This is a genomic window from Mariniflexile aquimaris, from assembly GCF_042676825.1.
Classification (GTDB): domain Bacteria; phylum Bacteroidota; class Bacteroidia; order Flavobacteriales; family Flavobacteriaceae; genus Mariniflexile; species Mariniflexile aquimaris.
In genome coordinates, this window is the sequence record NZ_JBHTIB010000008.1 from 173015 (window position 1) to 230685 (window position 57671).

The window sequence follows — 57671 nt, forward strand, 5'->3', positions numbered from 1 at the left end:
TTGTAAGAGGTGGTTCGTGGAAAGATGTTGCATACTTCTTACAAGTAAGCTCAAGAGACTACGAATATGCAGATTCTGCAAGAAGTTATATTGGTTTTAGAACTGTTCAAGATTACATGGGGACACACGTAACAGGAAAAAAGAAATAAAATCAAAAATTTAAAAATTAATCAAATCAAATCAAATCATTAACCTATTAATTAACCTACTTAAGTATTTACTTAAATTAAAAATCGAAAATTATGGCACAGTCAAAAGCAAGTAAAAAGTTCATGAATATGGCTTACGGATTAGGGGCAGCAATCGTAATTATTGGAGCTCTTTTCAAAATCACACATATGGAGTTTGGCTTCATAAATGGTAACCTCATGTTAACATTAGGTCTTGTAACAGAGGCAATTATATTTGCACTCTCAGCATTCGAACCAGTTGATAACGAACTAGATTGGTCGTTAGTTTACCCAGAATTAGCTGGAGGAGAAACTAGTAAAAAAGCAAAGAACGAAAACCCAGAAGGTATATTATCGAAAAAATTAGATGAGTTATTAAAAGACGCTAAAATTGATAGCGAATTAATGGCTAGTTTAGGAGATAGTATTAAAAGTTTTGAAGGCGTAGCAAAAAATATGTCATCTTCTGCAAATTCTATTGAAGCTTCTAAAAAATATGGTGAAGAATTATCTTTAGCAGCAGCTCAAATGGAATCTTTAAATAGCCTATATAAAGTTCAATTAGAAAGCATTAATAAACAAGCATCTATTAATGAAGAATCTATTGAAAATGCGGCTAAACTTAAAGAGCAAATGAAATCTTTAGCATCAAACTTATCTTCATTAAATGGCGTGTACGGTGGAATGTTGTCTGCTATGAATAAAAATTAATTAGGGGTTAAAAGGCCCAAATTTTATTAACCTAAAAAAACCTAATTAACATGGCAGGAGGAAATTTATCACCCAGACAGAAAATGATTAATCTGATGTATTTAATATTTATAGCGATGCTAGCATTAAATATGTCTAAAGAAGTGCTTTCAGCATTCGGATTAATGAACGAAAAGCTTACTGAATCTAACGAAGCTACTACATTGAGAAATGATAGTTTTATGGCTAACCTAGAGCAGAAAGCTACAGATCAAAAAGAAAAGTATGCACCTTTAAAATCTAAAGCAGAGCAAATTGATGCATTAGCAACAAAGTTTAATACCTATTTAGAAAACTTAAAAGGTAAAATGGTTGCAAAAATTGACGATCCAACAGATTATGAAGTAATGGATAAAGGCGATTACCTAGACGAGAATTTCTTTAAAGGTGATAAGCTTAAACCAGACGGAGAGGAATTTATGAATCAAGTAGCAGCCTTTAGAGATGGTGTTGCTAAAATATTAGCAGACGAAAAAGGTATGGAGTCTGTTGTTAAAGATGTAAAAGAAAAGTTTAATACCGACCCGGTTAAACGTGGTGCTGGTACTGTTCATTGGTTAAGCCATAATTACAAAGGCTTTCCTTTAGTAGCATCGTTAACAAAAATGACTCAGATACAAGCTGATATTAAAACATCACAATCAGAGATTTTATCTACAATGTTGCAAGGAACGCTTGCAAGCGAAGTATCTATGACGAATTATACAACCTTATTAGAAACATCAAAATCTGCTTATTTTAATGGTGAGCAATTCGATGGTCAAATTGTATTAGGTCGTAAAGATGCCACCACCAAGCCTAACAGAGTAGAATTAACTTTAGATGGAAGAAGACTTACAGATAAAGAATATACTATCGAAGATGGTAAAGTGAAATTAAAAGTAGGTACTGGCAGCCCAGGTGAGCATAAAATTGAAGGTAAATTAATTTTCGCTCAAGATGGTGAAGAGATTGAAGTACCTGTAAAATCGTCGTTTGCCACAGTTCCAAAACCAAATGCGGCTACTATTTCTGCAGACAAAATGAATGTTGTTTATCGTGGTGTTCAAAACCCAATGACCATTTCTTTTGCTGGTATTCCAGATAATAATGTAAATGCATCAGCAGAAGGTTTATCAAGAGCAGGTGGTAGCAAATATATGATGGATGCTACTAGAATTCAAGGTAGAGAAGTTACTATTAATGTAACTGGAAAATTACCTGATGGAAACGCAGTTAGCGATAGAGCAACGTTCAGAATTAAAGATTTACCAAAACCAACAGGAACTATTAGAGGTGAAGACGGTTCGGTGAAAATGCAACGTAATGCTCTTGAAATATCAACTGTAGGTGCTAAGTTTGATGACTTCGATTTCGAATTACCATTAAACGTAACTGGATTTAAATTTAAAGTTCCAGGGCAACCAACCATTGATGTAAATGGTAATAAGTTAGATAGTAGAGCTAAGTCTGCACTATTAAAAGCGAAACGCGGAGAAGATGTTCAAATATTCGATATCGAAGCTAAAGCAAGTGGTGTAAGTGTTATACTTAAAAAAGTATCTCCTATCATTATTGAGATTACAAACTAAGATATTAGAATTGCTTATTGGGTTTATTCTCTAATAATTAAAAAGTAAAATAACATGAATTTGAAAAGTTTTTTATTAACCGTTACAACTGTTTTTACAGTGTCTAGTGTATTTGCTCAAGCTAATATATTAAACGCTAAAAGTCCTGAAGAAATAGGCGTAAGAACAGAAAAACAAAAGGCCATCGATAACGATAAACCATTAGAGTATGGATACGTTGACGACAGAGATATTCTTTTCGCTAAAATGACTTGGGAAAAAGTGATTTTGGATGAACGTGCCAATTTTCCACTGTACTATCCAATCGACACCAATAATATTGGAAGCGAAAGACGTTGTCTGTACGATGTGCTAATGAAGAACATTAAAAATGGTAGAATAAAAAACATTTATGATGATTCTTATTTTAAATCAAAACGTACTTTAAAAGATATTGAAGCTTCACTGGTAAAAATTGATACTACCGAATTAGGTATCGAGCAATTAAATGCGGGTGAATCATTGTCTGCAGAATATATTAACAGAAGAGATATAACAGCAGCAGATATTACAGAATATCATATTAAAGGACTTTGGTATTTCGATAAGCGTCAGGCTGAAATGAAATACAGATTATTAGGAATTGCGCCCGTAGCACCAGACGTTAACTTTATTGGATCTGATAATCCAGATTTAGTAGAATTGTTCTGGATATTTTTTCCAGATGCCAGAGCCGTATTGCACGAAGCAAAATCATTTAATAATAAAAATAGCTCGATGCCATTTTCGTTCGATCATATGTTAAATGCGAGACGTTTTCAAGCTTATATTTATAAAGAAGAAAATGTACAAGGCGACAGAGCAATTACAGAGTATATCTCAGATAATGCTTTAATGCAGCTACTTGAATCTGAAAGGATTAAAGAGAAAATTAGAGATTTTGAATTAGATATGTGGACATACTAATTCTTAAAACCTTAAAAATAAATGAAACGCCTGCTTTTTAAGTAGGCGTTTTTTTTTGTTAAAATTTGTTTATGCAAGCTTGATCGTAGTCGAGAGCCAAAATTCATTGTAAATGTTATTATATTCGCAGCATGAATCAAGTAGATTATATCGTAGTAGGCATTGGTTTGGCAGGGATAAGCTTTTGCGAACAACTAAAGGCCAATAATAAAAGCTTTGTGGTTTTTGATAATGCGTCGCAGCAATCATCAACTGTTGCGGGTGGTTTATATAACCCTGTTGTTTTAAAACGATTTACGCCTGTTTGGAAATGTAAAGAACAACTCAATTTGGCGTTGTCAATGTATGCTAAACTAGAGCAGGAACTTCAGGTTGTGCTTGATTACAAAATCCCTGTTTATAGAAAATTTGCTTCATTGGAAGAACAAAACGATTGGTTTGCAGCATCAGATAAACCCATACTTTTGGAGTATCTTTCATCAAAAATCGTTAAAAATGAAAATGTATCTTTGGATGCTCCTTTTGGTTTTGGTGAAGTTTTAGAAACTGGACGCATTGATGTAAAAACATTGATGGATGCTTATAAAGAAGATTTGCTTAAAAAGAACCTGTTTTTTGAAACGGATTTTGAATATAATAGTTTGAAAGTTCTTGATGATGGCGTAGCATATCAATCAATAAATGCAAAACAAATAGTATTTGCCGAAGGCTTTGGCGTTACTAAAAACCCGTATTTTAATAATTTGCCTTTAGTACCTGCCAAAGGCGAGTTACTTATTATTCATGCACCAAATTTAAAAATAGATTATGTTTTAAAAGCGAGCGCATTTTTAATTCCGTTGGGAGCCGATTTGTATATTGTTGGAGCCACTTACGAATGGAAAGATTTAAGTCATGCCGTAAGTGCCAGTGCCAGAGAGGAACTTTTAGATAAGCTTAAAAAGTTGATTAATTGTGAGTATGAAGTTGTAAATCAAGTGGCGGGTATAAGGCCTACGGTTAAGGATAGGCGTCCGTTAGTTGGCAGACATGAAATACATAAAAACATGTATGTTCTTAATGGTTTAGGTACCCGCGGTGTGATGATTGGTCCCTATGTTGCAAAGCAACTTTATAATTTAATTGAGAATGCTATTCCTTTAGATATTGAAATCGATATTGCCCGTTTTAAATCTAAGAACTAATATTCCTAAAATCGTTTCAGGAAAAGGCTAACGATTAAATAAATGCGAATAACGATTAAAGATTAACGATTTCTGAACACTGCGTTAAGTTTGCGGCTTATTTTTAGAATTGCCAATTGTCAATTGTCAATCGTCAATTGCTACTCTTTTTAGCCAGATTTTTATCGTAATGCATAAAAATATTAATCCAGATATTTCTAGAAACTCTTAGAATAACGGGTAGAAAAACAACAAGCGTCGCTATTATAGAGGCAAAAACGATATTTATGTTGGCATTAAAAACATAAAACGAAATTACAAAGGCCGCTACTGCAAATGCAATACCCACCGCATAACTTACATACATAGCGCCGTAGAAGAACGAAGGCTCTATTTTGTATTTTGTACCGCAATTACTGCATCGTTCGTGCATACTAAGCGCCTCGGAAAGTATGTATGGATTCTTGTTTTTAAACATAGATTCCTCATGACATTTTGGGCAAGTTCCGGTAATAATACTATATAATTTTGTGCCTTTTAAAAACATATTATTTAATGTACTTTTGCAAACGCAATTACAGAACAAATGTAGAAGTTAATAATTAAAGTTCTGTAGCAAAAGTTACATTTCTATGATGAACATTCATAATTTATCGATTTCGTTTCAAGGAGAATACCTGTTTGAAGATATTACTTTTAAGCTGGGTAATGGCGATAGGATCGGGCTTATTGGAAAAAACGGAGCGGGCAAATCGACGATGCTAAAAATTTTATCTCGGGAAATGGAACCTGATACGGGCCAAATCGCTACCGATAAAGAATTAAAAATTGGGTTTTTAAAACAGGACATTGATTTTGTTTTAGGACGAACAGTGCTCGATGAAGCCTACGAAGCCTTTTCTGAAATTAAGCAGCTAGAGGCTAAAATAGAGCATGTAAATACCCAAATGGCCGAACGAACCGATTATGAAAGTGACGGATATCATCAACTTATGGTAGATGTAAACGAGCTTCAGCATCAATACGAAATTTTGGGTGGCTATAACTACCAAGGCGATACCGAGAAAATATTACAGGGTTTAGGTTTTAAACGACAAGATTTTAAAAAACTAACCGACACTTTTTCAGGTGGATGGCGCATGCGTATTGAGCTGGCAAAATTATTACTTCAGAATAATGATATTTTATTACTGGATGAGCCTACCAACCATTTAGATATTGAATCTATTATTTGGTTAGAAGGGTTTTTGAAAAATTATGCCGGAGCTGTAGTTATCGTGTCGCATGATAAAATGTTTTTAGATAATGTAACCAATAGAACGATTGAAATTTCTTTGGGTAGAATTTATGATTACCCGAAGTCTTATACAAACTATTTGGTTTTGCGCGACGAACTTAGAACGCAGCAATTAGCGTCTCAAAAAAATCAGCAAAAGCAAATAGAACACACAGAAAAACTCATTGAAAAGTTTCGCGCCAAAGCATCGAAAGCTACCATGGCGCAATCGCTTATTAAAAAGCTAGATAAAATAGATAGAATTGAGGTTGATGAAGATGATAATAGTGTGATGACACTTAATTTTCCAGTTTCTGTAACGCCAGGTAAGGTGGTGGTAGAAATGGAAAAAATTTCTAAAAGCTACGGCCACAATCAGGTGTTAAAAAATATTAGCTTGTTAGTGGAACGCGATAGCAAAACAGCTTTTGTTGGGCAAAACGGACAAGGGAAATCTACCCTCGCTAAAATAATAGTGGGCGATATAAAATATGACGGTCATTTAAAGCTCGGGCATAACGTACAAATAGGGTATTTTGCTCAAAATCAGGCAGAGTATTTAGACGGGAACAAAACGGTTTTAGATACCATGATTGATGCCGCTAACGAAACCAATAGAAGTAAAGTTCGCGATATATTAGGGTCGTTTTTATTTAGAGGTGAAGAAGCCGAAAAATATGTGCGTGTACTTTCTGGAGGTGAGCGCAACCGTTTAGCACTGGCTAAATTAATGCTGCAGCCATTTAACGTGTTAATTATGGATGAGCCCACAAACCATTTAGATATTAAATCTAAAAACGTATTGAAAGATGCTTTAAAAAGATTTGGAGGCACTTTGATTTTAGTATCGCATGATCGTGATTTTCTTCAAGGCTTAACCAATAAAGTGTATGAGTTTAAAGACCATAAATTAAAAGAGTATTTAGGCGATATAGATTATTATTTAGAGCAGCGCAATGTAGAAAGTTTGCGTGAAGTTGAAAAGCGTACCGTAATTAAAGAAACGCCTAAAGAAAATAAACAGCAATCGTACGGAGATCAAAAAAAATTAAAATCTTTAAATAACAGATTGAGTAATGTTGAGGCTCAGATCAATCAGTTGGAGCGCGACATAAAAAAAATAGATTTAGAACTGACTATTAATTATGAAGAGGTTACCTCAAAACCTAATTTCTTTGACAAGTATCAAAAAATGAAATCTGATTTACAGGATTTTATGGATAAGTGGGAAGAAATTCAAATGGAGATTGAGGCTTTCGAATTGTAAGTTTTAAGGTTTTTTTAACTTTTGCTAGTTTCGGTTTAGGTAAATTTATGCGCTATTAACAATTCTATTTTCATGCGCAAAATTATACTTTCATTACTTGGGGTACTTTTAATTATAGCCTCCTTTTTCTTAGCAAAATCTTTAATCGACAGCAAAAACAAGCCAAAACCTGTTTTAGATAAAGTTATTAAAACCGTTTTTATAGATACGGTTAAAAATGGCGATGTTCAAATTAAAATTCCTGCAAATGGGAGTTTAGTGGCAAAACGCCGGGTCGAAATTTATTCTGAAGTTCAGGGGATTTTTAAAGCAGGCAACGTATTGTTTAAGCCGGGGCAAAAGTATAATGCTGGTGCGCCTTTAATACGTCTGGATGCATCCGAACATCATGCCAGTGTTCAATCTTCAAAAAGTAATTTATATAATTCTATTGCGGCCATCATGCCAGATCTGCGCTTAGATTTTCCGGAGGTATACCAAAAATGGCAAAATTATCTGAATGCTTTCGATTTAAATAAAACAGCGCCGAAGTTGCCTGAAATGGCTTCCGAAAAAGAAAACTATTTTATTACAGGGCGCGGTATTGTGTCCAACTACTATAATTTAAAAAATTTAGAACAACGCCTATCAAAATATGTAATTTCGGCACCTTTTTCTGGAATTTTAACAGAAGCCTTAGTAACCGAAGGGACATTAGTTAGAAGCGGACAAAAGTTGGGTGAATTTATAGATCCTTCGGAGTATGAAATGGAAGTTAGTATCAGTAAAACGTATGCTAATTTGTTAAAAGTTGGTGAGACGGTAGAATTAAAAAATTTAAATAAAACCGAAACGTATCAGGGTATAATTTCAAGGGTAAATGGAAGTATTGATAAAACTACGCAAACAATTACGGCTTACATCGATGTAAAAGATCCAAACCTCAAAGAAGGTATTTATTTAGAAGCCAATATTAATGGTAAAACAGAACAAGATGCCATTGAGGTTGATAGAAATTTGTTGTTAGAAGACCAGCAAGTTTTTATAATAAAGGATGGGGTATTAGACACCATGCCAGTAACACCTGTGTATTTTTCTGAAACAAAGGTGGTGTTAAAAGGATTGCCAAATGGTACAATTCTGCTTAAAAAACCAGTTCCGGGTGCTTATGCCGGTATGTTAGTAAAACCATTTGAAGCCAAAGCAAACTTATAAAGCATGAGAAAACTAATCGCCTATTTTATAAGATACCATGTTGCGGTAAACGTATTTATTTTAGCCTTTTTTGTATTTGGAATTATTGGATTATTATCATTAAAGTCGTCTTTTTTCCCGTTAACAGATTCTAAAATTATCAACATAAGCATTACCTATCCTGGGGCATCGCCTCAAGAAATTGAGGAAGGTATTGTACTTCAAATAGAAGATAATTTAAAAGGGTTAAAAGGAATTGATAGAGTAACATCGGTGTCTCGTGAAAATAGTGGCACAATTACGGTTGAAATTCAAAAGGGTGAAAACATAGATTTCATGCTTCTTGAAGTTAAAAATGCGGTTGATCGCGTACCTTCTTTTCCAACAGGCATGGAACCTTTAATTGTAGCGAAACGCGAAGAGGTTAGAGAAACCATTTCTTTTGCCGTTAGCGGAAAAAATATTCCGTTGGCAACCTTAAAACAAATAGCCAGACAGATTGAAAATGATTTACGAACTATTGATGGCATATCTCAAGTAGAAACCACCGGTTATCCGGAAGAAGAAATAGAAATAGCGGTTAATGAAATTAATTTGTTAGCCTATAATTTAACGTTTACTGAAGTAGCCGAGGCCGTTAGTCAAGCGAATATCTTAGTAACAGGCGGAAATATTAAAACAGATGCCGAAGAGTATTTAATTCGCGCCAATAATAGAAATTATTATGGCGATGAGCTTTCAAATATCGTCATAAAAGCATCAAATGATGGTAAAACCATAAGACTAAAAGATGTTGCCGTGATTCGCGATCGTTTTGCCGAAACACCTAATGCCAGCTATTTCAACAAACAACTTTCGGTTAATATTTCTATTACAAGTACAAATAATGAAGACCTTATGTCTTCAGCAGATAAAGTAAAGCAGTATATTGAAGATTATAATCAAAAATATAATAACGTAGAATTAAATGTGGTTAGAGATTTATCAATCACATTAAATCAGCGCACCCAATTATTGGCTGAAAATGCGGTGATTGGAATGTTGCTGGTTTTGTTTTTCTTGTCACTGTTTTTAAATACTCGTGTCGCCTTTTGGGTAGCATTCGGACTCCCAATTTCATTCTTAGGAATGTTTATTTTTGCGGGCCAGTTTGATGTTACTATCAATGTATTATCGCTCTTTGGGATGATAATTGTAATTGGAATTTTGGTTGATGATGGTATTGTAATCGGCGAAAATATTTATCAGCATTACGAAAAAGGTAAAACACCAATTCAGGCCGCGATAGATGGTACTATGGAAGTACTTCCTCCAGTAGTTTCGGCCATTGTTACAACACTTTTGGCGTTTTCATTGTTCTTTTTCCTGGAAAGTAGAATTGGTGAATTTTTTGGTGAAGTAGCTGTTATCGTAATTTTAACGCTTGCGGTATCGTTGGTTGAAGCACTTATTATACTTCCGGCGCATTTAGCACATTCTAAAGCACTTCGAAAAGCTACCAAAGAAGAGAATCCTTCTAAAATAAAGCAGTTTTTTGCAAAAATGCGGGAGATTAATAAGGTGGGTGATAGGTTTATGAGCTATTTACGCGATAAGCTCTATACGCCAACAATAACATTTGTTTTAAAATTTAAAGTGTTATCCCTTGGAATTTTTATAGCCCTTTTTATTGCGACTATTGGAGCTGTTGGTGGCGGTATTATTGGTGTTACCTTATTTCCGTCAATAGCCAGCGACGCTGTTTCCATCGAGCTAAATATGCCTAATGGAACCAATGTTAAGGTGACTGATTCTATCATTTCAATGATTGAAGAAAAGTCCTTTATTGTGAATAAAGAGTTTACAGAAAAGTATTTAAAAGGAACGGGTAAAGAGCTTTTCGAGAATACGATATTAACCTTGAGCAGTTCGTCTAGCGCCAGACTTCAAATAAATTTATTACCGGGTGAAGAACGTCCGGATGTTATAAGTTCTAATTTGGTAGCAAATAGATTAAGAGAGTTGGTAGGACCTGTAATAGGAACAGAACGATTGATATTTGGTTCGGGTGGAAATTTTGGTGGAAATCCAGTTTCGGTGTCCTTATTAAGTAACAATATTTCAGAATTAAAGGCCGCAAAATTAGAGTTGAAAGGCGTATTAGAAACGAATCCGCTATTAAAAGATGTAGCCGATAACGATCCTGCAGGTATTAAGGAAATCCGATTAGAACTTAAAGAGAACGCGTATTTATTGGGCTTAGATTTAAGAACGGTTATGAATCAAGTGCGGGCAGGATTTTTTGGTGCACAAGCACAACGATTTCAACGAGGACAAGATGAAATTAAGGTATGGGTGCGTTATGATAGAAGCAATAGAGAATCGCTTAACGATTTAGACGATATGCGTATTGTAACTCCTTCTGGGGAGCGCGTAACCTTAAAGGATATTGCGGTGTATTCTATTGAAAGAGGTGATGTGGCTGTTAACCATTTAGATGGACAACGCGAAATTCAAGTATCGGCAGATTTGAAAGACCCTAGTAATAGTGCCACCGATATTTTGGACGATATAAAAACAACCGTTATTCCACAAATACAATCAAAATACCCAACGATTTCTGCGTCGTACGAAGGGCAAAATAGAGAGGCAACAAAATTATCAAGATCATTAAAAAGCGCCGGAGGCATCATTTTATTGCTGATATATATTACCATCGCTTTTACTTTTAGAAGTTACAGTCAGCCTATATTATTAATATTGCTGGTGCCTTTTAGTTTAACCGCTGTGGCATGGGGACACTGGTTATTGGGCTTTCCAGTGAATATCTTATCACTTTTAGGAATAATTGCCTTAATAGGTATTATGGTAAACGACGGATTGGTGTTAATCGGTAAATTCAATACCAATTTAAAAAGCGGGATGCTGTTTGATGATGCGCTTAGAGATGCCGGTAAGTCGCGTTTTAGAGCCATATTTTTAACCTCTTTAACAACTATTGCGGGGTTAGCACCTTTACTGCTTGAGAAAAGTCGTCAAGCACAATTTTTAAAACCAATGGCCATTTCAATTTCATTTGGTATTGCCTATGCTACTATTTTAACATTGCTGCTATTGCCGCTGTTTTTGTCGTTTAGCAACGATATTAAGAAACATACAAAATGGTTAATTACAGGAAAGAAAGTCACCAAAGAAGAAGTAGAACGTGCCATTAAAGAACAAATTGAAGAGCATGAAGTATAGAAGTATTCTTTTAATAATAATGATGTTGGTTGTTTCAAAAGTGTTTACGCAACAAAAAACAATAACACCAAACGAGGCTGTCTCATTAGCTTTAGAAAATAACTACGGAATTAAATTAGCCAATAATGAGATTGAAGTAGCCAAGAATAATGCGAGTATTTTAAATTCTGGATATCTGCCAACAGTTACAGGTAATGCTGGATCAACCTTTAATATTGATAATACTGAAGCGGAATTTTCTAATGGAAATTCTACCGTTTTAAATGGGGCGGAAAGTTCAAGATATAACGCCGCTGTAAATCTAAATTATACCTTGTTTGATGGCTTAGGAAGAAGTTACGACTATAAACAACTTAAACAGCGTTATCAATTAAGCGAATTAGAGGCAAGAGAAACTATAGAAAACACAGTTTATCAGCTGTTTACTGTCTATTATAATGTAGCACAATTAACAGAAAACACCTTAGCGTTGCAGCAATCTTTAGAAATTTCAAGAGATCGATTATTGCGTGCTCAGTACCAGTTTGATTATGGGCAAAGTACAAAATTAGGCGTGCTCAATGCGGAAGTGGATATCAATAATGATAGTATTAGCGTAATTAATACGAAACAACAACTTATTAATATTAAGCGCGATTTAAATGTTGTTCTAGGAAATACATTAGCAGGGGATTTTGGTGTAGATACTAACATAGATTTTGATGTGTTGTATGATAAGGAGGAACTATTTCAAAAGGCAAAAACTAAGAATATAACACTCTTACAAATCGAAAAAAACATTACTATTAGTGGCTTAAATATAAAATCTGGAAAATCGGCTTACTTGCCTACATTGGGTTTAACAGGAACGTACGGTTGGAATAAAAATAATAATAATGCAGCTTCGTTTGTTACTGTTTCTACAAGCACAGGTGTTTCAGGTGGATTAAGTTTGTCGTGGAATTTATTTGATGGCGGAAGTACTATAACGAGAGTTAAAAATGCGAAGATTAATTTAGAAAGTCAGCAACTTCAAAAAGAGCAATTACAAATTCAGTTGGAACGCGATTTTAATAATGCGTGGGACGATTATCATAATAAATTGAATATTTATAAACTTCAGGAAGCTAACATAATTACTTCGCAAAACAACTTCAATCGTACCGAAGAAAAGTTTAAAATCGGGCAGGTAAATTCTATTGAATTCAGGCAAGCGCAATTAAATCTTTTAAATGCTGAATTGAGTAGAAATCAAGCAAAATATGATGCAAAATTAGCCGAATTGCAATTGTTGCAGTTAAGCGGAGAACTTTTAAATATTCAGTTTTAAATTTTATTTGCTGTTAATAAAATAAACGACACAATTTTAGGTGTGTATTTTAACGAGTTGCATTTGTTAAAATATCATGCATTTCATCGATTTAAATAGTTATTTGTCGATAACTGTGCTATATTCGTAGTAGAATCAATCCCAAATTTATTCAACCATGAAGATTTTTAAATTAATAGCACTCTTCTTTTTTATAACTACGTATAGTTTCGCGGATATTTCTTCAACAGAAAAGGATGCTTTATTGGCATTGTATAATTCAACAAATGGAAGTGAATGGAATTCAACTTGGGATTTAAATTCTAAAATAGACACTTGGTATGGTGTAAAAATTGAAGATAATAAAGTTGTTGAAATAAATCTTCAGTTTAATAATCTTCAGGGCACTTTGCCACAAGAATTAGGCAATCTTATAAATTTAAAGAAGTTACATTTAGGATTTAATAAGCTATCAGGAACCATACCTTCGTCCATACAAAATTGTAAAGAGCTAACATTTTTAGCCTTGTTTATGAATAATTTTGAAGGTGAAATTCCAACAGAATTAGGAACCTTAAAAAACCTGGAGTCTTTACAGCTTTACAGTAATAAGTTTGATGGCGAAATACCTCAGGCATTAATGGGTTTAACTAATTTAAAAGTGCTTTTATTAGGGAGTAATTATTTAACAGGTACAATTCCAAATACTATAAGTGCTTTATCTAAATTACAGAAATTAGATTTAATGGATAATAAACTACAAGGCGAAATACCTGTAGAACTAGCACAATTAACAGCCTTAGAAGAGTTAATATTGTCTACAAACCAACTAACAGGAGATTTGCCTTTAGCCTTAATAGATTTAAAAAATTTAAATACTATTATGGTAAGCGATAATAATTTAAATGAAGAGTACATTAGTACATCAGGTTTACAACCAATAAGTATTTTGCAAGGAGAAATTCAAAATTCTACTGCCATTTTAGATATTGAAAAAGAATAATTAAAAATAGAGAATTTTAGTTTAAAAATGGAGCCAGCAATACATTGCTGGTTTTTTTATGCTAATTTTATTGGCATGATGGAACATTATTTTACTTGTCCGTATTGTTGGCAAACTATCTCTATGTTGCTAGATAAATCGGTTTCTAAGCAGGTTTATATAGAAGATTGCGAGGTTTGTTGCCAACCAATAGAGGTTTTGGTGCGATTTTCTAATTCAGAATTGGTGGATTTTCAAGCAGATAGCATCGAGCAATAATATTTTCTTATTTTATGCTTGTAGGAATTAAAAAGGATTGTATATTTGCAATCCGAAACAATTTGGTCGGCATTATGAACCGAAAGTTAAGAGCTAAGAAAATTGTTTTGATATTAAATCGCGGGATAGAGCAGTAGGTAGCTCGTCGGGCTCATAACCCGAAGGTCACTGGTTCGAGTCCAGTTCCCGCTACAAAATTTAAAGTATACAGAATCAACGGTTTAGTTTTCCTAAACCGTTTTTTTATGTTTAATTTAAACGAATTACTTACCTTTGAAAGTGAAAATGCATACGAAAGTGCATACGATTTGCCAGTAAGAAGAAACTTTTCAAACCCCAAAATCTATTCCGCTAACGGCGATTTAAAAAAGCGCTGGTATCTCTATTTTTCTTATCGAGACCCTAAAAGTGGCAAGCTAAAACGCGTTACCCCATTTTATGGCAATGCCAACAAGTATAAAACCAAAGAAGAACGTCTTTCTGTTTTGGTTACATATAGAAAAGTATTATTACGACTTTTAAAACAAGGTTATAATCCATATGCAGATAATACAGAATTGTATTTAAAATTGCAGTCAAAGGAAACCGATAAAGAATCACAAGGATTAGAGCAGGAACAAAATATAATTACAAAAGCTGTTGAAGAAACGCCGGCAATGACCTTGCAAGAAGCCTTTGATTTTGGATTGAAGCAAAAAGAGAAAATTGTAAATACAACCACTAAAAGAAGCTATGATAATCGAGTGAAACTGTTTTTAGAATGGATGGCTGAAAATCATGCGGACATTAAAACGATAGACACCCTTAACAAACAACTAGTATCTGGCTTTTTAAATGTCATTTTAGAGCGGACAAGCGCACGCAACAGAAATAATTACAGAACCGATTTGAGTAGTATTATGCAGGTGTTGGAAGACAATGATATTATCGAATCAAATTTTATTAAAAAAATACCCGTTTTAAAATCCATTCCAGAAAGAAATAAAACCTACACCACACAAGCGCAAGAAGAGATATTTGAGTATTTAGAAAAGAATGATCCCTTATTACTACTGTATATTAAGTTTATCTCCTATAACTTTCTGCGTCCAATCGAAGTGTCCAGACTAACAGTGGGCGACATTAATGTAAAAGATAGAACCATTCAGTTCAAGGCAAAAAATAGTCCATTAAAAACCAAGATTATTCCAGAGATACTGTGGGGTGAATTACCCGACCTATCTAAGTTAAATAAAGAATGGGTCTTGTTCACACCACAAGAATTTGGTGGTGTGTGGGAAACAAGAGAAGAAAACAGAAGGGACTATTTTTCAAAACGATTTAAAAAGGTCGTAAAGGATCCTTTTGGGTTAAGTGAAGACTATGGATTGTATAGTTTCAGACATACATTTATCACCAAGCTATATCGCGCTATGGTTAAAGACTCATCGCCACACGCAGCAAAAAGTCAATTGATGCAGATAACAGGCCATTCTTCAATGGAGGCCTTGGAAAAATACCTGAGGGATATTGATGCCGAATTACCAGCCGATTATTCAGAAATGCTAAAAACTACCCATGAGTAAACCGTCGCTACATCAATATTATTTGAGTCTGATTCCTAACTTGGTATCAGAGTTATTTTTCTACATCCCTAAAAATGAAATTAGAGACGATATTATTGAAAAGCTTGATTTTTTAAACACCACAAACATATTCAACACCATATATGTGGTAGATTATTATAAAGGACCAATTGAATTTAAAAAGGGACGGGATAACACACGGCTTCTTTTAAAGGATGGTGATCTGGATAAAAATATGTTTAATTTATTAGAAAAGAAAAGCGAAGTGCCACCCCACGAGTTTAATTATGTGTTGGATAAATATTTTGAATTGGCAGAATGTTTATTTTATATAACTAATTGGATGAATACTAATATCAATAAAATGCTTCCACATGATGACACTTCCTCAGGGATATTCTACATGCAGTCTTTAAGCTATAAAAAACACTTTGAAATATTAGTAAAGAACTTTTACCCCACCAAGGATATAATACCCAAAGGAAACTTTAATGCCTTGGAATTGATAGAAACCTATTTTCCAGATATTGCTAGCCAGTATCACAAACCTGCGCATCATCCCACGGAACACACCACACCCACACCCACCAATTCAGTTGGTGTGCAAGAGGAAATACAACCAGTATTAAAGAAAACCAAGAAACCACCATTAATAACAGCATTAGAGGCCGAAAAAATATTATTAGAACAGGTATTTAATGTTGATTTTAAAAAACTAAAATAAAATTTACCCGTAAATTATACGTATAATTGACTTATAAATATGAAAGAAACCGAAATCTGCCTGCATTGTAACGACGATTACATCCCAACTCGCCGAGGTCTGCAGAAGTTTTGTTCCAAATCGTGTAAATCCAGATATTGGTATTTGAAACAAAACTACACAAAGGATGTTACTAAGGATGCTATTGAAAATAAAGTAGCAAACTCAAGTGCAAAGGTTGATAAAATGAGTTTAGCAGGTGTTGGTAATGCCGCTGCTGGAGCTGCTGTTGTTGAAGTTGTAAAAACAGTCTTCACCACACAAGACAACAAACCGGCCACCAAAAAAGATATACAAGAATTAAAAACGCTTATTACAGGGCGCTACTTACCGGTAAAAAATGCTGGAAAAGATTCCATGGGTAGGTCGCCATTCTACGATGTTGAAACTGGGAATGTCGTGTATATCTAATATAAATACATCCCACAATACATAAAGTATATTTTAGTTGTATATTATGAAAGAAATTTCAGTATTTAAGCTGTAAATAAAATTTCTTTTTTAACTTTAGAGTCTCCTTGAAATATTTAAATAATAGCGCCTCAAATGAGTCGCTTTATTTATTATTATTAATTTGAAATAATATAAATCTATAATTAAAAACATGAAATATTTATCTACTTCTGCTTTAGCGAAACAAAGAAATATAGACTCGAAAGAACTTTTTACAACATTAAACGAAAAAGGGTGGATATTTAAGAAAGATGATCAATGGATAGTTACAAAAGAAGGAAGAGTTGCAGGTGGCGATATGAAGTATAATCCAAAATTTGGGGATTACGTTGTATGGCCTAGTAATATTAATTTAGATCAAACAATAAACAAAGAAGACACTTTAACTTCAACAACAATTGGAAAGGAATTTAATATATCTGCCCAAAAAATTAATACAGTATTTGCAGAATTAGGTTGGATTGAAAAACCAGACGTAGGAGGTTGGAAACTCACGAAATTTGGAGCGAAAAATGGTGGTGTAGAAATGGAAGCATCTAGTGGATTGCCTTATGTGATTTGGAATAAATCAGTTCTTGAAAACAAAAGTTTTTTACATTCTATAAGTGCTGCAACAGGTAATAATTATGAAACGAGCAGTAGTGAACCGCAAGAAACGGTAAATGGAATTGATGAGTTTCGACAAAAGTATCCTCCTAATTACAGAACACAAGACGGGCATAGAGTGAGAAGTCGTGCTGAAGCTATGATCGATGATTACTTGTATAGAAATGATATTGTTCATGCTTATGAAAGGAGATTACCAGGAATTGATGAAGATGTTTTATCCGATTTTTATTTACCTAAAGGAAAAGTCTTTATTGAATTTTGGGGTATGGAAGAAAATGAAAAATACCAAGCTCGAAAACAGAAAAAACTTGAGATTTATGCTAAAGAAGGATTTAGTCTAATTGAGTTAAATGACATCGATATTCAAAGTATAGATGATGTACTTCCAAAAAAATTAATTAAATACGGCATTAAAGTTTACTAATGGCATTCTTTCAAAACTCGGTACTTTATAAACACTTAAAAGGACAGGATGAAAAAACTGTTAAAGTAGCCTATCAAAAGTTTGTTGCTTACTTTCATAATCCTGCAATTCAACAAAATATACGAGATGCCAAAGAAGAACAATTTCAAGAGGGATTTTTACGTGAATTGTTTGTTGATATTTTAGGATATACCTTAAATCCGCAACCAGAGTTTAATTTAACTACCGAATTAAAAAATGAAAAAGGAGCAAAAAAAGCCGATGGCGCTATTTTGCATAATGGGAAAGCTTTAGGTGTTATCGAGCTAAAAGGAACAGATACCAAAGATTTAGATAAAATAAATGTTCAGGCTTTTAACTACAAAAACAACCAAACAGGTTGCGTCTATGTCATAACATCCAATTTCGAGAAACTGCGTTTTTTCATTCACCATTCGGTGGAGCATTTAGAATTTAATCTTTTTACACTTTCAGAAACCGAATTTCAATTGCTTTGGCTTTGTTTAAGCGTTGAGAATCTTTTAAATGGTGTTCCGTTAAAAGTAAAAGAGGAAAGTTTACACGAAGAAGAAAAAATAACCAAGCAACTGTATAAGGATTATGCGGCATTTCGTAACGATTTGTGGCAAAATATGGTTAAAAATAATGCCGTTGCCGATAAGCTGGTGTTATTCAAAAAAACACAAAAATTACTCGATCGCTTTTTATTTATTCTCTTTGCAGAAGATAGTGGTTTACTGCCTCCTAATTCCATTTCAAGAATTTTAAAGCGTTGGGAAGTCTTAAAAGCAGAAGATGCCTATAAACCATTATACGACATTTTTAAGCAGTATTTCGGTTATATAGACACAGGAAGAAAAGGACAAAAAACAGTTGACGATATTTTTGCATACAATGGAGGTTTGTTTTTACCGGATGCATTATTAGATACAATTCTGTTAGATGATGAGATATTGCATTCGCATGTATTGAAGTTGACTAAATACGATTTTCAAAGTGAAGTAGACGTTAATATACTTGGTCATATTTTTGAAAACTCACTGAACGAAATTGAAAGCATTACAGCGCAATTAGAAGGCCAGGAAATTGATAAGAGTAAAACAAAACGCAAAAAAGATGGTGTTTTTTACACGCCCAAATATATTACTAAATACATTGTAGACAATACGGTTGGCAAATTATGTGATGAAAAAAAAGAAGCATTAGGTATTGTTGATGAGGAATATGCAAAAGGCAGAAAAAACAGAAAAAAAGATATTGTTAAAGGTTTGGATGTTAATTTACAAGCCTACCGAAACTGGTTATTAAACATTACCATTTGTGACCCAGCCTGTGGTTCAGGAGCTTTTTTAAATCAAGCTTTGGAGTTTTTGATGGAAGAACACACTTATATTGACGAATTAGAATCACAATTATTAGGGCACGCCTTTGAGTTTCCTGGAGTAGAAAACCATATTTTAGAAAAGAACATTTTTGGTGTAGATATTAACGAAGAAAGTGTTGACATCGCTAAACTCTCTTTATGGTTGCGAACCGCTCAAAGAGGCAGGAAGTTAACCTCATTAAACAATAATTTAAAATGTGGTAATTCATTAATTGACGACCCAATCGTTGCAGGAGAAAAAGCCTTTAATTGGCAAAAGGAGTTTCCTGCCGTTTTTGAAAAGGGAGGCTTTGATGTTGTGATTGGAAACCCGCCTTATTTGAGAATTCAAGGACTTAAGGATGCATATCCTGAATTAGTTTTTTATTATGAAAATCATTTTAAAGCTGCAACTGGAAATTACGATATTTATACTTTGTTCTTAGAAAAGGCATATAAATTGTTGAATAAAATAGGAATTGTTACTTTCATTTTACCACATAAATTTCTAATTGCAGATTTTGGAAAAGGAATAAGGGGTTTTCTTTTAGAGAGAAATGCTATTGAAGAATTAGTACATTTTGGTTCTCAATTAGTCTTTCAGGATGCGACAACTTACACCTGTATAATTTCACTTTCATACAAGCATAAATCTTCTTTTGGCTATAAACAAATAGAACCTGTTCAATTATTTAATCATATTCCTTTTAATGAAATTCAATTAAATGATTTATCAGACGACCAATGGATTTTAACTGACAAAGGTATTGGTAAAGTTCTGTCCAGAATTTCAAAACAACCAAAGCAATTGAAAGATGTGTTTGACCGATTTGCACAAGGAATTATTACAGGTAAAGATGCTGTTTTCTGTGTAACAGGAAGATTTAAGGGAATTTATTTGGAAGTAGAATTAGAAACAGGTGAAAAATATACAATAGAAAAAGCAGTATTAAAACCACATTTAAGAGGTGAAGATATAAGTAAATACAGAAAACTTGTTAATAATGAATGGCTAATATTTCCTTATAAATTAGATTCTGGAAAAGCTGAATTGTTCGATCCAAATGAAATGTTGGAAAACTTTCCAAAAGCGATGGAATATTTAAAAAAATTTGAAAATCAATTAAGGGAAAGAGAAAAAGGTAAATTTGATAATGATTATTGGTACCAGTACAGCAGAAATCAAGCAATATCTGTTCTTGAACAACCAAAAATAATTACACCGGAGGTATGTTTTGGCGGAAGTATGACATTGGATTTGACAAACTTTTATCATAATAGTAAGTGTCACACTTTATTATTAAATATAGATTCAGGTTATAAGTTAAAATCCATTCTACCATTCTTGAATAGTAAGTTATTTTGGTTTTACCTTTCTAATACTGGAAATGTTTTAAGGGGTGGTTACATTGGGGTGAAAAGAAGAGTTTTAGAATTATTTCCAATACCATATGCCAAATCAGTTGACCAAAATTTAATGAGAAATTTTACGGATGAAATATTAAAAAGTGTTAGTCACCTACAGGATGTTGAATCTAATTTTATTAATCTTTTACGAGCTAAATTCGAAATAGAAAAGCTTACTACCAAGCTGAAAAATTGGCACGAATTGGAATTTAAGGACTTTTTGAAAGAATTGAAAAAAGTAAAAGTACAGTTGAGTTTATCAGAAGAGTCTGAATGGATGCAATACTTTAATGAACAAAAACAAAAAGCACTAGAATTAAAATCTGAAATTAATAAAATTGATTCAGAGATTGACCAAATGGTTTATAAGCTTTATGGGTTGACAGATGAAGAAGTGAAAATTATAGAAACAAGTATTTATTAAATTAAATGTGATATGGATGGTGGTTATTATGCTATAAAAGGATTTGAATATCAAATAGATAAAACGTTATCTGAAGTTTTATTTTCTTCAAATGACGAAAGTGTTATTGGCATTGAACAGATACAAGATGTAAATAATGGAGATTATGTTATACAAGTAAAATACAAAGAAGCTGCAAAACTTACACCATCTGCAATAAGAAAACCCATAATTCAATTGATAAATGAGTTTATTTTAGATAAATCTAGAAATTACATTTTGTACTGCTATTTTTTCGATACTAATGGATATACCGAAAACGTTAGTATAGATTTATTAGAAACCATTCTTGGTAAAGAGAAAGATAAATTTGATGGCACTGTAAAAAATAGTTTTCTAAGTAAATTTAATCTATGTTTCTCAGAAACTTTTCAAAATCAATTTCAATCTGTTCTACGTAAATTACAAGAATTGAATTTTTGTAATTCAAAAGATGAGGCTATTTATTTCTATTCTGTTCTTGTTGATTATTTAAGAAAGAAAGTTGTAAATAACCCACCTGACCAAGTATCATCAAGACAAGTTACCAAAAATGAGTTACTCAATTATCTAAATAAGGGGCGCAAAGTAACTTTTTTATCATCATACAAAGAATATAGAGGAGAACAAGAATATTTTAAATTTTTAAAATCAAGGTTTAAAAAACCAATTAAGAACCAAAACACTATAATCTTTTTTGGAGATTTAGTAGAATCCGATTCTTGTAATTTACAATCATTAGTCCATCAAATTGTGAAAAATCATTATCATAGAGCAACTCATGATGTTAAGCCTTTAATTTTTATAATTCCTGATGAAAAAATTATTGAGGTAAAAAGCTATCTTATAAAAGAAAACTGTCTTTTAAATGATGGATACGAAACTATTTTATTTAATCAAAAGTATTTTGAATCGCCACCAATAATAAATAAAAAAATGTCTGGTGGAAAACTCACAAGCAGTCTTTCAAAAACATCTTTTGAAGCAAGGATAATTTCAAATTTGACACTTGACAAAATAACAGAACTAAATTTAAATGTTTCATGGATTTTTATTGACTCTGAAAAGCATAAACTGCTTTGTGATTCTACATATCAAACAATTAATAACCTAAATACTGAGCAATTATTAAAATTATTCTAATATGGATTCAAACAATTTTAAAATCATTAATGTTTCTTCAACTTCAATTAGTATCGAAATTGTAGATCCAAGTCAATTTGACGATCAGTTCAATTTAGGCAGTTATATCAAAATTCCTTACAAAAACAATGAAACTAAATACGTAATTGGTATTATTGATAATTACAAAATTAAGGATACGGATAAGGGTGATGAAGAAACAGAGCCAACCCCACCTTCTTTTATTTTGGAGGTTAAGTTAACAGGAACACTTGATGTTCAGGATAGTGGGACTGTGTTTGAAAGAGGGGGGCATGGGATACCTTTACCTCCGAATAATGGAATATCTTTATTGACTGATGAAGAATTAGGGAGTATTTTTACAACTAGGATAAAGGCTAACGAAAGATTTACTTTTTCAAAATTAACAACTGTTAAACTTGGCATTCCCATAAATGGAAATAAATTTTTCAATAAACATTTTGCTATTGTTGGTTCAACTGGTTCAGGTAAATCCCATACAGTTGCAAAAGTTCTTCAAGAAGCAGTTTCGGCAAAAAAAGGAACATTTGAAGGTTTAAATAATTCTCATATTGTAATATTTGATATTCATGGGGAGTATGAACAGGCATTTCCAAAAGCTCAAATACTTAATGCATCCAATTTGTCTTTACCCTATTGGATGCTAAATGGCGATGAACTTGAACAAATGCTTTTAGATACAGGAGATAGAAATAACTATAATCAATCCTCTGTATTAAGAAAAATTATTACTGAAAATAAGAAAAAGCATAATCCTGACATAAAAAAAGTCCATTTTGATTCGCCAATAAAGTTTGATATAAGAGAAGTTTATAATTGCCTTTATAATATTCAAACCGAAACAATTAATTCTAAAGCACCCAATCGTTATATGATTGTTGATGAATGTGGGGATTATAATGCAGGTGATTCAACAAAAAATGATGATGGTCTTGAATTAATTCCCGAAGAAAGGATTAAAAAATATTTTAGTAAACAATTTGAGTTTTACCCTTCTAAAGGACAAAATGTGAGTAATGGTACCTATGCAGATGGCACATTGGACAAATTTGTAGAAAGACTTGAAAACAAAATAAATAATTCTCGCCTTCAATTTCTTTTTGGCGAAAATTCAAGGGATATTTCATTTGAAGAGACTGTTAAACAGTTTATAAGCTATACTAACGGCAAAGAATCGAATATTACAATAATAAATCTTGGGGGTATTCCTTTTGAGGTTCTCAGTATAACTGTATCTTTAATTTCAAGAATTTTATTTGATTTTGGTTTCTTCTTTAGTAAAATAATGAAAGGACAACAGAAATGTGAAACGCCACTTCTTCTTTTATATGAAGAGGCGCATATTTATGTGCCTAAAAGTGATCTCGCAAAATATCGTTCATCAAAATTAGCAATTGAACGAATTGCAAAAGAAGGAAGAAAATATGGTATCACACTTGGTATTGTTAGCCAACGACCATCTGAAATCTCAGAAACTATTTTTTCTCAATGTAATAATTTTATTGCTATGAGACTTACTAATCCTGAAGATCAAAACTATGTAAAGAGATTACTTCCTGATACATTAGGAAATTTAACAGAAATGCTACCGACACTTCAAGCGGGTGAAGCACTACTTATTGGAGAATCAATTGTACTGCCATCATTAGTAAAAATTGACCCATGTTCACCTACCCCTAAATCTTCAGATATTGAATATTATGAAATATGGAAAGAGAAATGGAAGGATGTTGATTTTGGTAAAATTTTAAATGAATGGAAAAAGTAATATTGTTAGTATGAACAAAGAAAGTCAAATAAAATGCCCAAACTGTGGAACTTCTATTGATGTTCAAGATATTTTATCTCATCAGTTAGAAGAAGAAATCAAGCAAAAATATCAGTCTCAATTAGCCGATGAAAAAAAGAAATACGAAGCCGACCAAGAAAAGTTAAAACAAGAAAAGCTTGATTTTGAGCAAAAGAAAAAACAAGAAAATGAATTGTTTCAGGAGCGTTTTGATAAAAAGCTAAAAGAAGAAAAAGGTTTGCTTGAAGGAAAGTTAAAAGCAAAACTTCTTGAAGAACAATCAGAACAATTCACCGCTTTGCAAAAGGAACTCAATGAGAAATCTGAACAAATAAAGGAGCTTAATAGAACCAAAGCCGAAATTGAAAAACTTAAACGTGAAAAAGGAGAGCTAAAGGAAGCTATTGAAGCGGAAGCCCAAAAGAATTTAAATGAAATTCTTGTTTCAGAAAAGGAAAAAATCAGAAAAGCAGAAGAAGATAAGAATGAATTGCGTTTTAAAGAAATGCAAAAGCAGCTTGAAGACCAAAAAAAGCTTACTGAAGAAATGAAACGTAAGCAAGAACAAGGTTCTATGCAATTACAGGGAGAAGTTCAGGAACTTGCAATTGAAGAATGGTTAGCAGTACAGTTTCCTTTAGATACCATTGAAGAAATTAAAAAAGGAGCTAGAGGAGGCGATTGTATTCAAATAGTCAATACCCGAACAGAACAAAATTGTGGTAAGATATACTACGAAAGTAAACGTACTAAAGATTTTCAATCAAGTTGGATAGAAAAATTCAAAAATGACATCAGGGAAAAAGGAGCTAATATAGGCGTTTTAGTTACTGAAGTGATGCCTTCTGATATGGACAGAATGGGCTTGAAAGATGGAATTTGGATATGTAACTATGATGAGTTTAAAGGGCTATGTAATGTATTACGTGAATCTATAGTTAAAGTAAATTTAGCGATAAGCTCACAAGAGAATAAAGGCGACAAAATGCACATGCTTTATGATTACTTAACCAGTAATCAGTTCAGAATGCAGATAGAAGCCATTGTTGAAGGATTTACCTCCATGAAAACAGCTTTAGACAGTGAAAAGAGAGCGATGCAACGAATTTGGAAAGAACGTGAAAAGCAAATTGAGAAAGTAACTGCAAATACAATTGATATGCATGCCTCAATAAAAGGAATAGCTGGAAATGCTATTCAATCTGTAAAGGCATTAGAATTACCAGGTGCCGATGATGAGGATCAAAATCAATTAGAATTAGAGTGATTTAGCTCAAAAAGTGTCAATATTGAGATTTTAATTTTTCTAAGGAAAACTAATGCTTCTGGGATATTTTACATAATACTACATTGTAGCTTACATTTTGTTAAGCATCAAAATCTGAGTAATCTCATTTTTTAATTATGAATCATCCTCAGAATAATCCATAATCAAAAATGTATCATAATTGTTCTTATGTAAAATCACAATAGCTATAAAACTATTCGGAACACACTAAATTGGGTGAATCAGGGATGTTTTTTTTAATTATAATTAAATACGATCCAATTATTACTGTTATAGAACCAATAATTTTTTTTGAAATTTGGTGGTACTACCTGTTCTACTAAAAAGTATAGCGATTGAGGATAATTTGCAGTAATGTGGATTTTTAAATTTAATTGTATGGCTTCTTGAAAATAACTTATTTGTTAATTTTTATAAGTGTATTTGTAACAATTCACCCAAGTATTCAAATCAAAATCCTCTATTTGTTTAAATAAATAATATCTTAGTTAAATTATTTTTAATTTGAAAAATGCCAAATATTAATTTTATTCAGATTTCAAAATTTATTGTTTTAATTGGTTTTGTCTTTTTTATTAGTTGTAATAACGACAACGAATCTAAAAAGTACAAAATTGGCTTTTCTCAATGCATTAGTACTGATGATTGGAGAAAATCAATGGATCATGAAATGAAAGTGGAAGCTTCATTAAATGAAGAAATAGATTTAAATATTTTTCAAGCTAATGGAAATATAGAACTTCAAAAATCACAAATTGAGTTCATGATAAGTAATCGTTTTGATGTAATTATTGTTTCTCCTCTAAGTTCAGAACCATTAGTTCCAATAATTGAAAAAGCTTATGATAAAGGGATTTCAGTTATTATAGTAGATCGTAAAATTAATTCACAAAAATTCACAGCATATATTGGAGCCAATAACATTGACGTTGGTCGTACTGCCGCAAATTATATAGCTTCACAAAATGAAAAAAAAATCAATGTTTTAGAATTAAGAGGAGGTGATGATTCTTCACCAGTTATAGAACGACATTCTGGGTTTAATCAAGTAGTTGACAATGAGCCAAATATAACTGTTTGTTATAGTATTAAAGATGGAGATATTGGCCGAAGAATACCTCAAATCATAGATTCTTTAAATGTGAAACCAATTAACTATGTCTTCGCATTTAATGATGGAATTGCTTACAATACTTGGAAAATTTTTAAATCTAAAGGAATTGAAAAAACTATCAAATTTATTGGTGTAGATGGTTTAAATGGTGAAAATAATGGTATTCAATTAGTACAAAAAGGGATATTGGCTGCAACTATATTATATCCAACAGGTGGTGATGAAGCCATAAAAATTGCCATAAAAATTTTGAGAAAAGAAAAGGTTCCCAAAAACAATATATTGAGTACCACCGTAATTGATTATAGAAATGCTGAAATTATGAAAAATCAGTATGATAAAATTAATAAACATCAAAATGACATAGAAATTCAACAAGAAAAAATAAAAAAACAAGAACAAACATATACCACGCAAAATAAAACATTGAAATTGGTTCTAGGATTGTTAATCATTAGTATATTTTTAATAATACTTACTATTTATTCATGGAGTTTGATTAGAAGAAAAAAACGCCAATTAGAAATAAGCAATAAAAAGATTCTAGTTCAAAGAGATCAGATAAAGACCAGTAATGATGCTCGGTTAAATTTCTTTACAGGATTATCGCATGAGTTTAAAACACCAATTACTCTTATTTTATCATCTATTGAATCCATAATTGAAGATAATATTAAGAGAGATTTTAAACTAAAAAACGAATTGGGTTTAATTTTTAATAATTCCAAGAGATTACTTAGACTAATTAATCAATTATTGGACTTTAGAAAAGTTGAAGACAGAAAATTTATTTTAAGAGCCTCAGAAACAAATATCTTCAATTTTACTAATAGTATCTATAGGGATTTTGAGCGTGAAGCCATAAAGCGTAATATAGATTTTCAAATACATAGTAATAATGAAGATTTGCTTGTTTACATAGATAGAAATCTAATGGATAAGGTGTTTTTTAATTTGTTATCAAATGCCTTTAAATTTACCCCAAATAATGGGAAAATTTCTATTGATATTATAGATAATAAGACTACCAATTTTGTAAATATTCATTTTAAAGATTCAGGAATAGGTATTCCAGAAAATGAACTAAAAAATGTTTTCAAACCCTTTTTTCAAGGTTCAAATAATAATAATCTTAGTTCTGGTATTGGATTACATATTTCTAAAGAGTTTATTGATCTTCATAAAGGAAAGATTGAAATCAAGTCTAATAATGGTGTTGAGATAATTATAGTGCTTTATAAAGATAGAACTCACCTCAATAGTAATCAAATTGTTATTGAATCCGAAAACCTTGAAAATCCAAATTTGAATTTTATTACCGATTATGATGATGATTTTACACCTGTAATCCTCAATAAAAATGAAAGCGAGAGATTTAGTATTTTGATTATTGAAGATAATTCTGATTTAGTAAAGTTTTTAAGAAATAAACTATCTCAAGTATATGAGATACACCAATCGGATGGTCATGATGGAATTGAGAAAGCATTCGAAATAATCCCAGATATTATAATTTGTGATGTTAACTTACCAATTAAAAATGGTTTTGAAATCTGTGAAATTTTAAAGAAAGATTTAAGAACCTCTCACATTCCAACTATTATTCTAACAGCCCTTAATAATAAAGAATCGTATATTAAAGGTCTGGAGTCTGGTGCAGACTTGTTTTTAACTAAACCGTTCAGTTTATCTATTCTCTTCCAATCTGTAAAGACCTTATTGTATAATAGAGAAAAACTTAGATATTATTACATTAATAATATTCATAAGTTAAATGAGAACCACGATTTTATTGCAACTGAACAGGATTTCCTTCATAAAATGAATGCTATTATAAGTGAGAACCTTGATAACTCTAATTTCACAGTTGAAATTTTAGCTGAAGAACTTGGAATATCAAGAGTGCAGTTATACCGGAAAATAAAAGCTATTTTGGATATGAAAGTTAGTGATTATATACAAAATATAAGATTAGAAAAAGCAGAGGGAATGTTAAAGAATAATTTAAATCTATCCATTTCTGAAATTGCTTATTCTACTGGATTTTCTTCTCAGTCTTATTTTTCAACAAGTTTCAAAATTAAATTTGGTGTAACACCAAAGCGTTTCAGAGATAAGTTATAAACGTATTTTAACTTCCAATTATTTTTTCAATAATGTTTAAGCTATTTAGGCTGTAAGTTAATGTTTTGATTAAGATCAATTAAGGTTTCCATAACATCTAGGGGCAAAATTTTGTAAAATTATCATTTCCTGTTTTTTCTTAGATGTAACATTTCTATAAAAACCACTCTAGAAATGTAAAAAAAATGGTTTCTAAAACATATTCTTCCTTCTTAACTAATTGTTTATTAATTGGTTGTGTTTTTTTAAATAAAATTTTATCCTATGAAACAAATTTTAATCCTTTTTGATTCATAGCTACATAAATTGCCACTGGGTAATAAAAATCCCAAATAACTAAACTTTACACACCACCACATGAACAGAAAGATATTAATCTGGTCTATTACCGCAGCTTTGGCTGGTTTCCTTTTTGGATTTGATACAGTAGTCATATCAGGCGCAGAAAAAAAACTACAATTATTATGGGGTTCTTCAGATATGTTCCATGGCGTAGTAGTTATAGGCATGGCATTGTGGGGCACGGTAATAGGAGCCTTTTTCGGTGGGATTCCAACCAATAAATTAGGACGAAAAAACACCTTAATATGGATCGGTGTTTTATATACCATATCAGCGATTGGTTCAGGATTAGCAAATGATCCTTGGACGTTTGCTATATTTAGATTTATTGGAGGCTTGGGTGTAGGAGCTTCAACTATAGCTGCACCAGCATATATATCTGAAATAGCCCCAGCAAAGGATAGGGGGAAACTTGTTGGTTTGTATCAGTTCAATATTGTATTTGGAATTCTAATCGCCTTTTTATCAAATTACTTATTAAATAATGTTGGAGAAAATGCTTGGCGTTGGATGATAGGTGTAGAGGCTTTCCCCGCCGCTATTTATACCGTATTTGCATTAACTATTCCGAAAAGTCCACGCTGGTTACTTACCAAATTCAGGAATAGTGAAGCCATAGGGGTTCTTAAAATTATAAATCCAGATCAAGATCCTGAAAAATTGATGTTAGAAATTAAAGATGAGATGGAAAACACCGTGCCTAACGAAAATATATTTCTCAAAAAATACAGATTTCCATTAATTCTAGCTTTTTTAATTGCCTTTTTCAATCAATTGTCTGGCATTAATGCCTTATTATATTATGCTCCAAGAATTTTTGAAGAAGCAGGACTTGGCGAGAGTTCAGCATTATTAAGCAGTATAGGTATAGGTGTTACTAATATGCTTTTTACATTATTAGGTATTATTCTAATTGATAGATTGGGAAGAAAACAATTGATGTATATATGTTCATTTGGTTATATAATCTCTTTGAGTTTAGTTTCTGCAGCTTTCTTCTTTAGCTGGGAAGGTAGTATTGTACCCGTATTACTATTCATGTTCATAGCATCACACGCTATTGGTCAAGGAACAGTGATATGGGTGTTTATTTCTGAAATTTTCCCTAACCATTTAAGGGGTTCAGGACAATCTTTTGGAAGTTCTGTGCATTGGGTATTGGCAGCGGTTGTGCCTTCATTAGTGCCCGTTTTATTTTCTACCATAGGCGCAGGTATGGTTTTTCTATTCTTTGCCATTATGATGGGATTCCAATTGCTATTTGTAATTTTTATGATGCCAGAAACAAAAGGTGTGAGCTTAGAGGAATTAAGTAAAAAATTAATTAAAGACAGAAACAAAGCCGCTAATTAAAACTAAATTATAATGAAACACATGAAATTAAATAAGCTAAAATTTTTGGTGCTTTTTATGTTGATATCTGTCAGTTGCAAAAACAAGATTGAAACAAATCCAAGTGAATTTGAAATAACGAATTCTTTTTCTGAAGAAGAGCTTTATAGACCAAATTTTCATTTTACACCTAAGAACGGTTGGATGAACGACCCCAATGGGATGTTTTACTACAATGGATATTATCATTTGTATTTTCAGCATTACCCTGATGGCAATACATGGGGGCCTATGCATTGGGGACATGCTATTAGCACAGACATGATAACATGGAAAGAAATGCCTATAGCCATTTACCCTGATGAAAAAGGATATATTTTTTCTGGCAGTGCCATAGTTGATGTTAACAATAGCTCTGGATTTTCCAAAGACGGTATTGTGCCTATAATTGCCATGTTTACTTACCACGATATGGATGGTGAAAAAGCAGGAAAAACAAATTATCAATCACAGGCCATTGCATATTCTTTAGATGAAGGACAAACATTTACTAAATACTCTGGAAACCCAGTTATTAAAAACCCGGGCATTAAAGATTTTAGAGACCCAAAAATTGTTTGGGACTCTATACACGAAAAATGGCTCATGGTATTGGCCGCTGGTCAAAAAATCATGTTTTATAGCTCTTCGAATTTAAAAGATTGGAAGCTAGAATCGAATTTTGGAGATGGAATAGGAGCGCATAGTGGTGTATGGGAATGTCCAGATTTTTTCCCAATGGTAGTTAACGGAACAGATGAGGTTAAATGGGTGTTATTAGTTAGTATTAATCCTGGAGGACCAAATGGCGGAAGTGCTACCCAATACTTTGTAGGTGATTTTGACGGTAAGCAATTTAAAATAGACCCATCGTTTGAGAACGAATTAAATAATACTGAGCATAAATCTATATGGATAGATTACGGAAGGGATAATTATGCAGGAGTAACATGGGCTAATATCCCAGACACGAATGGTAGAAAATTATTTATGGGATGGATGTCTAATTGGGATTATGCCAATGTAGTGCCAACTGAAACTTGGAGAAGTGCCATGACCGTGGCAAGAACTGTTGAACTTCAAAAAATAAATGCAAGTTATAGATTGTTATTTCAACCTGCAAAAGAATTAACCAAGTATAAAAGCACAAAGTACAAAAGGGAAGATATTGCCATTAAAGGTGTTACAAAAATTATTGATTCTGATGCTATTGATTTATCCAGTGCGGAAATCCAGTTTAAAATTTCAGATTTAAAAAACAATGGTTTTACCTTCAAACTTACAAATAAACAAGACGAGACCTTAGCTTTTGGATATAATACTAGCGATAAAAACTTTTTTGTAGATAGAAGAAAATCTGGAAAAACAGCATTTTCAGAAAAGTTTGCAGATCGTATTTCTTTTGCTAAAAGAACGTCAACTAATGTCAATATATCGGGTACGATTATTCTCGATAAAACATCTATAGAACTGTTTTTTGATAATGGAGAAACAGTCATGACAGAAATATTTTTTCCGAACTCACCATTCGAAAAACTAAGTATTGAACCTAAAGATCAAGAATTTATTCTTGACAATATTGAAATTCACAAACTAAATATTAACTAAATTAAATTAAAATGAAATTAAAACAACTTTTATTTCTGCCTGTATTTGCTCTTATAGGCATGTTGGCACAAGCTCAGGTAAAAGGTGCTGTTACCTCCCAAGAGGACGGAATGCCGCTACCCGGAGTATCTGTTATTATATCTGGCACTACGCAAGGAGCTGCTACAGATTTTGATGGTAATTATGTACTTGATAATGTTGATGCAAATGCGATATTGATTTTTAGTTATATAGGCTATAAGACAGTCAATATTCCAGTAAATGGGCAAAAAACAATTAACATTAAGTTAGAAATAGATAAAAATGAGTTAGATGAAATTGTTGTTGTCGGATATTCAAGCCAAAAAAAGGCAGACATTACTGGTGCTGTGGCGGTAGTGGATATGGATGAACTGAATAAACAAGTAGAACCAAATCCAGTAAAAGCTTTACAAGGGCGGATTCCTGGGGTTCAAATTAGCACAGATGGATCACCTAGTGGGGGAAATACAGCCATATTAATTCGTGGTGTTGGAACTCTAAATAATACATCACCCCTATTTGTTATAGATGGTGTACCTACAAAATCTGGTATGCATGAGTTAAATCCTAATGATATTGCTTCCATACAGGTTTTAAAAGACGCTTCTTCTGCAAGTATTTATGGGTCGCGAGCATCCAATGGGGTTATTATTATAACAACAAAACAAGGAAAGAGTGGAAAGATGAGGGTTGAGTTTAGTTCCTACCTAACTGCATCTTCTTATGCAAACAGATTAGATGTTCTAAATGCTAAAGAATACGGAGAAGTACTTTGGCAAGCCAATATTAATGATGGTCTGAATCCTAATAATAATAATTTGAGTTATAAATTTGATTGGAGTTTTGACTCAAATAATAATGCTGTACTAGATTATATTACAGTTCCAGAATTTTTAGATAATGAACAAACTTTAAAATCTTCTGATACAGATTGGTACGATGAAATATCACAAACTGGAATTGCTAGTTCTTACAATTTAAATGTTTCCAATGGTACCGAAAAAGGTAATTATTTGTTTTCCCTAGGGTACTTAGATAATGAGGGTATTGTTAAAAATTCAAGTTTTGAACGTATTTCTGCACGTTTAAACACCAGTTATAAACTTTTTAATAATAAACTGGAAATAGGCGAAAACTTATCACTAAATAAAACGGAGGAACTTCAAATTCCTGGGGTGCTAGATTTAGCGTTGAAAGCGTCTCCAATTATTCCAGTAAGAACTGTTGATGGTGAAGGATGGGGTGGCCCAATTGGAGGTATGAATGATAGACAAAATCCTGTTCGTTTGCTGGATGCGAACAAATATAATGGTTATCAATACCATAGATTATTTGGTAATGTATTTGCGAATTTGGAAATCGCAAAAAATTTGAATTTCAAAACAAATTACGGGTTAGATTATGCTAATTTTTACAAAAAGTCATTACAGTTCAGTTATCAATCAGGCTATTTAAAAAATGATCAAAATGCAGTTAATATTGAAAACTTTAGAAGCACCAAGTTTACATGGACCAATACGCTTAATTATAAACTTAATGTAAAAAAACATAACATAGAAGCATTTATTGGTTCAGAAATGTTTAAAGATAAATTTGAAAATACTTTTTTAAGGGCTGAAGATTTTACAATTGAAACCCCAAGCTTTATGTTTCCTGATGCAGCAACTGGTCAAAGAACTAATTCAGGATCAGAAACAGCCTACACCTTAGTGTCATATTTCGGAAAAATAAGTTATGATTTTGATGGTAAGTATTTATTCTCTGCAACGCTAAGACATGATGGTTCATCAAGATTTGGAAGGAGCAATCAGTTTGGTACATTTCCTGCTTTTTCAGGAGGTTGGAGAATCAGCAATGAAAAATTTATAGAAGATAATTTCTCTAAGATATCAGATTTGAAATTTAGGGTAGGATGGGGTCAGACAGGAAATCAAGAAATAGATAATAGCGCAATTTATTCGTTATATGTAGCTGATTATGCAGGTGGAGATCCAACATGGAGTACATCTTACGGAACAGCTTATGATTTATTTGGCCAAGGTTCAGGTTTATTACCATCTGGATTTAGATCGACTCAAATTGGTAATGATAATTTAAAATGGGAAACTACTACGCAATTAAATTTTGGTCTTGATTTTGGGTTTTTTAACCAAAAACTTTATGGTTCAATAGATTATTATAAAAAAGAAACTGAAGATATTTTGGTTTTACCACCGTATTTAGCAGCTATAGGTGAAGGAGGAAATAGATGGGTAAATGGTGCTAGCATGGAAAATGAAGGTCTGGAATTTTCAATAGGTTATAGAAATGAGACTTCAGGAGGTTTTACTTATGAAATCAATGCTAATATTTCATCAAATAAAAATAAAATAACTAAGCTTCCAGAAGAGGTGAAAAATAATTATGGGGGTAATGGTGGTGACGATAATATTTTGGGAAGACCATTAAATTCTATGTATGGTTATGTAGCAGATGGATTGTTTACGACAAATGAACAGGTATTGAACTCTGCCGAACAACAAGGAAAAGATTTGGGGCGCATTAGGTATAGAGATTTAGATGGAAATGGTATTATCAATGATCGTGATAGAACTTGGATAGGCATACCTTATCCTGATTATGCTTATGGTTTAAACATAAATCTAGAATATAAAGATTTTGATTTCACCATGTTTTGGCAAGGTATAGGAGAAGTCGCTATTGTAAATCAACTTAAATATCAAACAGATTTTTGGAGTGTAGATGATATCGGCTCAAACAAAGGTTCTCGTCTTTTAAATGCTTGGTCTCCTAGTAATCCAAATTCTAGTATTCCAGCATTAACAACTATTGATACAAATGCAGAATCCCGTTTTTCAACTTATTTTATTGAAAATGGCAGTTATCTAAAATTACGAAATGTTCAGTTGGGATACTCTTTACCAGGTTCAGTTTTGGATAAATATGCCATAAATAAATTTAGAATTTACTTTGGAGTTCAAAATTTGTTAACTATTACAACTTCAGGATTCACAGGAGTTGACCCAGAAAATGCTGGGTTTGGATACCCTTTGCCTTTAACATCAACCCTTGGTTTCAACATAACATTTTAACAATAAAAAATATTTATCATGAAGAATATAAAATATTTATTTGGATTCATTCTGTTAGTCATTACTACTGGATGTTCTGATTTTTTGGAAGAAAGTCCTAGATCAGTTTTGTCTGAAGAAGAACTTATTACTCCAGACAATATAGATGGATTTGTGACGGCAGCGTACGCTTCTTTGGGTAACGATCATTATGACATGCCATTCAGTTTATGGCCTTATGGAAATGTAAGGTCTGATGATGCCTATAAAGGAGGTAGTGGGCCCAATGATATTCAAGTATTTCATTTTTTTGAAATATCTGAAAATATAAGGACAGACTTTGGGGAATTGGATAAATTCTGGTTTAATAGCTATATAGCCATTTCTAGAATTAATCGAGCCATAAGAAACTTGAATAAATTAAGTGCTAGCGATTTTCCGTTGAAAGAAACTAGGATTGCTGAGATGAAATTTTTAAGAGGACATTTTTATTTTATGCTAAAAATAATGTTCAAGCATGTGCCTTATATAACAGAAGATATTCCAGTTGATGATTACGGTACGATATCTAATAGAGATCTCACAAATGATGAATTATGGGATGCTATTGCTGGAGATTTTCAAGCAGCCATAGGAGGACTTCCTATTTCACAACAAAACATTGGAAGAGCAAGTAGAACTGCAGCTTATGCTTATCTAGCAAAAGTTAGGCTTTATCAAGCTTTCGAACAAGATGATGATAATAAAGTAACAAACATTAATCCGGCTAAATTACAAATGGTAATTGATGCGACCAATAACGTGTTGGGTCAGGGATCTCTTGAGCCTGATTTTGCAAATAACTTTTTGCCAGGTGATTATGAAAATGGGTCTGAATCTATCTTTGCTATTCAATATACAGATAGTGACAATACACTACATGGAAGGTTAAATTTTTCTGATGTATTATCGACTCCTCAAGGACTTGGTTGTTGTGATTTTCATAAACCGAGTCAAAACCTTGTAAACGCTTACAAAACGGATGCTAATGGTCTTCCATTATTCAATACATATAATGACGCAAATGTTGATTATAACAATTTGAACAGTGTTAAGGTTGATCCACGTTTGTATCATACAGTAGCAATACCAAATTTACCATATAAATATGATAATGATTTTATTTATGTAGAAGGTTGGGTTAGATCTCCTAATCCTTACGGCTATTATGCTTCATTAAAAGAAAATGTATCACCAAACTGTGGTAGCTGCTTTGTAAACATTGATCCGTTTTATGGAAACTCAAAGAATAGAATTCAAATTCGATATGCCGATGTCTTACTTATGCGTGCTGAAGCATTAATAGAATTGGGTCAGTTTAACGATGCCTTGCCTATAATCAATCAAATAAGAAATAGAGCGTCTCAAAGCACCAGCTTTATTGGATATGCAAACAATTTAAATGTAAGCCCATATATAGATGGTGTTAATTGTACTTGGACGCAAGATTTTGCGAGACAAGCTTTAAGGTGGGAGCGTCGATTGGAGTTTGCCATGGAAGGAAGTCGTTTTTTCGATTTAGTACGTTGGGGAATTGCTGCAGAAACACTCAACAAATATTATCTAGAGGAAAAGGATGAGGTTGAATATTATAGTGGTGCTAAATTTGATTCAGCTAGAGAGGAGTATTGTCCAATTCCTCAGGCACAAATCAATTTTAGTAAGGACGTTTACAAGCAAAACAAAGGATATTAAATTAATCTGTTAAAAAATAATATTATGAAACATACTTTAAACATAATAAAGATAACAATATTAAGCCTATTTGTTATCATAAATTATTCTTGTTCTCAAGATCGTGAAATAGAAGCTGCTGCTGATGCTATAGTTCCTTCAGTAGAAAATTTAAATGTTGAATTAGTTGGTGATATTGCTACAGTAACATGGAGTAATCCAACATATACAGGAAATGTTACGACAGTATTAAAACACAACAACGGATTGGAATTACTCGATTTTTCAAAATCAAGTTATGAATTTGAAATTCGTGAAGTTAATATAGAATACTTTTTTACTCTAAAATTAAAAGATAATGATACAGGAAACTTCTCGTTAGGAGAAACGGTTAGTATCACTAGAGAAGGACCACGACCAGTTTTAAATTTTGCTGGCACACAAGAAGAAACTAATGTTATTTTGACATGGGGTATCCAAGACACTAATATTACTGGTATAAAATTAACAATTGATGGTTCTGAAGTGATTGATTTGCCAAGTAATGTTACAACATACACGCTTGAAAATGCGGAACTTAGAGAGTATAGTTTCAAAATAAATACTATTAATTCACAAAATCAAGAATCACCATCTAGAAACTTAATTTTTAAGGTTGGGAAAACTAAAATAGGTTACCTAGGTTTAGCACCAAATGTTGCTTCAATTAGTGATGATGATGAAATGGCATCAGCTGCATGGCTTTTCGAAAACTATCCAGATGCGGAATATATCTCATTTGCCGATATAGATAACGGAAAAGATTTAAGTGAGTTTAGAGTGCTTTGGTGGCATTATGACAAAAATGATGATAACCCAGCACTTCCATCTGTAGCATTAAGCGCAAATGTAGTTTCTGCAATTACAAATTTTCATGCTAATGGAGGAGGGCTATTACTTAATACACACGCTATAGAATATTTATGGACAATTGGAAGAATTACAGATAATATAGGGAAACTTAAAGGAGCAGGTGCTGGATTTTCTAATGGAGACACATGGTCTGTTGGGATAAATATTGGTCTTGTGCATGATGAAAGCACTCATCCGATTTATCAAGGGGTAGAAATTATACAACCAGATGAGCGGAAAATAATTCCATTAATAGGACCAGGATACAGAGAGGATCATAATTTCGTTTTATGGATAGGAGATTATTATGGTATTGGTAACGCTAATGAGCAGGTGTATTCGAATTTATTTAATGATGCAAAACTTAGAATTCTTGGAGTTTGGGATGGAATTAGAGATTATTGGATGATGGCTAATTTTGAAGCAATGCCAAATGATGAATTTGAGGGGACTGCTATTGCGATTGGAATAGGTGCTTTCGAATGGAATCAAAACGACGGAACAAATCTTTATCAGGATAATATAGAGACTATAACTAAGAATGCATTAGAATACTTAAAAACCAAATAATATGAATATGATAAAAGTTATTAGAATATTATTGCTTGCTAGTATAATAATTTTATTCCAAAACTGTAATGAGGATGATATATCATCTAATTCAAAGGCTGAATTAGTAACAGTTGGAGATAATGAATATAGACCGGACTTTCATTTTACACCACGAAACAACTGGATGAATGATCCTAATGGAATGGTTTACTATGCAGGTGAATATCATTTGTTTTACCAATACAACCCCAATGAAAGTGTTTGGGGTCCCATGCATTGGGGGCATGCAATTAGCAAAGATTTAGTTAATTGGGAAGAATTGCCAATTGCCTTATACCCTGACAATTTAGGTAACATTTTTTCTGGTAGTATTGTTGTTGACAACAACAACACGTCTGGGTTTAAATCGGGTAGCGAGAGTCCTTTAGTGGCTGTATTTACTCATCAAAATCCAGAAAACAATAAGCAAACCCAGAGCTTAGCTTATAGTAATGATAAAGGTAGAACTTGGACTAAATATGAAAACAACCCTGTTTTGGTAAATAATGACAAAGCAGATTTTAGAGACCCTAAAGTATCTTGGCATGAAGGAACACAAAAATGGGTAATGGTACTTGCAGCAGGTGATGAAATTATGTTTTACACCTCATCCAATCTAAAAAATTGGGTATATAAAAATAGTTTTGGAAAAAATGTAGGAGCACATGGTGGTGTTTGGGAATGTCCAGATTTATTTAAAATTAAAGATGTAAACGGTCAAGAAACTTGGGCATTATTGGTTAGTATTAATCCTGGAGGCCCAAACGGTGGATCTGGAACTCAATATTTTTTAGGGGATTTTGATGGAGAAACTTTTACCTCTTCACAATCAGAAACCTTATGGTTAGATTATGGAACTGACAATTATGCTGGTGTAACCTGGAGTAATGAGCCAAATAATAGAAATTTATTTATGGGCTGGATGAGTAATTGGTCATATGCTCAAAATGTTCCAACCTATAGTTATAGAAGTGCTATGACATTTCCAAGAACTTTACATTGGCAAAACAGTAATGGCAAAAGCATAATTATTAGTAAACTGCCAACGGAGATAATCTATGCAATTGGTGGTAAAGTTGTTGAAAACAATAATGCTGCAAGTAGATTTGAATTGCTTAATGATGAAACATTAGGAGGAGGTAAATTCTATCTTGAAACTACTCTAGATTTTAGTGCTATTAATGAAGCAAAAATTGAATGGGGTAATAAAAGTTCAAGCGTTGTTTTAAAATACAACAAAATTAAAGGTGAATTAATCTTAAATAGAGCAGAATCTGGATACAAATTTAACAACTTGAGCAGTAATATTATAAAATGTCCATATGTATTACCTGATTCGAATCAGTTAAAAATAAATATGTTGGTCGATAAGTCTTCAATGGAAATTTTTCTTAATGATGGTGAACGGGTTATAACAGCTTTAGTATTTCCATTAGCACCTTTTAAAAATTTAGAGATTACTGCTAACGAGGAAATACAATTTATTGAACAGATTAAAATTAATAAATTGTCAAAGTAGTTTGCTTAAAAAGCAAGTATTATAATATTTATTATTATTAGATCAAATTAGCAATAGTGTTTTAGTTAGTTTTTTATTTAGTTATTTAAATTCCAGAAGATATTAGTAGTTTTAATGTCTTCTGGATTAAATTAATATTGATATGTCAAAAATCACATGTTTCGGAGAAGTTTTATGGGATGTTTTCCCAACTCATAAAAAAATAGGTGGAGCACCTTTAAACGTTGCCAATAGATTACAAGCAATGGGTAATGAGGTTACCATGATTAGCGCAATTGGCAAGGGAGAAAATGGTGCTAAATTGCTTAACTATATTAAAGAAGTTGGTATCAATCCAGGTTGTGTTCAAGTACACGATGAGTATAAAACCGGCAAGGTAAAAGTGATGCTTAATGATAAAGGGTCAGCTTCCTATGATATTAAATATCCCAGAGCTTGGGATAAAATCAGATTAACCGAAATAAACAAAAATGCTGTTAAAAACTCAGATGCCTTTGTTTTTGGAAGTCTTGCTGCGCGAGATGAAAGTTCTAGGAATACCTTATTCAAACTTATAGAGTTAGCGAAATACAAAATTTTCGATCTAAATTTAAGACCTCCATATTATACCAAAGAGCTTTTAATTAAATTAATGAACGAAGCCGATTTTATAAAGTTTAATGATGATGAGTTGTATGAGGTTAGCGGCTATTTAGATTCTAAATACCGTTCTATGGAACAAAATATTAGGTACATTGCTAAAAAAACAAATACCAAACATATCTGCGTAACCAAGGGGCATCATGGCGCTGTTTTATTGTATGATGATAAATTTTATTATAACAGCGGATACCTAATTAAAGTGATTGATACTGTTGGGGCAGGCGACTCGTTTTTAGGTTCGTTAATAAGTCAACTATTAGCCAATGTGCATCCTCAAGAAGCTGTAGATTTTGCATGTGCTGTTGGTGCCATGGTAGCACAAAGTGAAGGTGCAAATCCTGTTTTGTTGAGGTCAGATATTGATGCTTTTATTAATCCTTATTAAGATATTTCAATCTGCACTTTATTTTAATTATATTGCATCAAATATTTCAATAATCAGAAAACTAAAAAGTGCATACGTTTTTGCATACGATTTTATAATTTTTAGGGTTTTTGAGCTTAAAATTTGTGCTTAAATCAATTTAAGAGAAGAGCTCATAACCCGAAGGTCACTGGTTCGAGTCCAGTTCCCGCTACAAAGAGAAAATCCTCTAAAATCAACGGTTTAGTTTACGCTAAACCGTTTTTTTATGGAAAATATTTTAGATTTACTTCCCCTAATGGTTCAAAAAGAACACGATTTGGAACACGATTCTGAACCAAAGCCCTTATTTTTTTTTACAGTGCTCTCAATTTGTGCTCAAAGGTTAGTGGTGTTGGCTATAGTCTTTTAATCGATTTCCATTTTTGCATAGTATATTAGAAAAGAGGTAAACCGATTTGGCAAGATTAGTTTGAATTTTGCCATATGAATAAAATATCAAACTTCGGAATTTTTACACTGTTATTCGTTAGCAGTTTAACCATAATGGTTGGAACAGTTATTGCCCCTTCTTTATCTGGGATTGTAGAACATAAAAATTTAGGCTTTTCACCTAGTTGGCTTATTACATTACCTTCTTTAGGGGTAGTTCTTTTTGCACCCATAATAGGAAAGTTGCTAAACAAATTAGGAACCATTAAATTATTGAGTTTAGGACTTATACCTTATGCTATTTTAGGTTTCATTGGCGCATTTATAACTAATAATTATATATTAATTATTGATAGAGTTTTACTTGGTGCTGCAACCGTAGCGATACAAGTATCGGTAACAGCTTATATTGCAGATTTTTTTACAGGTGAGGCAAGAATGAAAATGATTGCATGGCAAGGTATGTCTATAGAATTAGGCGGTGTTGTATTTTTAGCTATTGGAGGTTTTTTGGGTGAAATAAATTGGCAACTTCCTTTTTATATCTATCTTTTAGGCTTTCTGTGTTTAATTTTGGTTATAGTAGCGTTACCAAAACCTGAAAGTAAATTGATAGGTGAAAACCTTACTCAAGTAACAGATACTAACAATGCTCCAAAAGTAAGAATCATTTTTATAGCGTCACTTTTAGCTATGATGTTGTTTTTTGTTGGTTTTGTTACGCTGCCACTATACTTACCAGTAGCTTTTGGTTTTACCGAATCTGAAATAGGGTATTTAATGGCTTTCATTTCTCTTATAGCCATTATTACGGCTAGTCAAATGCCAAAAATGGTAAAAGTATTTGGTGATAGCAACGTTGTTGTTTTGGGTTTTTTATTTTTCATGATGGGGTATTTCGTGTTAGCAACCTCAGGAAGTTTAGTTTTTTTAGTATTAACAACCATTTTTATAGGCATAGGGTTTGGGTTTACAATACCATTGTTGAACCTCATGATGATTGAAGCAAGTACCATTCATAACCAAGGCAAGCATTTGGGCCTATTTTCAATGGGTGTTTTTGGAGGTCAATTTCTTTCCACATTTATAGAGTATGTATCAGATAATTATAGGGCTATTTATGCTGTTTCTGCAGGCTTAGCTTTAATAATTGGTGGCGTTATTTATTTCATGTTTCAAAAAGAATCCAAAAAAAATCTTCTTACTTTTGAGGTAGACCTTAAAAGTTGATGAATAAAGAGTTCGCTAATAAGAAGATTCAAATCATTCAAAATTTTGAAAGTAATACCGCGTTACTTTCAGGGAATTCTATGGGGATTTACTTTAAGTTTATTTCAGAAAGCAACTTAAAAATATATTTTAAACCATTAAACGAAGTCTTTAAACCAGATGTTTTTACTAATAACGGTGTTTTATTAAATTTTGAACGTGAACTTATTGATGAAGATGATGTTGAATATGCATTAGATGTTTTTTCGCTTTTTAATAAATATCCTCAATTTGAATTAACCGAGAGATTAAAAGTAGAACAAATAAAAAAAGTATTTCAATTACTTAAAGATGAACTTTATAGTAGTGAAATGTCTTATATAATGCTTAAAACCTTATTAAAAGTGTTGTTATTGCATTTAATTAGGTATCAAAACCAAAGCTTTTTAGAACAAGATTTAAATCAAAAAAGAGTTTTTCAGTTTTTAGAATTAATGGAAACTCACTATTTAGAACATACAAATGCGGACTTTTATGCAGATGAAATTGGGATTAGTATGAAACGATTAAATCAAATTTTAAAAGAAAAACTAAATCTAACAGCAAAACAAATAATACAACAACGACAAATAACAGAAGCCAAACGAAGCCTTGTAAGAAGTGAAATTACTACTAAAGAATTGGCTTTTAAATTAGGTTTTGATTCCATTAGCAGTTTTTCAAGGTTTTTTAAAAAACACATAGGTGTTAGTCCATCTGTTTTTAGACAACAACATTAATTTGAGATATGTAGACTTATTTCAGGACGGGACATCAATTTAATAAAAAACGACCTGAATTTCAGGTCGCTTTTAGGTAATAATTGTTTTCTTTAATATTAATTGTCAATAATAGTCAACTCGTCTACAATATGTTTTGCGTTAGAGTATTTGTCAATCAACCAAAGTACGTATCTAATATCGACATTAATGGTACGTTGTAAGTTTGAATCAAAAATTACATCTCCAGCCATAGCTTCAATATTTCCATCAAACGCTAATCCAATTAACTCTCCTTTTCCGTTAACAACAGGCGAACCAGAGTTCCCACCAGTAATATCATTATCTGTTAAAAAGTTTACAGGTAGTTGTCCATGGTCATTAGCATAACGGCCATAGTCCTTTTTTTCATAGATATCTAACATGCCTTGTTCTAAATCAAACTCATCGTCATTAGGTTTGTATTTGTTAATCATGCCTTTTAAAGTGGTGTAATTATTTACATCCGCATCGTTTCTGCTATCTGCAGGTAAGGCTCTTACTTTTCCGTAAGTTAAACGCAAGGTAAAGTTAGCATCAGGATATTTTATTTTGCTTAGTCCAGACTCACGCAATCCTTGAACTAATAATCGGTATGACGCTTCAAAATCATTTTCAACTTGCATTAAATTTTCAGGATTTTCTCTATACTTATCTAGTAATTGATTAGATAATTTATATAATGGATCGTTAGCCAAAACAGTTGCATCTGGATTTTTCATAAAAGCTTCTACTTTTTCTTTTGAAGTAAATATGCTTTCATCAAAAATAGTATTGATGTACGAAGTGAAATCGTTGTTGTTTTTCGATCCTATTTCTGCAACAATTTCTGGTAGAGGGTAATTGGATTTTGAAGCATATAAGCCAAGTTGTTTAGCAAATACTTCTTTTTCTAAAGGCATATAAAAATCTTTAAAAGAGGCTTCTATTAACGAATTTAATCTAGGATTCAATTCTTGACGTTTCGCTTCGTTTTGACCGATGTAATATTCAAGGTTTTTTCCTATTCTATTAGGTAACGCAGAAAAAACACTTGAGCGCAACATGCCTGTTAAATAATTAGCTTGTTTCGCTTTTTCGTTAGTTAAGCTATAGTAGTTATTAATGTTTTCAATAACATTACCATATTTTGCTCTGTTTTTTTTCTTTTTAGCCCACTTATTAAATTTCTTTTCAGTTTCACTTTTAGTTTCAACTGTTTTGTGAGCTGTTAAAGCATCAATCATACCCATACGATTCTTCCAATAATTGGCAATTCCAGCATATTTAGAAGCATACATTAAGTCAATTTCCTCACTTTCGTTCATGTATTTTTTAAACACATCTAAACTTAATCTTGAACTTTCAACCCAAGCAGGATAGGCATATTTAACATTTTGCTCAACACCAGATGCAGGCATCCAACGGTTTGTTCTACCTGGATAACCTAAAATCATGGCAAAGTCGTTTTCTTTTACGCCATCAATATTCACAGGTAAATAATATTTTGCTTTTAAAGGCACATTGTTAGGTGAGTAATCTGCAGGATTTCCATTTTCATCGGCATACACCCGGAATAATGAAAAATCGCCTGTATGTCTTGGCCATTCCCAATTATCGGTGTCACCACCATATTTGCCAACACTTTCTGGAGGTGTTCCTACTAAGCGAACATCTTTATAATCTTCGTAAACAAAATAGTAGTACTCATTACCTTGATAGAAAGAACGCACCGAAACTGTGTATTTACCACCTTCGTTGTTTTCTTGTTCAATTTTAGCAATCTCTTTGTTAATGGTTGCTTCGCGTTCTTTTTCACTCATGCTATCATTAACTAGGGATAGAATTCGTTTAGAAACATCATCCATTCGCACAAAAAAACGAACATATAAGCTTTCTGGTTTCAATTCTTCTTTCAAAGAGCCTGCCCAAAATCCGTTTTTTAAATGATTTTGTTCTGCAGTAGATAGCTCAGTAATTGCGCTATATCCACAATGATGATTAGTCAATACCAATCCGCTTTTTGAAATGATACTTGCCGTACAGCCACCATTAAATTGTACAATAGCATCTTTTAAACTTTGGTTATTAACACTGTAAATTTCTTCGGCAGTTAATTGTAAACCCATTTTTTGCATATCACGATAATTTAATCGCTCTATATGCATTAAAAACCACATACCTTCATCTGCCATAGCCGATGAAAATGAAATGATAAAAGCAATAATTGTAAGAAATATTTTCTTCATGTTTGTTGTTTTGAATTTAGCCATAAAATTACTGAATTTTACATTCTTTTTATAAATCTTGAACTTTTAAAAACAGTTTTATTTTTAACCAGAAGTCGTGTATTTGAAATAGGAACTTTCTATTCGAAAGTTATTTTAGAGTTTATAATTTGGCGCCGAAATTACATATTAAATTGTAAGATATAGAACTTAGAATTTAACCAGAGATAGGAAGGGTTTTTATTTTAGATAATTACAAAGATAACAGCAGGTAGCAATGAAATAGGTTCAAAAATAAAACACATTTTTGAATGTCACCAAAGCTGTAATTATGACATTTGCGAATTGATTGAAAATTATAAAAAATAATAATCTGAATAGGAAATTTCAAATTATATTAGTGCAAATTAATTTAATAAAAAAGTATAAAAATGTTTCGCGTAAACTTAGTATTATTATATGTTGTTTTGGCTTTTTTAACGGTCTCTTGCTCAAAACAAATTACAAAAATTGCTTGTATTGGTGATAGTATAACCGAAGGATCTGGTATTCGTTATCAAAGTAAATCGTCGTATCCTGTTATGTTAGATAGTATTTTAGGTGCCAAATATTCGGTTTTAAATTCGGGAAAAAGTGGCACAACATTGCATAAAAATGGCGATTTCCCGTTTTGGAATACTAAGGAATTCTCTAATGTCATGGCCTTTAATCCAGATATTATTATAATAAAATTAGGCACGAATGATAGTAAAGGTCAAAATTGGAAGATCGGACATTTTGAAGCGGATTACCAATCGTTAATTGATACCTTAAAAGTATTAAATAATAATCCCAAAATATTTGTTTGTTTACCTGTTCCTGCTTTTGAAACCGTTTGGGGAATTAATGATTCAACCATTACTAAAGGCGTTATTCCTATAGTAAATCGAATAGCAGAAAAAAATAAGCTTCCTGTTATCGATTTGTATGAAGGATTAAAAAATTATTCTGAATATTTTCCCGATAAGATTCATCCAAACGAAAAAGGAGCAAAGATTATGGCTGAAATTATTGCGAAAGAAATTATTAATAATTTATAACTAAAAAGACTATCGAATACTTGCAAATGGAGATAGTTAGATTCGCTTAGACTTTGTTTTATAATTTATTGAAGCCAATCATAAATGAAATCCCCGTTTGATTTTAAAATCCCGTTTTAGTCAATTATTATATTTTTAAAGAATTGTTTTTTCTTCATAAATTCTTAGTTCACTTTTTTGTCCAACCTTTGTATTTATGACCCCATATTGCAAAAAATAGAATCAATGCATAACATGGAATAAGTATCCAATAACTACTAGTTGATGCCGTAGCGAGGGCATCTACTTCGTTTAGGCCTTTTGTAATAAGTTCATGTTTATTGGCATCTACCATTCTTCCATAGAGTGGTGGTATGATAGCTCCACCCGAAATAGCCATGATTAACAAGGCAGAAGCTGTTTTCGTAAATTTCCCCAAACCTTCTAAGGTTAATGGCCATACTGCAGGCCAAACCAATGCGTTAGCAACACCTAAAGCAGCCACAAATAAAACGGAGGTAAAACCTGTGGTAAGTAGTATACAAATACTAAAAATAATACCTAAAGCGGCACTAATTTTAAGTGCTGTACCTTGTTTTAAGTATTTTGGTATCAGGATAACACCAATTGCATAGGTACATACCATGGCAAACAAGGTTAAAGTAGTAAAAAATTTAGCGTCTGCTGCCGGAAATCCTAATGAAATCCCATAGGCAATAATAGTATCTCCTGCAATTACTTCGGCGCCAACATAAACAAAAAGTGTTAATACGCCCAGCCATAAATGTGGGAATTGAAAAATGCTGGTTTTGGCTGTAGCTCCTTCTTTAATTTCTTCAGGCTCGGTAGCTTCCACATGTGGTAGTGGGGCTTTTCTAATTAATAGCCCTAATACTGTAAGTACAATGGCCATTACTAAATAGGGCATAAATACACTATCTGCCATGGTGTCTAAAAGCACACCTTTTTCTTCTACAGAGGCACTGCCTAGTTTTTCTTTTACTTCATCAATTCCAGATAATAATAAGGCTCCGAAAATTAACGATCCTAATGCACCAGCAACTTTGTTAGCAATACCCATAATGGCAATTCGTTTAGCGCCACTTTCTATTGGTCCTAAAATGGTTATATATGGGTTGGCTGCTGTTTGTAGTAATGTCATGCCAATTCCTTGAATAAAAATACCCGTTAAAAATACCCAATAAGTTCTTGCTTCGGCTGCAGGAATAAAAACTAAGGCGCCGATTGCCATTATTATGAGGCCTAAGGACATTCCTTTTCTAAAACCAATTTTTTTTAAGATATAAGAAGCAGGTAGTGCCATAACCACAAATGAAATATAAGATGCAGAAGCAACTAAATAAGATTGCGATTCTGTAAGTTCATTGATAGTTTTCATGAAGGGGATGAGCGCTCCATTTATCCAAGTGACAAAACCGAAAATAAAAAATAAACCTGCTATAATTATAATTGGGACTAAATTGTTGTTTGCTGTTGGAAGGGTTTGCGGTTTTGTCATATTATATAAATTATTAATATTTCAAGTGGTGTTGACTTAAAAAATTTGTTTAATGATGATAGATTGGTTTTCGAATTATTTCTTAGCGATAAGAAATATATTTAAAAGCCTAATTTAAACGATTATTCAATAATTGCCCAAAAACATTGGTTATATTTTGTGGAAATGATTTTTTTAAACCAGTTCTATACTTTTCACAAAGCCCTTAGCGTTTAATGAGTTCTCAGATTATATAAGAGTGGTTTTTCTAAACTTCATTATTATTTAATGGCTAATTTTAAATAAACAGGAAAGTGATCGGATGGATACCTACAGTTGTTTGAATCGCTTAATACGGCATATTTGTTCACCTTTATATCAGCACTTAAGAAAATAAAATCGATACGACGGGTTACAGGTTTATTAAATTCAAAATTATTAAACGTGCCTTCGGGTCCAAAAACGATGTTTGACACCTTTTTAGAATCTCTCAAAGTTTTAGTGATTAATTGAATGCTTTCATGAGTTTCTTCCATATTAAAATCGCCCATTAAAATGACAGGATGATTTTCAGTATTGAGTTCTTTTATTTTTTGAAGAATCAAAATAGCACTCTGTTTTCTGGCTTCAACACCAACGTGGTCGAAATGTGTGTTAAATACCCAAAAGGTTTTTTTAGATGATTTATTTTGAAACAAAGCATAAGTACAAACACGATTACAAACAGCATCCCATCCCATAGAGACTTTTTCGGGCGTATGCGATAACCAAAAGGTTGATGATTTTAACACCTTAAACTGGGCTTTTTTGTAAAAAATGGCTGAGTATTCGCCAGCATCTTTTCCATCATCACGACCTACACCTACAAAATTATAATCCGCCAAAAGACTGTCCATGTCTTTCATTTGGTTAGGCATGGCTTCTTGTACGCCTAAAATATCGGGTTCATAAAATTTTAATTGATTAATAAAGAACGGTTTTCTGTTGGTCCAGCTATTGTCGCCTTCTTTGGGGTAATCTAATTTAATATTATAGCTCATTACCGATAATTTCTGAGCATGTAAACTTAATTGTAACATGATGCCTAGAAAAATTATTAAGTGTTTCATAATTCAAATGATTTTGAAGCAATAATTATAGCTTTATGTCTTTATCTGTAATCGGGTTATAAGAAGTGCCTGTACGCCCTCGTGACTTTTCAAATTGTTTAAATGCTTTATCAATCGCTTCTTTTGGTGCTGTTTCAAACTCTTTGTTGCTAACTTGATACATTGCTTGCAACGACTTCAATTTATTATAAAGTTGTGATTTAACCTCGCCATATTCAGCATCGTCAATCCTGTTTTTGAGTTCATTCGGGTCTTTTTTTAAATCGTAAAGTTCCCATTCATCAATATCATCATATACATGAATTAACTTATAGCGATTTGTTCTAATACCATACATTTTTTTTACCATATGAAATGCCGGATAATCGTAATAATGATAATATATAGCATCTCTAAAATCTTCTGATTCTTGTCGTTGTTCCAGCAAAGGGCGTAACGATTTACCCTGCATATCCTTAGGGATTTCAACATTGGCATAATCTAAAAATGTTTCCGCAAAATCGATATTCTGTGTTAAGGCATTTATTACCATGCCTTTTTTTATACCCTTCGGATATTTCATAAGCATGGGCATACTTAACGATTCTTCATACATAAAACGTTTATCGAACCAACCTTTCTCACCTAAATAAAATCCTTGATCGGTGGTGTAAATTACAATGGTGTTTTCAGATAAACCATGGTCTTCTAAATAATCAAGTATTTTTCCAACACCTTCATCTATAGCAGCTATAGTAGCTAAATATTCTTGTAAATAACGCTGTCCTTTCCATTCGGCCAATGCTTTTCCTGATAGGTTCGCATCGTGCATGGCGTCGTTTTTTTCTCGATAGGCGTTGTTCCAAATGGATCGCTGTTCTGCAGTCATTCTATCAAAATCGGTTGTCCACGGATTGTGAGCTAATTCATCACTGCCTTTTGCTTTGGTCATTTTTAGGTCATGACCTTCATACATATCCTTATAAATGGTTTGCAGCTGTAATTTTGAAGCTGTAGAACCTTCATGATTGGTAAAATATGATTCGGGCAGCGGAAATGTAACAGCATCATATTTGTTTAAATGCCTTAAAGCTGGCATCCAATTTCTGTGTGGAGCCTTATGATGCAGCATAAGCATAAAGGGTTGGTCGCTGTTTTTTATTTTATCCAGATATTTTATAGCGTCGTTTGTGATAATATCTGTGGCATAGCCTTCAACGCGTGTGGTATCGATATGTTGTGTGTTTTTGTTTATCGCAATAAAGTCTGGGTTATAGTAATTTCCTTGATCGGTTAATATGCTCCAATAATTAAAGCCTTGCGGTAATCCGTCTAAATGCCATTTTCCAATCATGGCTGTATTGTAACCAGCTTTTTGAAGCAGTTTTGGAAACGTTTGTTGGTTACCATCAAAGGTGTCGCCATTCATTCTAAATCCATTAACATGACTGAATTTACCAGTTAATACCACGGCTCTACTAGGTCCGCAAATAGAATTAGTACAAAAATTGTTTTTAAATAGGGCGCCATCAGTGGCTATCCTGTCTATATTTGGTGTTGGCGCTAATTTGCTTATTGGATGGCCGTAAGCACTTATGGCCTGGGTTGCATGGTCATCGGCCATGATGTAAATGATATTGGGGCGTTTTTGATTTGAGGTGTCAACGTTATTAACTGGTTTGGTACCACAAGCGGAAAATATTAGGGCAATACAAATACCATATAAGAATGATTTTATCATGATTTTGTATTGATAATTTTAGTTTGAATAACTTCATTATTCAAAACGGTTTGTTCGAAGAATTTGAATATGTCATCTAAGTCATTAAACGGTATTTTTGAAACTTCATGCTTGCCACCTTTTACAATATTAAAATAATATGAAGTTTCCAATGCTTCCAGTTTTTCGGCTATAATTTTAGAACCATCCAATAGAAGATAACCAGGTTTATCAAGATCGCATAAATGGTGAGAAGCATTTGCAAAAGGCACTAAATTATCGTCTGTTCCATGAAACAAAACACTAGGAACAGCGTTGTTTTTTGTAATGTAATTGGCATTTACCATAGCACCAGCAGCAGAAAATACTCCAGCAAATTTTACGCGTTTATATTTTTGAAGACTATCTGCAAAGTATTCTTTCATATAAACACTGTTTAAAATACCTTCGGCGCCTGCGCTACTACCTCCAGCAATAATTTTTGAAATGTCGATTTTTAATGTTTTAGCATTTTCAACTACAAAGGCCGCAGCATCTAAATAATCGATAGTGGCCTGTTTAAAAGTTTCCATTTTGTCTTCTTTGGAGCATGCACAGCCAAATTGCGTTTTTGTGTTTTTACGCAACAGTCTGTACGAAATAGAAATGCCAATGTAACCATATTTTGTAACGTCTTCACAGAGTTTGGCATCGTCTATATAATCTCTAGAACCTATTGAAAATCCACCGCCATGCATCCAGAGAAGGGTAGGTGATTTAGAGTCTTCTTCCAAATTAACAGGCGTATAAACGTCCAATTTTAATGTGTCTAAACCTACTATTTTATAAATATAAGTGGTTTTTGTTTGAGACTGTACAGACAGTGCTAATAGTGTGAATGCAAGAACAATTATTTTTCTCATTTAATTTATTTTTTCAATTAAAATGCCACTAATAACAGGTAATCCTTCAATGGGTTTTAAAGAAACTGTTAAGCCATCAGAATTATCGATTATAATGATTGTTGATTTTTCGACGCCATATTTTTCTGGGTATTCTTCGGCTAAATTAAAGCTTTTTTGTACAAGCTCTTTGTTTAAATATACATCAAAAATTCGTCGAATTTTGGGTGTAATTTCAGTTTCTGATTTTGATAAATTATAAATATTTTCGGAAGCTTTTATTTGTGGCTCCACAAAAAATAATGATACTTTATAGACACCTTGAGGAATATCTACCTTATAGGATGAACAACCTTCCAACATGGTTTGAAATAATGGGTCTGAAGTAGTGTTTTTGATATTATGCGGAATGCCTTGGTTTTTATCTGTGCTCATTCCGAAAGGTTTTCCTTCTAAATACCCAAACCAATTCTTTTTATAGGGTTGATCTGGAACAAAGGTCATTTGATGAACTTGGTCCGTGAAATAAAAATGAGAACCAATATTGATTCCTAAGCGGCTAAATTCTTTAAAATCCAAAGTGTTAATTTTTAAAACCTGAATAGTTTTAAATTCTGAGACATTTTCAGAAACCACTCTTATATAATTGTCACCGTTTTTAAATGGTACGTTTAAAGTAGCAAAACCATTTTTAAACGACACGTCTTCCAACAGAGAATCGTTAATAAAAACAGAGGCCTTTTTTTGATTGGAATAAATTTGAATTGGATAAGTTTCATCTCCAAATAATGTTAAGCCCGATAAATAAGTTGTAGCGATATAGATAAAAGGTTCTTTTTTATTTAAAACCGATTTGTACCAATAATAAATATCTTTTGGGGTTCTGTTGTATTGTACCAATCCTTTTTGATTAACATGTGGAATGGCATCCCCACGGAATTCTGACCCAAAATCGGCAAAATTCCACGCGGTCATTCCAGCCATATAAGCCCTGTCACTGATTTGTTGATAATATGATTGATGTAATTTTGCCTGATATTCGGTTGAAAAATCAAACTTTTTTGGTGTTTTAGTATAAATCCTTACATCGGCGCCGGGGCCATATTCTGAAAGCAATAATGGTCTTTTAGGATAACGCTGATGTTGCTCGTCTAAAAAGCTACCTAGATCAGGAATATCTTTATCGTACCATCCAAAATATAAATTCCAACCCACCAGCATAGAAATATCTGCAATGCCTGTTTCGTTGTATAATTCATTGAAATGAAGTGCCATCACCGTTATATGATTTGGAGCTAATTGTCGAGTAAGATCTTCAAGTTGTTGTGCCAGTTTAACCGATGCCGTTTTGATGTTTTCTTTTTCGTCTTCTGAGGATTTATTATCAAAAGCTAAACGTAAAAAGATTTCATTCATATACCCAATCATAACAACAGAAGGGTAGTTGTAATATTGTTTAATATGTTCCTTCTGCATATTTAAACTCGTGGCAAAAAAGTCTTTGGAATCCGTTACTTTATTAACCACCGGAATTTCTGTCCAAACAATAATTCCAAGTTTATCGCACATATCATACAATTCTCTGGCATGTGGATAATGGGCAAATCGTATAACATTAGCGCCCATATTTTTAATGATTTCAATATCTTTTTTCTGAAGTTCTACAGGGACAGCATTACCTAAACCTTCAAAGTCCTGATGCCTATTTACACCAATTAACTTTATGGGTTTACCATTAAGAAAAAGGCCTTTTTCGGCGTCTACACTTGCCCAACGAAAACCAATGTTTGTCGATTTTGTATCTAAAACCCGTCCGTTGTTATCTGAAAATACCATGTTTAACTTATATAAATAAGGATTGTCTGGCGACCATAAAATTGGATTATAGACTTCGGATAACTTAATTTTAAATTCGTTGGATGTGTCGCCAAATAATTTTAAAGTTTCAGTTCTAGTTTTAACTATGTTTCCGTTCGCATCCAACAAATCTAAACGTAATTTCGTTTTAACATTTTTTGAAGATTGATTTGTTAAAATACTGGTAACCTCAACACCTGCTTTTTCTTCTGAAACGTTGTAATAATTTATGTAAAATCCATCGGAAGCAAAATCGTTTAAAGAAAAGTGTTGCTTGGGTAATGAAATTAATTCTACATCTCTATAAATGCCACCGTAAAAAGTAAAATCGGCATCTAATGGCGGAATATTTTCGTTGTGTGAGTTATCAACAGTGACTTCAATTAAATTATAAGCATCATAGTTTAAGAATTTTGAAATATCAAAATTAAATGCCGTATAGCCGCCTTTGTGGTTGCCAATTAATTGGCCATTTATAAAAACAGTTGCTTCTTGGTTAACTGCGTTAAATTTTAAATAGTGGATTTTTTCTTTTTCTTCTGAAGCTATAAATACTTGCTTTTTATAATAGCCTAAACCACGTCGGTAACCTGGTTCATCATCAAAAGCATCAAAAAGATTCCAGGTGTGAGGAATATTTACAGTTTCCCAGTGGGTTTTGTCTTCAGAAAATTGCCAACCAGAGTTAATAATCGTGTTTTGGCTTAATGTTTTAAATGAAAAAACTACACAAAACAATATTAAGATGTATTTTAATTTATTTGTCATGTGTAGTTTATTTTCAATTTAAAATTCTTTCTATTAAATTAATTAAGGATAAGCTTTTTGTTAAGTTTTGTACCATCAACATTGATTTCTAAAATATAAATGCCAGTAGCCATTTCATTACTTCGGTTCCATGTATAATGAAAGTTATTAGTAGAAACTTTTTCATTATAAATTGTAGATAACGATTTACCTGTTAAATCATAAATAGTTAAGGCTACTTGAGATTTTCCGTTTAGTTTAAAGCTTATTGAGCAAGTGTTAGAAACGGGATTAGGATACACACTTAAGCTATTCGTTAACTCCAATGCTTTTGTTGATAACTGATTGCTTGATTTTGTCATTTGAATAGCGCCTAAATAATAAAAACCAGATGAATTATTATTATTTGTTCCTGGCTGCGCCGTAAAAGTTATTTCTCCACTAGCATTTGGTAGAACATTTAAAATTTCTGCTGTATTAGCCGTATTATTAGAAGCATTTAAAGAACCCGTCTTGGTGCTGCTACCTGTTATTGTATAAAGCGCTTCTCTATTATCGCTAACACCAGATCTCGCCGCAAAAACCGAAAAGGAGTAATAACTAGCAGTGTCAAGACCTGTTAATATAAAGCCGCCTGTAGCTTCTAATTTACCGTTAAATGTAACTGTTTCTCCAAAAAAACTATCTCTTGTTGCGGTAGATGGAAATGGCAACGAAGTATCTGGCGAAGAAGTTCCAGCGGTATTAACGGTGTCAAATTCATCATTAATTGTTAGAGTAACTCCTGTACTGACTCCATTAGAATCTATTAAATTTGCTGTAAGACCTGCTGTACTTCCTGCATTGGCAGTAGCAATGTTGTTCCAATTACCATCACTGGTATAACCCGTAGCTGTTGAACCGAAATCGATGAAGGTTAATTGTTGGGCAAAGCCTATAGAAAGGGAAGCCATTACTACTAATAAAAATGTAATTTTTTTCATAATGTTTAGATTTAATTAATTAATACTCGTTTAGTTATTATTTTATTTTCATACATTATTTTCATAATATAAATTCCAGACTCGATGTTTTCTCTTGAAACTGTTAGGGTGTTGTTTGATGGTCTTTCTTTTTTATTAAAAATCTGTTTCCCTAGCATGTCATAAATACTAATTGAAACTAGATTTGATACATTTTCAGAAAATTTAATAGTTGCATGAGTAGTAATAGGATTTGGATATAATTTTAAACTAGCCAATTCCATTTTCTCTATACTTAGAGCGTCAACAGTGGTTTTTATAGTAGAATGCATTCCCTTTGCAATAATTCTATCGAACAATATTTGGTGTGCAGCATCATTTAAATGAATACCATCACCAGCATCATATTCTGGAAGAATACCATTATTATTCGCTAGCCCTAAGCCGCTCCAAAAATCCACGGCATATTCACCAAAAACGTTATTAGTTTCAGAAATCATTTGCACTTGAATAGCTTGATTGGTAGTATTCGTGCCAAAATTTCTTGGTTGTGGTGTAGTTACCCAAAGTGGCACATTTTGACTATTGGCATCGGTACTAATAAGAGAATAATTATTTAATTGGTCTGCCACAGGGTAGCCGCTTGCCGCATCATTAGATGGCATATTTATAATTAAGCCATTGGGTGTAAGTGACAATCCTTTTGTAATGTTTCTTGCGGTATCAATAGTTCTATTTACACCCACGGGAATTGTTGTTCCTGTTGGTAATATATTGTAGGTGGCATAACCACCAAGCGCTAAGTTTATTACTTCATATCTGGTATCCATCTCTGTTAGATATGTTTTATATTTATTTACCCAGGCATTATTTGGATTTGATGGCCCTGTTCCTGCAGCTGTAGATGATCCTAAAACAACAATTCTGTAAATAACACCTTCATTCTGGATAATTTCAAAAGTATTCTCACTTGTGTCAGTTAAACTTTCACCTGAAAGTCTTATTAAACAAGATGACGAAAATGTACTAGGAACTACCATGTCATAATATTGTAGAGATGCTGGTGCGGTGGCAATAGTTGTCCAATCTAATCCATTATTAGAAGAGAATTCAACTAATAAATCTTGTATTGAAATACTCTCCCATTTAATCCTTACCGTTTTACCAGCTTCCCATAAATGTCCGCCATTTGGATAAGTTAATGCTAATTCAGGGTCGGGTTGTGTATTACCAATAGGGTTATCACTTATTATTAATTGAATGGCGCCTAAATAATAAAACCCGAAAGAATTAGTATTGTTTGGACCAGGTTTTGCTTCAAAAGTAATTTGCCCGCTGGCGTTCGGTTGAATGTTCAGAATATTGGCAGTGTTTGAGGTGTTGTTTGCTGTATCTAGTGCTTGAGCATCAATTGTTAAACCTTGAACCGTATATAAAGTTTCACGATTATCGGTGACACCAACTCTAGAACTAAATACCGAAAAAGAATAGTACTTTAACGGATTTAAGCCAGATAATGTAAACCCTCCGGTAGGATTTACATTCCCATTAAAACCAGCACTTGTTGCTCCAAAAAAACTGTCTCGTGTGGCAGATGAAGGAAATGGTAAAGCACTATTGGGTGTGGTGGTTCCATTAGCATTGATATGGTCGAAAGAATCTGTGAGTGTTAATGTGATGCCTGTAGAAACTCCGTCAGAATCTATTAGATTGACCTCTACGCCAACTTGGTTTTGAGTGGTTACAACAACATTATTCCAATTGTTTGGTGTTAATGTGGAAGAATTTCCAAAGTCAATATAACTATATTGCTGTGCAAATAATATTATTGGAAATATTAAAAATAAGCCGAGTAATTGTTTTTTCATATATTTTTTTTATCTGGTTAATAATTGATTATGGTTAATTTAGTTGAAAAACATGCTTAAACTTAAAGTCAGAACTTGGTGCAATGGCTATTTCAAATTCGCCAGGTTCTGCAATATATTGGTTGTTGTTATTGTAAAATTTTAAATCGTCGCTAGAAATTGTAAATGTTACTTTTTTGCTTTCTCCTTTTTTCAAGAATAGCTTTTGAAACCCTTTGAGTTCTTTTACAGGTCTTGTGAGGCTTCCAACCTTATCGTGAATATATAATTGTACAATTTCATGACCATCCATTGTACCAGAATTGGTGATGGTTACAGATGCGGTTATAGCATTAGAAAAGCTTAAGGTGTTTGATGACAATTCTAAATCAGAATATTGAAATGTGGTATAACTTAATCCATGCCCAAAAGGAAACAATGGCGAGTTAGGTACATCTATATAATTGCTTTTATAATCTTCTTTAGGATTGTGCTCCGGAATAGGTCTTCCAGTATTTTTCATGTTATAGTAAATTGGAACCTGACCTACATTTCGAGGAAACGTCATGGTTAATTTGCCCGATGGGTTGTAAGCACTAAACAATACATCGGCAACTCCAGCGCCACCCATAGTTCCTGGAAAC

Annotated in this window: 40 protein-coding genes and 1 tRNA gene (2 of these 41 running past the window's edge); 31 read left to right on the plus strand and 10 right to left on the minus strand. The window is 32.7% G+C overall.

What is annotated here, in order from left to right; genetic code table 11:
• The 5 genes from porK to ACFQ0I_RS05775 all read left to right on the plus strand — a co-directional run.
• Positions 1 to 149, plus strand: partial view of a type IX secretion system lipoprotein PorK/GldK gene (gene porK, locus ACFQ0I_RS05755; RefSeq protein WP_449288677.1) — the end only. 1213 nt of this gene lie to the left of the window's left edge; only the last 149 of its 1362 coding nucleotides appear in the window; its start codon lies off the left edge, out of view; it ends in the stop codon at positions 147 to 149.
• Positions 150 to 242: 93 nt separating this feature from the next.
• Positions 243 to 881: a type IX secretion system motor protein PorL/GldL gene (gene porL, locus ACFQ0I_RS05760; RefSeq protein WP_379940279.1), complete on the plus strand. Its 639-nt coding sequence runs from the start codon at positions 243 to 245 to the stop codon at positions 879 to 881.
• Positions 882 to 931: 50 nt separating this feature from the next.
• Positions 932 to 2491, plus strand: coding sequence for a type IX secretion system motor protein PorM/GldM (porM, locus tag ACFQ0I_RS05765; RefSeq protein ID WP_379940281.1), 1560 nt, complete (start codon positions 932 to 934; stop codon positions 2489 to 2491).
• A 54-nt stretch (positions 2492 to 2545) separates the two neighbouring features.
• Positions 2546 to 3436, plus strand: a complete 891-nt coding sequence (gene porN / locus ACFQ0I_RS05770) for a type IX secretion system ring subunit PorN/GldN (protein WP_379940282.1) — start codon at positions 2546 to 2548, stop codon at positions 3434 to 3436.
• A 131-nt stretch (positions 3437 to 3567) separates the two neighbouring features.
• Positions 3568 to 4620, plus strand: a complete 1053-nt coding sequence (locus tag ACFQ0I_RS05775) for an NAD(P)/FAD-dependent oxidoreductase (protein ID WP_379940283.1) — start codon at positions 3568 to 3570, stop codon at positions 4618 to 4620.
• 133 nt (positions 4621 to 4753) lie between these two features.
• Here ACFQ0I_RS05775 and ACFQ0I_RS05780 read toward each other — a convergent pair whose 3' ends face one another.
• Positions 4754 to 5146, minus strand: coding sequence for a DUF983 domain-containing protein (locus ACFQ0I_RS05780; RefSeq protein ID WP_379940285.1), 393 nt, complete (start codon positions 5144 to 5146; stop codon positions 4754 to 4756).
• 85 nt (positions 5147 to 5231) lie between these two features.
• Between ACFQ0I_RS05780 and ACFQ0I_RS05785 the strand changes: the two genes are divergently transcribed.
• The 25 genes from ACFQ0I_RS05785 to ACFQ0I_RS05905 all read left to right on the plus strand — a co-directional run bounded on the left by ACFQ0I_RS05785 (position 5232) and on the right by ACFQ0I_RS05905 (position 43144).
• Complete coding sequence (locus ACFQ0I_RS05785; RefSeq protein WP_379940286.1) at positions 5232 to 7142, plus strand: ABC-F family ATP-binding cassette domain-containing protein; 1911 nt, start codon at positions 5232 to 5234, stop codon at positions 7140 to 7142.
• Positions 7143 to 7214: 72 nt separating this feature from the next.
• Positions 7215 to 8336, plus strand: a complete 1122-nt coding sequence (locus ACFQ0I_RS05790) for an efflux RND transporter periplasmic adaptor subunit (RefSeq protein WP_379940289.1) — start codon at positions 7215 to 7217, stop codon at positions 8334 to 8336.
• 3 nt (positions 8337 to 8339) lie between these two features.
• A complete protein-coding gene (locus ACFQ0I_RS05795; protein WP_379940291.1) occupies positions 8340 to 11537 on the plus strand; it encodes an efflux RND transporter permease subunit in 3198 nt (1065 codons plus the stop codon).
• Positions 11527 to 12846, plus strand: a complete 1320-nt coding sequence (locus ACFQ0I_RS05800) for a TolC family protein (RefSeq protein ID WP_379940293.1) — start codon at positions 11527 to 11529, stop codon at positions 12844 to 12846. The genes ACFQ0I_RS05795 and ACFQ0I_RS05800 overlap by 11 nt, the downstream gene beginning before the upstream one ends.
• 157 nt (positions 12847 to 13003) lie before the next feature.
• Positions 13004 to 13828: a leucine-rich repeat domain-containing protein gene (locus ACFQ0I_RS05805; RefSeq protein WP_379940295.1), complete on the plus strand. Its 825-nt coding sequence runs from the start codon at positions 13004 to 13006 to the stop codon at positions 13826 to 13828.
• A 75-nt stretch (positions 13829 to 13903) separates the two neighbouring features.
• Positions 13904 to 14086: a CPXCG motif-containing cysteine-rich protein gene (locus ACFQ0I_RS05810; protein ID WP_379941045.1), complete on the plus strand. Its 183-nt coding sequence runs from the start codon at positions 13904 to 13906 to the stop codon at positions 14084 to 14086.
• Between the two features lie 119 nt (positions 14087 to 14205).
• A tRNA-Met gene (locus ACFQ0I_RS05815) sits at positions 14206 to 14278 on the plus strand.
• A gap of 53 nt (positions 14279 to 14331) precedes the next feature.
• Entirely contained in the window at positions 14332 to 15651 is a 1320-nt protein-coding gene (locus ACFQ0I_RS05820) for a tyrosine-type recombinase/integrase (protein ID WP_379940296.1), read from the plus strand.
• Complete coding sequence (locus ACFQ0I_RS05825; protein WP_379940298.1) at positions 15644 to 16375, plus strand: hypothetical protein; 732 nt, start codon at positions 15644 to 15646, stop codon at positions 16373 to 16375. Before ACFQ0I_RS05820 ends, ACFQ0I_RS05825 begins: the two co-directional genes overlap by 8 nt.
• Positions 16376 to 16414: 39 nt before the next feature.
• Positions 16415 to 16825, plus strand: a complete 411-nt coding sequence (locus ACFQ0I_RS05830; protein WP_379940300.1) for a hypothetical protein — start codon at positions 16415 to 16417, stop codon at positions 16823 to 16825.
• Between the two features lie 193 nt (positions 16826 to 17018).
• The gene (locus ACFQ0I_RS05835) at positions 17019 to 17900 is read left to right on the plus strand and encodes a hypothetical protein (RefSeq protein WP_379940302.1); all 882 of its coding nucleotides are present in this window, start codon (positions 17019 to 17021) and stop codon (positions 17898 to 17900) included.
• A complete protein-coding gene (locus tag ACFQ0I_RS05840) occupies positions 17900 to 21094 on the plus strand; it encodes an Eco57I restriction-modification methylase domain-containing protein (protein ID WP_379940303.1) in 3195 nt (1064 codons plus the stop codon). The genes ACFQ0I_RS05835 and ACFQ0I_RS05840 overlap by 1 nt, the downstream gene beginning before the upstream one ends.
• Positions 21095 to 21106: 12 nt before the next feature.
• Positions 21107 to 22255, plus strand: a complete 1149-nt coding sequence (locus ACFQ0I_RS05845) for a hypothetical protein (RefSeq protein WP_379940304.1) — start codon at positions 21107 to 21109, stop codon at positions 22253 to 22255.
• Position 22256: 1 nt separating this feature from the next.
• Complete coding sequence (locus ACFQ0I_RS05850) at positions 22257 to 24044, plus strand: ATP-binding protein (RefSeq protein WP_379940305.1); 1788 nt, start codon at positions 22257 to 22259, stop codon at positions 24042 to 24044.
• 10 nt (positions 24045 to 24054) lie between these two features.
• Entirely contained in the window at positions 24055 to 25332 is a 1278-nt protein-coding gene (locus ACFQ0I_RS05855) for a DUF2130 domain-containing protein (RefSeq protein ID WP_379940307.1), read from the plus strand.
• 532 nt (positions 25333 to 25864) lie between these two features.
• Positions 25865 to 28591: a hybrid sensor histidine kinase/response regulator transcription factor gene (locus ACFQ0I_RS05860; protein WP_379940309.1), complete on the plus strand. Its 2727-nt coding sequence runs from the start codon at positions 25865 to 25867 to the stop codon at positions 28589 to 28591.
• A 357-nt stretch (positions 28592 to 28948) separates the two neighbouring features.
• On the plus strand, positions 28949 to 30286 hold the full coding sequence (locus tag ACFQ0I_RS05865; RefSeq protein WP_379940311.1) for a sugar porter family MFS transporter: 1338 nt from the start codon (positions 28949 to 28951) through the stop codon (positions 30284 to 30286).
• 12 nt (positions 30287 to 30298) lie between these two features.
• Entirely contained in the window at positions 30299 to 31912 is a 1614-nt protein-coding gene (locus tag ACFQ0I_RS05870; RefSeq protein ID WP_379940314.1) for a glycoside hydrolase family 32 protein, read from the plus strand.
• A gap of 11 nt (positions 31913 to 31923) precedes the next feature.
• Entirely contained in the window at positions 31924 to 35025 is a 3102-nt protein-coding gene (locus ACFQ0I_RS05875) for a SusC/RagA family TonB-linked outer membrane protein (RefSeq protein WP_379940316.1), read from the plus strand.
• An 18-nt stretch (positions 35026 to 35043) separates the two neighbouring features.
• A complete protein-coding gene (locus tag ACFQ0I_RS05880; protein ID WP_379940318.1) occupies positions 35044 to 36738 on the plus strand; it encodes a RagB/SusD family nutrient uptake outer membrane protein in 1695 nt (564 codons plus the stop codon).
• 24 nt (positions 36739 to 36762) lie between these two features.
• A complete protein-coding gene (locus ACFQ0I_RS05885; RefSeq protein WP_379940319.1) occupies positions 36763 to 38178 on the plus strand; it encodes a DUF4960 domain-containing protein in 1416 nt (471 codons plus the stop codon).
• 1 nt (position 38179) lies between these two features.
• Positions 38180 to 39718: a glycoside hydrolase family 32 protein gene (locus ACFQ0I_RS05890; protein ID WP_379940321.1), complete on the plus strand. Its 1539-nt coding sequence runs from the start codon at positions 38180 to 38182 to the stop codon at positions 39716 to 39718.
• Positions 39719 to 39860: 142 nt separating this feature from the next.
• A complete protein-coding gene (locus ACFQ0I_RS05895) occupies positions 39861 to 40745 on the plus strand; it encodes a carbohydrate kinase family protein (RefSeq protein WP_379940323.1) in 885 nt (294 codons plus the stop codon).
• 465 nt (positions 40746 to 41210) lie between these two features.
• Positions 41211 to 42386, plus strand: coding sequence for an MFS transporter (locus ACFQ0I_RS05900; protein ID WP_379940325.1), 1176 nt, complete (start codon positions 41211 to 41213; stop codon positions 42384 to 42386).
• The gene (locus tag ACFQ0I_RS05905; RefSeq protein ID WP_379940326.1) at positions 42386 to 43144 is read left to right on the plus strand and encodes a helix-turn-helix domain-containing protein; all 759 of its coding nucleotides are present in this window, start codon (positions 42386 to 42388) and stop codon (positions 43142 to 43144) included. The genes ACFQ0I_RS05900 and ACFQ0I_RS05905 overlap by 1 nt, the downstream gene beginning before the upstream one ends.
• A gap of 98 nt (positions 43145 to 43242) precedes the next feature.
• Here ACFQ0I_RS05905 and ACFQ0I_RS05910 read toward each other — a convergent pair whose 3' ends face one another.
• Complete coding sequence (locus ACFQ0I_RS05910; RefSeq protein WP_379940328.1) at positions 43243 to 45390, minus strand: S46 family peptidase; 2148 nt, start codon at positions 45388 to 45390, stop codon at positions 43243 to 43245.
• Between the two features lie 410 nt (positions 45391 to 45800).
• Here ACFQ0I_RS05910 and ACFQ0I_RS05915 point away from each other — a divergent pair, with 410 nt between their 5' ends.
• Positions 45801 to 46448 (plus strand): GDSL-type esterase/lipase family protein, encoded by a 648-nt coding sequence (locus ACFQ0I_RS05915; protein WP_379940330.1) that lies wholly within the window; start codon positions 45801 to 45803, stop codon positions 46446 to 46448.
• Between the two features lie 169 nt (positions 46449 to 46617).
• On the opposite strand, the gene ACFQ0I_RS05920 is transcribed toward ACFQ0I_RS05915, so the two are convergent.
• The 8 genes from ACFQ0I_RS05920 to ACFQ0I_RS05955 all read right to left on the minus strand — a co-directional run.
• Complete coding sequence (locus ACFQ0I_RS05920; protein WP_379940332.1) at positions 46618 to 47946, minus strand: sugar MFS transporter; 1329 nt, start codon at positions 47944 to 47946, stop codon at positions 46618 to 46620.
• 260 nt (positions 47947 to 48206) lie between these two features.
• Positions 48207 to 49034, minus strand: a complete 828-nt coding sequence (locus tag ACFQ0I_RS05925; RefSeq protein WP_379940334.1) for an endonuclease/exonuclease/phosphatase family protein — start codon at positions 49032 to 49034, stop codon at positions 48207 to 48209.
• Positions 49035 to 49059: 25 nt separating this feature from the next.
• Complete coding sequence (locus ACFQ0I_RS05930) at positions 49060 to 50754, minus strand: sulfatase family protein (RefSeq protein ID WP_379940335.1); 1695 nt, start codon at positions 50752 to 50754, stop codon at positions 49060 to 49062.
• The gene (locus ACFQ0I_RS05935) at positions 50751 to 51635 is read right to left on the minus strand and encodes an alpha/beta hydrolase (RefSeq protein WP_379940337.1); all 885 of its coding nucleotides are present in this window, start codon (positions 51633 to 51635) and stop codon (positions 50751 to 50753) included. Before ACFQ0I_RS05935 ends, ACFQ0I_RS05930 begins: the two co-directional genes overlap by 4 nt.
• Positions 51636 to 54239, minus strand: coding sequence for a glycoside hydrolase family 2 TIM barrel-domain containing protein (locus tag ACFQ0I_RS05940; RefSeq protein WP_379940339.1), 2604 nt, complete (start codon positions 54237 to 54239; stop codon positions 51636 to 51638).
• 38 nt (positions 54240 to 54277) lie between these two features.
• Positions 54278 to 55201: a T9SS type A sorting domain-containing protein gene (locus ACFQ0I_RS05945; protein WP_379940341.1), complete on the minus strand. Its 924-nt coding sequence runs from the start codon at positions 55199 to 55201 to the stop codon at positions 54278 to 54280.
• 11 nt (positions 55202 to 55212) lie between these two features.
• Positions 55213 to 57048: a T9SS type A sorting domain-containing protein gene (locus ACFQ0I_RS05950; protein ID WP_379940343.1), complete on the minus strand. Its 1836-nt coding sequence runs from the start codon at positions 57046 to 57048 to the stop codon at positions 55213 to 55215.
• Positions 57049 to 57082: 34 nt separating this feature from the next.
• On the minus strand, positions 57083 to 57671 hold the final stretch of the coding sequence (locus ACFQ0I_RS05955; RefSeq protein ID WP_379940345.1) for a glycoside hydrolase family 3 N-terminal domain-containing protein. 1697 nt of this gene lie beyond the right edge of the window; only the last 589 of its 2286 coding nucleotides appear in the window; its start codon lies off the right edge, out of view — the gene reads right to left on this strand; the stop codon is at positions 57083 to 57085.

Excerpts from the sequence above, each read along its gene's own strand:
- ACFQ0I_RS05940 (WP_379940339.1), bottom strand. The coding sequence starts at position 54,239 with ATGACAAATAAATTAAAATACATCTTAATATTGTTTTGTGTAGTTTTT.
- ACFQ0I_RS05805 (WP_379940295.1), top strand. The coding sequence starts at position 13,004 with ATGAAGATTTTTAAATTAATAGCACTCTTCTTTTTTATAACTACGTAT.
- ACFQ0I_RS05835 (WP_379940302.1), top strand. The coding sequence starts at position 17,019 with ATGAAATATTTATCTACTTCTGCTTTAGCGAAACAAAGAAATATAGAC.
- ACFQ0I_RS05895 (WP_379940323.1), top strand. The coding sequence starts at position 39,861 with ATGTCAAAAATCACATGTTTCGGAGAAGTTTTATGGGATGTTTTCCCA.
- ACFQ0I_RS05920 (WP_379940332.1), bottom strand. The coding sequence starts at position 47,946 with ATGACAAAACCGCAAACCCTTCCAACAGCAAACAACAATTTAGTCCCA.
- ACFQ0I_RS05790 (WP_379940289.1), top strand. The coding sequence starts at position 7,215 with ATGCGCAAAATTATACTTTCATTACTTGGGGTACTTTTAATTATAGCC.
- porN (WP_379940282.1), top strand. The coding sequence starts at position 2,546 with ATGAATTTGAAAAGTTTTTTATTAACCGTTACAACTGTTTTTACAGTG.
- ACFQ0I_RS05885 (WP_379940319.1), top strand. The coding sequence starts at position 36,763 with ATGAAACATACTTTAAACATAATAAAGATAACAATATTAAGCCTATTT.
- ACFQ0I_RS05845 (WP_379940304.1), top strand. The coding sequence starts at position 21,107 with ATGGATGGTGGTTATTATGCTATAAAAGGATTTGAATATCAAATAGAT.
- ACFQ0I_RS05930 (WP_379940335.1), bottom strand. The coding sequence starts at position 50,754 with ATGATAAAATCATTCTTATATGGTATTTGTATTGCCCTAATATTTTCC.
- ACFQ0I_RS05775 (WP_379940283.1), top strand. The coding sequence starts at position 3,568 with ATGAATCAAGTAGATTATATCGTAGTAGGCATTGGTTTGGCAGGGATA.
- ACFQ0I_RS05800 (WP_379940293.1), top strand. The coding sequence starts at position 11,527 with ATGAAGTATAGAAGTATTCTTTTAATAATAATGATGTTGGTTGTTTCA.
- ACFQ0I_RS05780 (WP_379940285.1), bottom strand. The coding sequence starts at position 5,146 with ATGTTTTTAAAAGGCACAAAATTATATAGTATTATTACCGGAACTTGC.
- ACFQ0I_RS05950 (WP_379940343.1), bottom strand. The coding sequence starts at position 57,048 with ATGAAAAAACAATTACTCGGCTTATTTTTAATATTTCCAATAATATTA.
- ACFQ0I_RS05870 (WP_379940314.1), top strand. The coding sequence starts at position 30,299 with ATGAAACACATGAAATTAAATAAGCTAAAATTTTTGGTGCTTTTTATG.
- ACFQ0I_RS05875 (WP_379940316.1), top strand. The coding sequence starts at position 31,924 with ATGAAATTAAAACAACTTTTATTTCTGCCTGTATTTGCTCTTATAGGC.
- ACFQ0I_RS05925 (WP_379940334.1), bottom strand. The coding sequence starts at position 49,034 with ATGAAACACTTAATAATTTTTCTAGGCATCATGTTACAATTAAGTTTA.
- ACFQ0I_RS05910 (WP_379940328.1), bottom strand. The coding sequence starts at position 45,390 with ATGAAGAAAATATTTCTTACAATTATTGCTTTTATCATTTCATTTTCA.
- porL (WP_379940279.1), top strand. The coding sequence starts at position 243 with ATGGCACAGTCAAAAGCAAGTAAAAAGTTCATGAATATGGCTTACGGA.
- ACFQ0I_RS05935 (WP_379940337.1), bottom strand. The coding sequence starts at position 51,635 with ATGAGAAAAATAATTGTTCTTGCATTCACACTATTAGCACTGTCTGTA.
- ACFQ0I_RS05785 (WP_379940286.1), top strand. The coding sequence starts at position 5,232 with ATGATGAACATTCATAATTTATCGATTTCGTTTCAAGGAGAATACCTG.
- ACFQ0I_RS05890 (WP_379940321.1), top strand. The coding sequence starts at position 38,180 with ATGAATATGATAAAAGTTATTAGAATATTATTGCTTGCTAGTATAATA.
- ACFQ0I_RS05810 (WP_379941045.1), top strand. The coding sequence starts at position 13,904 with ATGATGGAACATTATTTTACTTGTCCGTATTGTTGGCAAACTATCTCT.
- ACFQ0I_RS05945 (WP_379940341.1), bottom strand. The coding sequence starts at position 55,201 with ATGAAAAAAATTACATTTTTATTAGTAGTAATGGCTTCCCTTTCTATA.
- ACFQ0I_RS05795 (WP_379940291.1), top strand. The coding sequence starts at position 8,340 with ATGAGAAAACTAATCGCCTATTTTATAAGATACCATGTTGCGGTAAAC.
- ACFQ0I_RS05915 (WP_379940330.1), top strand. The coding sequence starts at position 45,801 with ATGTTTCGCGTAAACTTAGTATTATTATATGTTGTTTTGGCTTTTTTA.
- ACFQ0I_RS05830 (WP_379940300.1), top strand. The coding sequence starts at position 16,415 with ATGAAAGAAACCGAAATCTGCCTGCATTGTAACGACGATTACATCCCA.
- porM (WP_379940281.1), top strand. The coding sequence starts at position 932 with ATGGCAGGAGGAAATTTATCACCCAGACAGAAAATGATTAATCTGATG.
- ACFQ0I_RS05860 (WP_379940309.1), top strand. The coding sequence starts at position 25,865 with ATGCCAAATATTAATTTTATTCAGATTTCAAAATTTATTGTTTTAATT.
- ACFQ0I_RS05880 (WP_379940318.1), top strand. The coding sequence starts at position 35,044 with ATGAAGAATATAAAATATTTATTTGGATTCATTCTGTTAGTCATTACT.
- ACFQ0I_RS05850 (WP_379940305.1), top strand. The coding sequence starts at position 22,257 with ATGGATTCAAACAATTTTAAAATCATTAATGTTTCTTCAACTTCAATT.
- ACFQ0I_RS05865 (WP_379940311.1), top strand. The coding sequence starts at position 28,949 with ATGAACAGAAAGATATTAATCTGGTCTATTACCGCAGCTTTGGCTGGT.
- ACFQ0I_RS05825 (WP_379940298.1), top strand. The coding sequence starts at position 15,644 with ATGAGTAAACCGTCGCTACATCAATATTATTTGAGTCTGATTCCTAAC.
- ACFQ0I_RS05905 (WP_379940326.1), top strand. The coding sequence starts at position 42,386 with ATGAATAAAGAGTTCGCTAATAAGAAGATTCAAATCATTCAAAATTTT.
- ACFQ0I_RS05820 (WP_379940296.1), top strand. The coding sequence starts at position 14,332 with ATGTTTAATTTAAACGAATTACTTACCTTTGAAAGTGAAAATGCATAC.
- ACFQ0I_RS05900 (WP_379940325.1), top strand. The coding sequence starts at position 41,211 with ATGAATAAAATATCAAACTTCGGAATTTTTACACTGTTATTCGTTAGC.
- ACFQ0I_RS05855 (WP_379940307.1), top strand. The coding sequence starts at position 24,055 with ATGAACAAAGAAAGTCAAATAAAATGCCCAAACTGTGGAACTTCTATT.
- ACFQ0I_RS05840 (WP_379940303.1), top strand. The coding sequence starts at position 17,900 with ATGGCATTCTTTCAAAACTCGGTACTTTATAAACACTTAAAAGGACAG.